This window comes from Geothrix alkalitolerans (genome assembly GCF_022808885.1).
GTDB classification, from domain to species: domain Bacteria; phylum Acidobacteriota; class Holophagae; order Holophagales; family Holophagaceae; genus Geothrix; species Geothrix alkalitolerans.
Genome location: NZ_JAKZLE010000001.1, coordinates 843,394 through 898,140 on the forward strand (window position 1 = coordinate 843,394; position 54,747 = coordinate 898,140).

Annotated in this window: 55 protein-coding genes (2 of these 55 cut by a window edge); 28 read left to right on the forward strand and 27 right to left on the reverse strand. The window is 68.8% G+C overall.

Annotated features, from left to right (window positions below):
- From MLJ35_RS03705 to MLJ35_RS03720, 4 genes are all read right to left on the reverse strand, one after another.
- Positions 1-36, reverse strand: partial view of a cation diffusion facilitator family transporter gene (locus MLJ35_RS03705; protein WP_243383065.1) — the start only. It extends 954 nt beyond the left edge of the window; 36 of the gene's 990 nt are visible here — the first part of the coding sequence; it begins with the start codon at positions 34-36; its stop codon lies beyond the left edge, outside the window.
- 42 nt (positions 37-78) lie between these two features.
- Positions 79-1,266 (reverse strand): hypothetical protein, encoded by a 1,188-nt coding sequence (locus MLJ35_RS03710; protein WP_243383066.1) that lies wholly within the window; start codon positions 1,264-1,266, stop codon positions 79-81.
- Positions 1,263-2,111, reverse strand: coding sequence for a bifunctional hydroxymethylpyrimidine kinase/phosphomethylpyrimidine kinase (locus tag MLJ35_RS03715; protein WP_243383067.1), 849 nt, complete (start codon positions 2,109-2,111; stop codon positions 1,263-1,265). Before MLJ35_RS03715 ends, MLJ35_RS03710 begins: the two co-directional genes overlap by 4 nt.
- Before the next feature lie 239 nt (positions 2,112-2,350).
- Positions 2,351-2,647: an HU family DNA-binding protein gene (locus tag MLJ35_RS03720; protein WP_243285920.1), complete on the reverse strand. Its 297-nt coding sequence runs from the start codon at positions 2,645-2,647 to the stop codon at positions 2,351-2,353.
- A gap of 361 nt (positions 2,648-3,008) precedes the next feature.
- Between MLJ35_RS03720 and truA the strand changes: the two genes are divergently transcribed.
- On the forward strand, positions 3,009-3,800 hold the full coding sequence (truA, locus tag MLJ35_RS03725; protein ID WP_243383068.1) for a tRNA pseudouridine(38-40) synthase TruA: 792 nt from the start codon (positions 3,009-3,011) through the stop codon (positions 3,798-3,800).
- 66 nt (positions 3,801-3,866) lie between these two features.
- Here truA and MLJ35_RS03730 read toward each other — a convergent pair whose 3' ends face one another.
- The 7 genes from MLJ35_RS03730 to MLJ35_RS03760 form a co-directional block, all read right to left on the reverse strand.
- Complete coding sequence (locus tag MLJ35_RS03730) at positions 3,867-4,574, reverse strand: hypothetical protein (RefSeq protein WP_243383070.1); 708 nt, start codon at positions 4,572-4,574, stop codon at positions 3,867-3,869.
- 22 nt (positions 4,575-4,596) lie between these two features.
- The gene (locus tag MLJ35_RS03735; protein ID WP_243383072.1) at positions 4,597-5,724 is read right to left on the reverse strand and encodes a DUF4388 domain-containing protein; all 1,128 of its coding nucleotides are present in this window, start codon (positions 5,722-5,724) and stop codon (positions 4,597-4,599) included.
- 109 nt (positions 5,725-5,833) lie between these two features.
- A complete protein-coding gene (locus MLJ35_RS03740; protein ID WP_243383073.1) occupies positions 5,834-6,823 on the reverse strand; it encodes a gluconeogenesis factor YvcK family protein in 990 nt (329 codons plus the stop codon).
- Between the two features lie 18 nt (positions 6,824-6,841).
- Complete coding sequence (locus MLJ35_RS03745; protein ID WP_243383075.1) at positions 6,842-7,372, reverse strand: tetratricopeptide repeat protein; 531 nt, start codon at positions 7,370-7,372, stop codon at positions 6,842-6,844.
- 85 nt (positions 7,373-7,457) lie between these two features.
- Complete coding sequence (locus MLJ35_RS03750; RefSeq protein WP_243383076.1) at positions 7,458-8,648, reverse strand: ABC transporter permease; 1,191 nt, start codon at positions 8,646-8,648, stop codon at positions 7,458-7,460.
- On the reverse strand, positions 8,648-9,415 hold the full coding sequence (locus tag MLJ35_RS03755; RefSeq protein WP_243383077.1) for an ABC transporter ATP-binding protein: 768 nt from the start codon (positions 9,413-9,415) through the stop codon (positions 8,648-8,650). The genes MLJ35_RS03750 and MLJ35_RS03755 overlap by 1 nt, the downstream gene beginning before the upstream one ends.
- A gap of 105 nt (positions 9,416-9,520) precedes the next feature.
- Positions 9,521-10,402 carry an undecaprenyl-diphosphate phosphatase gene (locus tag MLJ35_RS03760; RefSeq protein WP_243383078.1) on the reverse strand — a complete coding sequence of 294 codons (882 nt, stop codon included), beginning with the start codon at positions 10,400-10,402 and terminating at the stop codon, positions 9,521-9,523.
- 49 nt (positions 10,403-10,451) lie between these two features.
- Between MLJ35_RS03760 and MLJ35_RS03765 the strand changes: the two genes are divergently transcribed.
- From MLJ35_RS03765 to MLJ35_RS03780, 4 genes are all read left to right on the forward strand, one after another.
- Positions 10,452-11,480 carry a GntG family PLP-dependent aldolase gene (locus tag MLJ35_RS03765; RefSeq protein WP_243383080.1) on the forward strand — a complete coding sequence of 343 codons (1,029 nt, stop codon included), beginning with the start codon at positions 10,452-10,454 and terminating at the stop codon, positions 11,478-11,480.
- Between the two features lie 2 nt (positions 11,481-11,482).
- A complete protein-coding gene (locus tag MLJ35_RS03770) occupies positions 11,483-12,349 on the forward strand; it encodes a periplasmic substrate-binding domain-containing protein (protein ID WP_243383082.1) in 867 nt (288 codons plus the stop codon).
- 158 nt (positions 12,350-12,507) lie between these two features.
- On the forward strand, positions 12,508-12,969 hold the full coding sequence (locus tag MLJ35_RS03775; RefSeq protein WP_243383083.1) for a hypothetical protein: 462 nt from the start codon (positions 12,508-12,510) through the stop codon (positions 12,967-12,969).
- A 238-nt stretch (positions 12,970-13,207) separates the two neighbouring features.
- The gene (locus MLJ35_RS03780) at positions 13,208-14,614 is read left to right on the forward strand and encodes a hypothetical protein (RefSeq protein WP_243383084.1); all 1,407 of its coding nucleotides are present in this window, start codon (positions 13,208-13,210) and stop codon (positions 14,612-14,614) included.
- 21 nt (positions 14,615-14,635) lie between these two features.
- On the opposite strand, the gene MLJ35_RS03785 is transcribed toward MLJ35_RS03780, so the two are convergent.
- The 4 genes from MLJ35_RS03785 to MLJ35_RS03800 form a co-directional block, all read right to left on the reverse strand.
- A complete protein-coding gene (locus MLJ35_RS03785; protein WP_243383085.1) occupies positions 14,636-15,511 on the reverse strand; it encodes a YicC family protein in 876 nt (291 codons plus the stop codon).
- 196 nt (positions 15,512-15,707) lie between these two features.
- Positions 15,708-16,310 carry a 3-isopropylmalate dehydratase small subunit gene (gene leuD / locus MLJ35_RS03790; RefSeq protein WP_243383087.1) on the reverse strand — a complete coding sequence of 201 codons (603 nt, stop codon included), beginning with the start codon at positions 16,308-16,310 and terminating at the stop codon, positions 15,708-15,710.
- Positions 16,307-17,719, reverse strand: a complete 1,413-nt coding sequence (gene leuC, locus MLJ35_RS03795) for a 3-isopropylmalate dehydratase large subunit (protein WP_243383088.1) — start codon at positions 17,717-17,719, stop codon at positions 16,307-16,309. The genes leuD and leuC overlap by 4 nt, the downstream gene beginning before the upstream one ends.
- Positions 17,716-18,636 carry a LysR family transcriptional regulator gene (locus tag MLJ35_RS03800; RefSeq protein ID WP_243383089.1) on the reverse strand — a complete coding sequence of 307 codons (921 nt, stop codon included), beginning with the start codon at positions 18,634-18,636 and terminating at the stop codon, positions 17,716-17,718. Before MLJ35_RS03800 ends, leuC begins: the two co-directional genes overlap by 4 nt.
- Positions 18,637-18,768: 132 nt before the next feature.
- Between MLJ35_RS03800 and MLJ35_RS03805 the strand changes: the two genes are divergently transcribed.
- The 9 genes from MLJ35_RS03805 to MLJ35_RS15825 all read left to right on the forward strand — a co-directional run bounded on the left by MLJ35_RS03805 (position 18,769) and on the right by MLJ35_RS15825 (position 29,110).
- Entirely contained in the window at positions 18,769-20,331 is a 1,563-nt protein-coding gene (locus MLJ35_RS03805; RefSeq protein WP_243383090.1) for a 2-isopropylmalate synthase, read from the forward strand.
- Positions 20,331-20,462 (forward strand): hypothetical protein, encoded by a 132-nt coding sequence (locus tag MLJ35_RS15815; RefSeq protein ID WP_275976300.1) that lies wholly within the window; start codon positions 20,331-20,333, stop codon positions 20,460-20,462. Before MLJ35_RS03805 ends, MLJ35_RS15815 begins: the two co-directional genes overlap by 1 nt.
- Before the next feature lie 2 nt (positions 20,463-20,464).
- Positions 20,465-21,601, forward strand: coding sequence for a 3-isopropylmalate dehydrogenase (gene leuB, locus MLJ35_RS03810; protein WP_243383092.1), 1,137 nt, complete (start codon positions 20,465-20,467; stop codon positions 21,599-21,601).
- 306 nt (positions 21,602-21,907) lie between these two features.
- Positions 21,908-22,033, forward strand: coding sequence for a hypothetical protein (locus tag MLJ35_RS15820; RefSeq protein WP_275976301.1), 126 nt, complete (start codon positions 21,908-21,910; stop codon positions 22,031-22,033).
- A 106-nt stretch (positions 22,034-22,139) separates the two neighbouring features.
- On the forward strand, positions 22,140-23,828 hold the full coding sequence (ilvD, locus tag MLJ35_RS03815; protein WP_243383093.1) for a dihydroxy-acid dehydratase: 1,689 nt from the start codon (positions 22,140-22,142) through the stop codon (positions 23,826-23,828).
- Positions 23,829-23,838: 10 nt separating this feature from the next.
- On the forward strand, positions 23,839-25,581 hold the full coding sequence (gene ilvB, locus MLJ35_RS03820) for a biosynthetic-type acetolactate synthase large subunit (RefSeq protein WP_243383094.1): 1,743 nt from the start codon (positions 23,839-23,841) through the stop codon (positions 25,579-25,581).
- Between the two features lie 10 nt (positions 25,582-25,591).
- Positions 25,592-26,134 (forward strand): acetolactate synthase small subunit, encoded by a 543-nt coding sequence (gene ilvN / locus MLJ35_RS03825; RefSeq protein WP_243320771.1) that lies wholly within the window; start codon positions 25,592-25,594, stop codon positions 26,132-26,134.
- A gap of 42 nt (positions 26,135-26,176) precedes the next feature.
- The gene (gene ilvC, locus MLJ35_RS03830; protein WP_243320772.1) at positions 26,177-27,199 is read left to right on the forward strand and encodes a ketol-acid reductoisomerase; all 1,023 of its coding nucleotides are present in this window, start codon (positions 26,177-26,179) and stop codon (positions 27,197-27,199) included.
- 183 nt (positions 27,200-27,382) lie between these two features.
- Entirely contained in the window at positions 27,383-29,110 is a 1,728-nt protein-coding gene (locus MLJ35_RS15825) for an NAD(P)H-dependent flavin oxidoreductase (RefSeq protein ID WP_275976302.1), read from the forward strand.
- On the opposite strand, the gene MLJ35_RS03845 is transcribed toward MLJ35_RS15825, so the two are convergent.
- Entirely contained in the window at positions 29,107-29,931 is an 825-nt protein-coding gene (locus MLJ35_RS03845) for a class I SAM-dependent methyltransferase (protein ID WP_243383095.1), read from the reverse strand. The two genes, MLJ35_RS15825 and MLJ35_RS03845, sit on opposite strands and share 4 nt — an antisense overlap.
- A gap of 195 nt (positions 29,932-30,126) precedes the next feature.
- Here MLJ35_RS03845 and MLJ35_RS03850 point away from each other — a divergent pair, with 195 nt between their 5' ends.
- Positions 30,127-30,840, forward strand: coding sequence for a hypothetical protein (locus tag MLJ35_RS03850; protein ID WP_243383096.1), 714 nt, complete (start codon positions 30,127-30,129; stop codon positions 30,838-30,840).
- Between the two features lie 43 nt (positions 30,841-30,883).
- Here the strand turns inward: MLJ35_RS03850 and MLJ35_RS03855 are convergent, their stop codons facing one another.
- The 4 genes from MLJ35_RS03855 to MLJ35_RS03870 are packed head-to-tail and all read right to left on the reverse strand — an operon-like array spanning position 30,884 to position 34,235.
- Positions 30,884-31,873, reverse strand: coding sequence for a hypothetical protein (locus MLJ35_RS03855; RefSeq protein ID WP_243383097.1), 990 nt, complete (start codon positions 31,871-31,873; stop codon positions 30,884-30,886).
- Positions 31,874-31,905: 32 nt separating this feature from the next.
- The gene (locus MLJ35_RS03860) at positions 31,906-33,366 is read right to left on the reverse strand and encodes a DNA repair protein RadA (RefSeq protein ID WP_243383099.1); all 1,461 of its coding nucleotides are present in this window, start codon (positions 33,364-33,366) and stop codon (positions 31,906-31,908) included.
- Positions 33,366-33,764, reverse strand: coding sequence for a cobalamin B12-binding domain-containing protein (locus MLJ35_RS03865; protein WP_243316299.1), 399 nt, complete (start codon positions 33,762-33,764; stop codon positions 33,366-33,368). Before MLJ35_RS03865 ends, MLJ35_RS03860 begins: the two co-directional genes overlap by 1 nt.
- 15 nt (positions 33,765-33,779) lie before the next feature.
- A complete protein-coding gene (locus MLJ35_RS03870) occupies positions 33,780-34,235 on the reverse strand; it encodes a tRNA (cytidine(34)-2'-O)-methyltransferase (protein ID WP_243383100.1) in 456 nt (151 codons plus the stop codon).
- An 11-nt stretch (positions 34,236-34,246) separates the two neighbouring features.
- On the opposite strand from MLJ35_RS03870, the gene MLJ35_RS03875 reads away from it, so the two are divergent.
- The 9 genes from MLJ35_RS03875 to mraY all read left to right on the forward strand — a co-directional run bounded on the left by MLJ35_RS03875 (position 34,247) and on the right by mraY (position 43,835).
- Entirely contained in the window at positions 34,247-34,606 is a 360-nt protein-coding gene (locus MLJ35_RS03875) for a histidine triad nucleotide-binding protein (protein WP_243383102.1), read from the forward strand.
- Positions 34,607-34,806: 200 nt separating this feature from the next.
- Positions 34,807-35,298 (forward strand): division/cell wall cluster transcriptional repressor MraZ, encoded by a 492-nt coding sequence (locus tag MLJ35_RS03880; protein ID WP_243320812.1) that lies wholly within the window; start codon positions 34,807-34,809, stop codon positions 35,296-35,298.
- Positions 35,299-35,300: 2 nt separating this feature from the next.
- Positions 35,301-36,257 carry a 16S rRNA (cytosine(1402)-N(4))-methyltransferase RsmH gene (gene rsmH, locus MLJ35_RS03885; RefSeq protein ID WP_243383103.1) on the forward strand — a complete coding sequence of 319 codons (957 nt, stop codon included), beginning with the start codon at positions 35,301-35,303 and terminating at the stop codon, positions 36,255-36,257.
- A gap of 12 nt (positions 36,258-36,269) precedes the next feature.
- Positions 36,270-36,638 carry a hypothetical protein gene (locus MLJ35_RS03890; protein ID WP_243293897.1) on the forward strand — a complete coding sequence of 123 codons (369 nt, stop codon included), beginning with the start codon at positions 36,270-36,272 and terminating at the stop codon, positions 36,636-36,638.
- A gap of 56 nt (positions 36,639-36,694) precedes the next feature.
- Positions 36,695-38,836, forward strand: coding sequence for a penicillin-binding transpeptidase domain-containing protein (locus MLJ35_RS03895; RefSeq protein ID WP_243383105.1), 2,142 nt, complete (start codon positions 36,695-36,697; stop codon positions 38,834-38,836).
- Positions 38,833-40,290 carry a UDP-N-acetylmuramoyl-L-alanyl-D-glutamate--2,6-diaminopimelate ligase gene (locus MLJ35_RS03900; protein WP_243383106.1) on the forward strand — a complete coding sequence of 486 codons (1,458 nt, stop codon included), beginning with the start codon at positions 38,833-38,835 and terminating at the stop codon, positions 40,288-40,290. The genes MLJ35_RS03895 and MLJ35_RS03900 overlap by 4 nt, the downstream gene beginning before the upstream one ends.
- On the forward strand, positions 40,287-41,297 hold the full coding sequence (locus MLJ35_RS03905; protein WP_243383107.1) for an L-threonylcarbamoyladenylate synthase: 1,011 nt from the start codon (positions 40,287-40,289) through the stop codon (positions 41,295-41,297). The genes MLJ35_RS03900 and MLJ35_RS03905 overlap by 4 nt, the downstream gene beginning before the upstream one ends.
- Positions 41,294-42,655 (forward strand): UDP-N-acetylmuramoyl-tripeptide--D-alanyl-D-alanine ligase, encoded by a 1,362-nt coding sequence (locus tag MLJ35_RS03910; RefSeq protein WP_243383108.1) that lies wholly within the window; start codon positions 41,294-41,296, stop codon positions 42,653-42,655. The genes MLJ35_RS03905 and MLJ35_RS03910 overlap by 4 nt, the downstream gene beginning before the upstream one ends.
- A 91-nt stretch (positions 42,656-42,746) precedes the next feature.
- Complete coding sequence (gene mraY, locus MLJ35_RS03915; RefSeq protein ID WP_243320823.1) at positions 42,747-43,835, forward strand: phospho-N-acetylmuramoyl-pentapeptide-transferase; 1,089 nt, start codon at positions 42,747-42,749, stop codon at positions 43,833-43,835.
- Here mraY and MLJ35_RS03920 read toward each other — a convergent pair.
- Positions 43,813-44,568, reverse strand: coding sequence for an EAL domain-containing protein (locus MLJ35_RS03920; RefSeq protein ID WP_243383109.1), 756 nt, complete (start codon positions 44,566-44,568; stop codon positions 43,813-43,815). The genes mraY and MLJ35_RS03920 overlap by 23 nt on opposite strands.
- A gap of 111 nt (positions 44,569-44,679) precedes the next feature.
- Between MLJ35_RS03920 and murD the strand changes: the two genes are divergently transcribed.
- The 3 genes from murD to MLJ35_RS03935 all read left to right on the forward strand — a co-directional run bounded on the left by murD (position 44,680) and on the right by MLJ35_RS03935 (position 48,007).
- Positions 44,680-46,005 (forward strand): UDP-N-acetylmuramoyl-L-alanine--D-glutamate ligase, encoded by a 1,326-nt coding sequence (murD, locus tag MLJ35_RS03925; RefSeq protein WP_243383110.1) that lies wholly within the window; start codon positions 44,680-44,682, stop codon positions 46,003-46,005.
- Between the two features lie 8 nt (positions 46,006-46,013).
- Positions 46,014-47,432 (forward strand): FAD-binding oxidoreductase, encoded by a 1,419-nt coding sequence (locus MLJ35_RS03930; RefSeq protein ID WP_243383111.1) that lies wholly within the window; start codon positions 46,014-46,016, stop codon positions 47,430-47,432.
- A 68-nt stretch (positions 47,433-47,500) separates the two neighbouring features.
- Positions 47,501-48,007, forward strand: coding sequence for a hypothetical protein (locus MLJ35_RS03935; RefSeq protein WP_243383112.1), 507 nt, complete (start codon positions 47,501-47,503; stop codon positions 48,005-48,007).
- Between the two features lie 72 nt (positions 48,008-48,079).
- Here the strand turns inward: MLJ35_RS03935 and MLJ35_RS03940 are convergent, their stop codons facing one another.
- Genes MLJ35_RS03940 through MLJ35_RS03960 form a run of 5 tightly spaced genes read right to left on the reverse strand, consistent with a single transcriptional unit; the run spans position 48,080 to position 53,581 of the window.
- Positions 48,080-49,852, reverse strand: coding sequence for a cytochrome c biogenesis protein (locus MLJ35_RS03940; protein WP_243383113.1), 1,773 nt, complete (start codon positions 49,850-49,852; stop codon positions 48,080-48,082).
- A 1-nt stretch (position 49,853) separates the two neighbouring features.
- Entirely contained in the window at positions 49,854-51,014 is a 1,161-nt protein-coding gene (locus tag MLJ35_RS03945; protein WP_243383114.1) for a cytochrome c biogenesis ResB family protein, read from the reverse strand.
- Positions 51,007-51,687, reverse strand: a complete 681-nt coding sequence (locus tag MLJ35_RS03950; protein ID WP_243383115.1) for a hypothetical protein — start codon at positions 51,685-51,687, stop codon at positions 51,007-51,009. The genes MLJ35_RS03945 and MLJ35_RS03950 overlap by 8 nt, the downstream gene beginning before the upstream one ends.
- 50 nt (positions 51,688-51,737) lie before the next feature.
- Positions 51,738-51,983 carry a 4a-hydroxytetrahydrobiopterin dehydratase gene (locus tag MLJ35_RS03955; RefSeq protein WP_243320839.1) on the reverse strand — a complete coding sequence of 82 codons (246 nt, stop codon included), beginning with the start codon at positions 51,981-51,983 and terminating at the stop codon, positions 51,738-51,740.
- Positions 51,980-53,581, reverse strand: a complete 1,602-nt coding sequence (locus MLJ35_RS03960) for an aromatic amino acid hydroxylase (RefSeq protein ID WP_243383116.1) — start codon at positions 53,579-53,581, stop codon at positions 51,980-51,982. The genes MLJ35_RS03955 and MLJ35_RS03960 overlap by 4 nt, the downstream gene beginning before the upstream one ends.
- Before the next feature lie 132 nt (positions 53,582-53,713).
- Here MLJ35_RS03960 and MLJ35_RS03965 point away from each other — a divergent pair, with 132 nt between their 5' ends.
- Positions 53,714-54,496, forward strand: a complete 783-nt coding sequence (locus MLJ35_RS03965) for a TrmH family RNA methyltransferase (protein ID WP_243383117.1) — start codon at positions 53,714-53,716, stop codon at positions 54,494-54,496.
- Here MLJ35_RS03965 and MLJ35_RS03970 read toward each other — a convergent pair.
- Positions 54,493-54,747: the final stretch of a thioredoxin family protein gene (locus MLJ35_RS03970; RefSeq protein WP_243320845.1), read on the reverse strand. 315 nt of this gene lie beyond the right edge of the window; 255 of the gene's 570 nt are visible here — the last part of the coding sequence; its start codon lies off the right edge, out of view — the gene reads right to left on this strand; the stop codon is at positions 54,493-54,495. The genes MLJ35_RS03965 and MLJ35_RS03970 overlap by 4 nt on opposite strands.

The following is a 54,747-nucleotide window of genomic DNA, read 5'->3' on the forward strand; positions in this document are numbered from 1 at the left end:
GACTCGTGAACGCTGTTCGAGGTGTTCGGCGGACATGGCGGCTCCGGGTTCCACGGTACCAGCGGGGCGGACCCTGGATTATTCGAATTCCTCGAAGAGCCCCCGCTGAACCCCGTTTCCGGGATCGGCCGGGAAGGGGAAGGCCGCGGGCGGGGACCAGGGGCGGTCTGGATCGAAGGGCGATGGCGGCGGGAGATCCGGCGGCAGCCAGCGGAGGGCGGGGGCGGGCTGGATCTGGGCCAGCATCGCCTGCGCCCCGGCTTCGGGAGGCACCGCGGGCACGCGCAGCAGGATCGTCGGCGGGTGGTCCAGGGTCTCGGTCCAGCCGGCGGGCTGGAGGGCGCGGGCCTCGATGGGCGCGGGATCCCGGGGGTCCGCGGCGAGGCCGGGGGTGAAGGCCCCGGGCGCAGGAGGAAGGGGCAGGCTCGCCCGCCAGGGCAGGCCCTCGCGCAGAGCCTGGCGCCCAAGCAGGGCCGCCACGATGGGATCGCCGCAGGCACCCAGGTGGATGGGTGTCCTCAGACGCTCCTGGAGCAGGGCCTTGAGGGCGCGCAGCAGGCCGAAGGCCGCGGGCCAGGCGCCGCCAGCGCGCTGGAACTCGATGCCGCCCGCCAGGGCCAGGCGCCAGCCGGCCGTGCGGCGAAGGAAAGGCAGGTCCACCCAGGCATTCGCGGACATGCGCTGGGCCAAGCCCCGTTCCGCCGAGCCCTGGGCTTCGGACATGGCCGCGGCAAGCGCCTCGCCCGAGGCCAGCGTGGAAAGCGCGCCGAGGGGCAGGATCACCTCGCCCCAGAGCCAGCCCGGCGGCACTTCATCGCCGGGGGCTGGGGTGCCCAGGTCCGGCAGGCGCCAGGCGGTCCCGGTCCGTGGCACCCAGCCGATGACCCCCTGGCGCCAGACTTCGCCCAAGGGGCCTTCTGGCGCTTCCGGAGCATGCAGCCAGGCGCGGAAGGCGCCGCCCGGGAGCTGGGCCGCGGCCTCCGGACCCAGGTGCAGGGCGAGGCCGGGGATGGCCGAGATGGCCTCCCACCAGCCCTGGCGCGACTCGGAGGGCAGGGCTTCCATCCAGGCGGGGGGATGGTCCCACACCAGGCCGAAGCCTCCCGGAAGCAGGGACACCAGGTTCATGAGCCGGGCCAGGGCCCTTCCAGGCGCCGCATGGACCGAGGCCAGGCCCTCCTCGAGGAAGCGCGACCCGGCCCAGCCGGCCCAGGGCCCGTCCGTCGCCGTGCGCAGGATGAAGCCCCGACCTTCGTGCTCCGTCACCGGGCCTCCCCGGCAGCTGATCCAAGGGGGACGGGCATGGGCGCGAACATGGGCCGTCCCAACCCGCCCGGAGTGAAGGCCTGATCCCAGCGCTCCCGCAGACGGTGGGCGGCCTCCCGGGCCGCGGCCCGGTCATCCCGCCCTCGCAGACGCAGACCCAGCCAGGAAGCCGACAGGAGACACCCCGTGCCTCGGCGCTGGCCCGGCAGCCGGGGCGCGGCATCCAGGGCCTCGGTCCCGTCCCGGGTGATCCACAGATCCTGCACCACCTCGCCGGCGGCGTGCCCGCCCTTGAGCCACACGGCGGTAGCCCCGGCTTCGAGCCAGGGGGTCGCGAGGGCCGTGGGGTCCGCCGTGCGGATGGCCTCGGGTGGCAGGCCGGCGAAGGCGGCGGCCTCGCCCCGGTTGGGGCTCACCACCCATCCGCCCATGGGCAGCAGATCCGCGGCCAGGCGGCGGAGGTCCCCGCCATCGTGCAGGCCCACCCCGGCGCTGGGGGCGAGGATGGGATCCCAGATCCGGACGGGCGGGGCGAGGTGGCGCAGGGTGGCACAGAGGCGGCGGAAGGTGTCCGCCTCCAGGGCGCAGAGGCCGACCTTCACGCCCCAGCGGCCCGCCAGGTGGGGGGCGAGGGCCTCCAGGCGCTGGACCGGGTCCATGGCGGGCGCGTCGATCCGTGAGCAGCCCAGGCCATTCTGGAGGGTCTCCGCCAGGCTCACCGCCATGGGTTGGCAGCCCAGCTCCGCCAGGGCCAGGGCATCCCGCAACAGGCCTGCCCCGCCGGACGGATCCATCCCGCCCAGGCACAGGGCGACGGGCGGGGCGCTGGGGTGGGTGGCATCCATGGCGAAATTCCAGGATGACACAGGATGATCGCCAGACACGCTTCGATGGATTCGGCCCCATCACAAAGAGAAGAGGGGTTTACCGCCTGCCATCCACAGGAAACCGAGAAGGCAGGCCTGTTGTGGCTTCAGGGGCATGTCCGACCATTAATAAATAAAAAAAGGCCTTTGGTACAAAACAGGACCCGCCGAAGCGGGTCCTGAGATCCTGGTGTCCGGCAGGGCCGGTCAGCCTGATCCTACTTGCGCTTCTTGCCGCCCTTGCCGTTGACTTCATCAGCCAGCTTCTTGCCGGGCTTGAACTTGGCGACCTTCTTGGCAGCGATCTTGATGGGCTTGTTGTCGCGGGGGTTGCGGCCGGTGCGGGCGCCGCGGTTGGCGACGGAGAAGGTGCCGAAGCCCACGAGGGTGACCTTGTCGCCACTGCGCAGGGCGGAAGCGATGCCACCGAGCACCTGGTCGAGGGCGGCAGCGGCCTGGGCCTTGGTGATACCGGCCTTATCGGCGACGGCGCTGACCAGTTCAGCCTTGTTCATGGAAACCTCCGAATTTGGGGATCTGTGTCCCCGGGTTGAGGAAAACGGAATCGGCTCCGTGTGGAGACGACCGTACCTATTGGGTTTTCGAATATCACTGGCCCGGAAAGGCCGATGAATACTGTATTTCCTAAACTGCCAAGAAGCTACGCCGCAGACGCAGCGTGGTCAAGGTTTTTCTTTCAAAAAAATTCGCAGATCGGCCGCCCTTGGGATTCTTGGGTGTCATGGAACACATGAATGGCCGGAAACGCTAGAGCCTAAGTGCCATGGATGTCGCAGATCACCGTAGAACGGGCCATTGGGCTGAAGCCCCTCCGCGGAAGGGGCGCCAGAGGCGGTTCGCGGCCTATGATGTCCTATGGCACATCCCTACTTCCTCACCGTGGCCTACGCGGGCGGGGGTTTCCACGGCTGGCAGATCCAGACGAGCCTGCGGAGCGGGCAGGGCGACCTGTGGAAGGCGCTGCGCGCCTTCGATCCGGAAGCACCCATGCCCCAGGGCACAGGGCGCACGGACGCGGGCGTGCATGCCCGCGCTCAGGGGGTGCTGATCCACACCGCGCGGGCCTGGGACCCCTACCGGCTCCTGGCCGCGCTGAACGCGCATCTGCCGAAGGACATCCGGGTGATGGGAGCGCAACCAGCCCCAGAGGGTTTCTTCCCCCGGCAGCACGCCGTGGCCAAGCGCTACGTCTACCGGCTGGGCCTTGGGCCGTCAGAGGATCCGCTGATGGCGCCGTTCCGCTGGCACGTCCACCAGGCGGCGCCGATCGACATCGCGGCCATGGCGGAGGCTGCGCGCCACGTGCTGGGGACCCATGACTTTTCCAGCTTCCGCTGTGCAGAATGCGTGGCGAGGACGCCCGTGCGCACCATCCACGCCCTTCGCCTGGAACCGATGGAAGGCGGCCTGGACCTCATCTTCGAAGGCGGCAGCTTCCTCATGCACCAGGTCCGCATCATGACCGGCACGCTGGTGGAAGTGGGGAAGGGGAAGCGGAACCCGGCTTCCCTCGGCGCTTTGATCGCCGCGAGGGACCGCGCCCAGGCCGGCCTCACCGCCCCGCCCGAGGGCCTCTGCCTGGAGAAGGTGTGGTACGAGGCCCGATGGGCCATTGGCGAGCCCAGCCCCTGGGGTGAGCGGGAGTAGGCCGTCCTCAGGCCTCAGTGAAGCCTCGCCCTCCCTGTCTTTTGCTGAGGACCGGAGACCGAGCGCTCAATCCAAATAGAACCCCACGCCCTGCCAGACTTTGAAGCGCGTCTTGCCGTCCAGCGAGGCGGCCGGGTCGAAGACGAGCTTTTTCGCCGCTTCCACGCAGGCCTCGTCCGCTTCCTTCTCGTCGGGACCGTCCCCGGGAAGGCCCTGGATCAGCCGTGAGGCGACAACTTCGCCCTTCTCGTTGACCAGGACGTTCACCACGACGACCCCCTTGGGCCGGGCCTTGAAGAAGCCCGAGGACTTCAGGCGCGGAACCACCCGGTTCAGGTTGATGGGGCGGGCGGGCTGGACATCCTGGCTCAACACCACCAGATCGCCCTCCACCGGAACAGCGCTCGCCTTGGCGCGAAGCTGCTCATTCTCCGCCTGGAGCTTCGCCGCCTCGGCCTTGGCATCCTCGGCCTCCTGGCGGGCGGCCTTCACGTCCTTCAGGATGGCGTCGCCGCCCCGCTCGTTCTCCTTGAGCGAGGCGCGGACCTGGTCCAGCTCCTTCCGGGCGGCCTCCGCCTCGGTCTTGGACAGGTCCCGGGCCTTCTGGGCCGCGGCGAGTTCCTGCTGGATGTCCTCGGTGGCCGCGAGCCGCTGTTTGAGGCTGTCCCGCTCTTCCGTGAGCCGCTTCACCTGGGCCTGGAGCTGGGCGGCCGTGGGCTTCTTCGCCGCGGCGAGGGGCAGGGTGAACAGCAGCAGGGCGATGGCAATCCGCATGGCACCTCCGGATCCGGGGGGATCAGCGCAGGGCGGCACCCGCCTGATCGTTCCCCTTGTTGGGTTTCGATGTCCTGAGAATCCCACGCTTGATGAGGCGGGAGAAGATGGCAAGGCATTCATCCTGCTCGAAAGGGGCGATGGACAGGATGTCGCGGATCGACCACAGGCCGTTCACACGGGTGGCCAGGAAGGCCTCGTTGGATCCGAGATCGGTGGTCACCAGCTGATCCAGGCTCACCGCCAATTCGGGCACCAGCTCCTGATCCAGCTTCTTGTCCTCCAGGAGGTTCTGGACCACGGCCATCATCCGACCCGCGTCCAGGTGCCTGGGCTGATCCTGGAGGATGCGCCGAAGCTCCTCCTGGGCCTCCTGGAGCTTCTGCGTCTCCATGAAGGCGCGGGCCCGTTGGAGGTGGAGGCTCGGGTTCTCGCCCAGCCCGCCGCCTGGATCCACGATGCGGACCAGGCCCTTCTCGTGGAGGTCGAAGAGCAGCTTGTTGATCTTGTACTCGGGCATGCGGATGGTGAGCATGAGCTGGTCCACGCGGACCTGCCCATCCATGCGCGCCAGGATGTCCGCGTCCTCGGGGGCGAGGGGCAGGCGTTCGGCGATGGCCTCGGGGATGGGCGCGAGCACGGCGTCGCCGCCCCGGATGATCCGTCGGATGCGTTTCCATTCATCCATCCGGCGCGCGCCCTCCAGCACGATGCCGGTGACGTCGAGGCTGAGCAGCATGGACTTCTGATGGGAATCGACGCCATCGTGGTAATCGAAGCTGCCCACGCTCCAGAGGAACGTGTCGTAGATGCTCTCCTCGACCTTCACCTGGACGATGCGCCGGATCTCCGCCTCGGTGATCAGGTGGCGATCGACGAGGATGCGTCCGAGCAGCTGCTGCTCGTCCTCCTGGGTGGCCAGGGCCTCGCGCAGCTGGTCCTCGGTGATGCGGTTGAAGGCGAGCAGATACTGACCCAGGTACTCCCTGGGATCGGAGGACCAGACGCTGGTGATGCGGCCCTCATGGAGCGCCACGCGCTTGGTGTGCAAGGGACCGCGGAGCTCCAGCACGCCGGATTTCTTGCCGACGGCCAGCCACTGGAAGAGATCTTCCAGGCCCATCGTCGCCAGATCACCGCTCAGGGCCAAGACCTTGCCTCCCGTTCCGTCAAGGGTACCTCGATCCTTGGCCAGAACCCAGGACGATCAGGAATATCCAAGCTTCGCGCGGCCTGATCCGCGGCCGATCTGGCTTTCGTCAGAGCCGGTCCAGGGTGGCGCGGATGGCCTGGTTCAGCAGGTCGGGGTGGTGCCGCGCCATGGGGGCCTCCGGGTCCAGCAGCGGGAACCGGTGCACGGGAATGCCCAGGACCTCGCTGGCGGGCGCGGAGATGGGCTCGCCGCCCTCCTCCCGGTACCGGGCGAGCATGTCGGGTCGGAGCGGCGCCGAATTGGCGATCACCGCCGAAATGCCGACGCGCCCGAAGGCGGCGATGGCGGCCACATGGTTCTCCAGGTCCATCCCGGAGGATTCCCCGGGCTCGGTCATGAGGTTGGCCACGTAGATCACCGGGGCCCGGGAGATGGCTACCGCTTCCTGCAGCTCGGAGAGCAGGAGGTTGGAGATGGTGGAGGTGTACAGGCTGCCTGGGCTGAGGATCACCAGGTCCGCCCGCAGGAGGGCCAGCACGGCCTCGGGCAGGGGCTCGGCGTCCGCGGGCTCCATCCAGAGGCGGGCGAGGGGAGGGCGGCAGGAGCCCACGGCGGTCTCGCCCTGATAGAGGCGCCCGTCCATGTCCTCGGCGCAGAGGGTGATGGGAACCACGGTCGAGGGGAAGAGGCGCCCCACCGTCACCAGCACCCCCGAGAGCTGGCGGATGGCGCGGACCCAATCTCCCGTCAGATCCGCCAGGGCCCAGAGCATCAGGTTCCCCAGCGAGTGGCCCGACAGGCTGCCGTCTCCCTTGAACCGGTAGTTCAGGAGGTCCGAGAGCGCCGAATCCTCCAGCGTCAGCGCCGAGAGGCAGTTGCGGAGGTCCCCGGGCGGGATGCCGCCCAGCTCGTCGCGGAGCCGGCCGGAGGATCCACCGTTATCGGATACGGTGACGATGCCCGTGAGCTTCCAGGGGTCGCGGCTCCGCCCCGCCTCGCGCTTCAGGGCCCGCAGCAGCGCGGCGAGGCCGGTGCCCCCGCCCAGGGCCACCACTTTCAGCGGCTGGTCGGCATGGAGACCCAGGGGGCCCGGCACGAGGATGGCCCTGCTGGCCTAGTGGCCTTCAGTGAAGGCGAAGAGCGGCGACTTCCGGACGGAGTTGAAGTCCGGCTCCATGTGCCACTGGAAGAGCAGGTCGCCGTCGAGCTCCACGGCCTTCTTCATGCTTTCCGCGGAAGCCTCGGCGTTCTCGGCCTGGGCGAAGGCCACGGCGCGCAGGTAGTGCAGGGTGCCCTGCGCGGGGTGCGTCTTGATGGCCTTCTCCAGCAGCTTGAGGGCGCCATCCGTATCACGCCGGTTGAGGCAGGCCTGGATCTCGGTGATGGCGTCGGCCGCGGCGGCCTTGGGGGGGTGCAGCTTCGATTCGGCCAGGGCGCGATAGACCTCGGCCCGGCGCTTGACCGCCCAGTCGCCGGCGGTCCGGGCTTCTTCCATCAGCGTGTCCAGGGCTTTCACGGCCTCGGCGTGCTTGCCGCCGTCCACCAGCTTCACGGCCTTCGCGAACGCCTCCGCGAACGGAGATGGCTGGCCGGCCGGGGCGTGGGTGGACTTGGGAGCTTGTTCTGACTTGGCTTTCGTAGCCATACGGGATCCTCTGGAAGCCTTGGAGAAACTATAGGATGACAGCTTTCCCCGGGCAAATCCCATGGCGGCGCCCCCGAATCGGCCGTCAAGCCTTGAACAAGGCCTTTTCGCGGTTGAGGAGCCGGGTGGAGACGAAGGTCATGAGCCCCGCCAGGCCTACCGTCATGGCGAAAGCCACGAGGTATTCGAGCTGGTCGAACTGCTGGCTGAAGAGCTTGCGGAGGGACAGGCAGACGTTCACCACGGGCACATAGGTCAGGAAAGGCATCTTGTCCACGCCCGGGGCCATGGTGAACACGCCCAGGAACACGACCAGGAAGATGCCCGGCGTGATGGCGCTGCCCGCCTCGATGGTGTTCCGGGCCTGGATGCCCATGAGCAGGATGAAGTTTGAGAAGAAGAGGCCCAGCGGCACCATGATCATGAAGGTGAGGCCCAGGGTCATGGGGTTGGCCACGGCCGCCAGGGCCTGCATGGAACTCGTGGCCCCGCCGGTCATGAAGGGGATGGAGAGGCCCATGCTCAGCAGGTTCAGCAGGGCCGCGATCACGCCCATGCTGAAGATGTAGAGCAGCTTGCCGAGGATGATCTGGTTCCTCGGCAGGCGGGTGGCCATGAGGCTCAGGAGGGTGTGGCGCTCCTTCTCCCCAGCCGTGGCGTAGATCCCGTGCTGCATCGATCCGGTGTACATCATGATCATCAGCAGGTAGGGGAGGATCCGCCCCATGACCTTGCCCATCTCGAGGGCCGGGTCCGCGGCGTTCTTCACGTCCAGCTTCAGGGGCTCTGCCAGCTGGGGGGACGCGCCAAGGCCCTCGAGCCGGGTCTGGATCCAGCTCTTCTCCTGGTTTCGCAGGGCTTCCTTGACCCGCTTCAAGGCCAACTCTGAGGTGTGCTCGCTTTCATCGACGGTGGCGGTCAGGGAAAAGGTCTCGTGCTTTTGAAGCGCCTCCATCGCCCCGGGATCGGCCTCCAGGGCCAGGTCCAGCTTCTGGTCCCGGACAGCCTGCCTGAGGTCGCCCTCGGGTTTTGGCACCAGCTCGAAGCGTTTCGGATCGGACCGCAGCGTCCCGGTGAGGGCGCCGGATGCATCCGCCAGATAGATGCGGCTGGCCTTGCCGCGGTTCTGGGCCTCATCCCGTTTCGCCATCTTGGCCATCATGCCGAAGATGGCCGGGTAGAGGAGGAAGGGCAGCACGAAGGCGAAGAAGAGGGTCTTGCGGTCCTTGGAGAGCTCCAGGAACTCCTTCTTGGCGATGAGCAGGGCGCCGCGCATCAGTGGCCTCCTTCGACTTCGGATTCCGCCGCCAGCTGGAAGAAGACTTCATCGAGGGTCTTCGCGCGCCGGGAGAGCAGCAGGTCCCTGGGCGGCGCGTCGCCATGCAGCTTGCCGTCGAAGATGATGCCCACACGATCGCAGATGTCCTCCACCATGGGCATGACGTGCGTGGACACGATCACCGTGCGGCCCTCTTCGCGCATGATGCCGAGCAGGTCCAGGACAGTCTTGGCGGTGAGGACGTCCAGGCCCGTGGTGGGCTCGTCGAAGATCACCACCTTGGGGTCGTGCAGCAGGGCTCGGGCGATGCTCACCTTCTGCTTCTGCCCCGAGGAGAACCCCTCCATCTTCACGTCCGCGAAATCCGCCAGCTGGAGCTTCTCCAGCAGGTGCATGCCCCGGCGCTCGGCGATCCGCGGGTCCACGTCCTGGAATTCGCCGAAGATCCGCAGCAGCTCCCTGGGGGTGAAGCGGGCGTAGACCCCCATGTCCGTGCTGAGGTAGCCCAGGCAGCCGCGCACCGCCTCCGCCGCCTGCCGGGTCTCATGCCCGCAGACGTGGATGGAACCCGCATCCGGGTCCATGAGCCCGGCGATCATGCGCAGGGTGGTGGACTTGCCGGCGCCGTTGGGGCCCAGCAGGCCGTAGATCTCGCCCGGCCTCACTTCCAGCGAGATCCCGCGCACCGCGTCGATCCGCTTGGCGACATGGGTTTTCCTGTCCTTCACGGTGAAGGATTTATGGACCTCGTGGAGCTGGATCACCGGACCTCCGGAAGGACAGGCACCAGTGTATGGGGAAGTGCGATTTCCTGGCCGATGGACCGGCGAATAGCCCAGCCTGGCCGGCGAACGGGAGCGGCCGGGCCTTCAGTGGTGGCCGAGGGCACCCGTGGCGCTGAGCGCCAGCATCACCAGGCCCATCCCGAGGCAGTAGACGGCGAAGCCGTTGAGCTTCGGCTTCCGCGTGAAGCGGTCCAGGAGGCCGATGGCCAAGTACCCGGAGATGGCCGCCGCCAGGACGCCGATTCCGCAGAGCAGGGCGGGGGAGGCCGATCCTGCGGGGAAGGCCAGGTCCGCGGGCAGGGGCTGGTGTTTCAGGATGGGCTTCACCAGGCCCCGGAGCTCTACGGCCGCGGCGGCTGCGATCGTGGGCACGCCCAGTAGAAAGCTGAACCGCGTGGATTCAGGGAGGCGCAGGCCCTGGAACACGCCCATGGAGATGGTGGACCCGGAGCGGGAAAGCCCGAAACCGCCGCCGATGCCCTGGATGGCGCCCACGGCGAGGGCGTCCGAGGCGCGGAGGTCGCTGATCCCGCGCCCTGCCTGGTCCTCATGGCGCAGGTTGATCCGCTCGCGGCTCAGGCGGTTGGCCAGGTAGAGGAGGCCGGCGGTGCAGACCAGCCCGAGCCCGTAGACCCAAAGGTGCTCCTTCGCCGCCTCCTTGACCGCCTTGGTGGCGAGGCCGAAGACTCCTGTGGGGATCATGGCGATGAAGAGCCACAACGCCAGCTTCCGGCCTTCGGAATCCCGGCCCACGCAGCCCATGGCCACCTGAAGCAGTTCCCGGCGGAAGTAGATGATCAGGGCGATCAGCGTGCCCCCGTGCAGCAGGACGTCGAAGGCCAGCGGCATGGGCCGCCCGCCGAACATCAAGTGCTCCGCCAGCGTCAGGTGCGCCGTGGAGGATACCGGCAGGAATTCCGTCAGGCCCTGGATCAATCCCAGGAGGATGGCGTGCAGCAGGTTCATTCATGCTCCTACGATTCATTGAGTGTGCCATGCATGGTTGAATCTTCTTATGCGATCCATCGACCTCCGCTCCGACACTGTGACCCAGCCCTCGAAGGAGATGCGTGCCGCCATGGCGGCCGCGGAAGTGGGAGACGACGTGCTGGAGCGCGATCCCACCATGGTCCGTCTGGAGGGCTGGGTGGCGGAGCTGCTCGGGATGGAGGCCGCCCTGTGGGTGCCGTCGGGCTGCATGGGCAACCTCATCGCCCTGATGCTGCACCTCAAGCGGGGCGACCGCTTCCTGGCGCCGGCCCAGGCCCACGTGCTGGGGTCTGAGCTGGGCACGGCCGCATGGCTGGCGGGCGGCATGCCCGAGGCCCTGGCCTGGGAAGGCGGCCCCGGCCGGCCCACGCCGGCCCAGGTGACGAAGGCCGCGGGAACGCCCGGCCCCTATTACACCCTGCACACCTCCTTGCTCTGCCTGGAGAACACCCACAACTTCGCCGGCGGCGCCGTGACGCCCCGGGACGAGCACCGCGCCCTGGTGGCCGCCGCGAAGGCCGCAAAGCTGGCGGTTCACCTCGACGGCGCGCGGATCTGGCACGCCGCCGCGGCGCTGGGCCTTCCACCTTCCGCCCTCACCGAAGGCGCAGATACGGTGCAGGTCTGCCTCAGCAAGGGCCTGGGCGCGCCCGTGGGTTCCCTGGTCTGCGGGTCGAAGCCCGCCGTGGCCGAGGCCCGGCGGCTCCGCAAGATGCTGGGTGGCGGCGTGCGCCAGGGCGGCGTGGTGGCGGCCGCGGGCCTGGTGGCCCTGGACTACCTCCCCCGCATCGTCGAGGACCACGCCAAGACCCGGAGGTTGGCGGAAGGAATGCGGGCTTTCGGCATCGCGGCCCCCGCGCCCGAGACGAACATCCTGCTGGTGCCCGTGCCCGACGCTGCCGCGGCCCTGGCGGCCCTGGAAGCCGTCGGCGTCCGCGCCCTGCCGGTGGGATCGGCCATCCGGTTCATCCCCCACCGGGACGTGGAGATGGGGGACATCGAGGAGGCCCTGCGCCGCATCGAGCCCCTGGCCCACCTCCTGCGGACCGCCTGACCATGAAGCTCCGCCTGGTCCTCCTGGCCCTCGCACTGGCCGCCCTGGCGGCGGGCGGTTACTGGCTGTACCAGGATGCGCTGGTGCCGGTGCCGCTGGCACCGGGTGATGCTCTGTTCGTGCCCGGCCAGCCCGAGTTCGGCGAGGACGAGGCGGTGGTGGAGGCCCTGCTGCCCGCAGGCGCCGGCGTGGAGGCCTTCCTGGCCGCCCAGTCCGATCTCGCCTTGCTGGTGAGGGCGCCGGAAGGCGGCTGGACGGGACAGTTGCTGTCGACGCTTGAGGGGTCGCGGCACGGCCGCCGGTGGCGCCTCGTGGCGCGGCCCGGATGGCGGATGCAGGACGGGACCATGCTCGACGCGCCCCGGATGGCGAAGGCCCTCGAGCCCGAACTGGGAAACCTGGGGGGAACCTCCCGCCTGATCGATGGCGCGACGCTGGACCTGCGCTTCAGGACCCCCCAGAAGGGCCTGCCGGACCTGCTCGCCCGCTGGCGGGTCCCCGGCAGCGGCCCCTTCGTGCGGCAGGGGATGACGCTGACCCGTTTCGAGCGCTTCACGCCCGGGCGCCCCGGGCTGGCCGGCGTACGGATCAGCACCGATCCGGCCCTGCTGGAGAGCCGCGCCTGGGCCGAAGGCCTGGCCGCCCGCCGCTGGGCCTGGGCCGTGTTTCCCGGGCAGGTCGCCCCGGAGGACATGGCCAAGGCCCGCCTCGCGCCCTACGACGAGTTCCGCATGAAGGACGGCACCGTGTGGTTCCTCTCGCGTCGCATGCGCCGCTTGCGGCCGGATGCCTCGGACTGGACGAGCACACGTCTCTTCGGCGCCTGGCGGAGCAGCACCGAGCTGCCTTACGACCCGCTGGGGTTCTGACCTATTCCAGATTCGCGGATTACTTGCGGATCTGGAATAGGACGCCCTGGATCGTGGAACGACAGCAGATGAAGCCCAAAGGCACCCTAATGATGGCAATCTGATGATCGACGCTTGGGATCGTCCTAAGGACTATTAAAGATTGCTTGAGGTGAGCCGTGAGTTTGTCAAAAGAGGTGAAGAAGGGGCTACGGATAAGTGGTGGTCTACTGATCCTGCTCGTGCTGGTGGCTATAGGTGGCCTTCTGGCCATATTTCCTGGTCTGCGCGTTGGGTTACAAGCAAGGCTCGGAGATACAGAGTCGATGTTGAAAATGGGTGCGGTCACGCAGGAACTCCATTGGGATGAAGATGCCTGCGAGGCGGGAAATCCTCGGGGGTGCTGGTTGGTTTGGAACGTCAATCAGGATAAAAATCACAAGAAAGCGTTAGAGGCGTTGAAGCATGGTGCTGAATTGGAATTGAAGCAGAGGAGGGAGTATGCGTGCCTGTTGGAACTGACGCGGGTTCATGAATATGGGTTGCTGGGGCAGCCTAGGAACCCCCAAGAAGCCGAAAAGATTCGAAAACAGTATCTTGAGATTCACAGGGAGCTTCGTGCCAAAGGGATGATTTTGTAAGGGAATTCTTGCTTGGACGGTGGTCACCCAGTTACGACCCCATCCACTTTGGCCCTATTTGCTTCCTAAAGCCTAATTTTATATAATTCCATCATCGACCATTTGTATCTCGCCGCTGCCACTGGAAGCCACTCCCTCTTTCTGTCCGAATTTGATCGGCAAGGACCTTCTCATTTAGGCTGAGCAATCGCCAAGTCAACAGATGTCTGGCACCCACATCCTGGGCGGAGAAATGAGAATGAAGCGATTTCTTTATTTGGCTATGTTTATCTGGGGGGGAGAGGCGGGTGCGATTACCGGCGCGCCACCAATGAGCGAAGCTTTGGTGATCCCTCCAGCCAGAGTCGACTCCGAAGGTGGATCCCTGTGGTTTAACGTCAATGCCACATTGACTAAAGAAAAATTTATTAAAACGAGTGATCAAACAAGTGCACTTACGATCCGATCTTTGGATGATCTAGACATTGAACTCTATTTCTACGGTGGCCACTTTCTCCACAAAGGTCGTATTAAAGAAGAAATGGCGGCGGTCAACCGCAATTTCGGGAGGCACCAGTTCGAGTTGGAGCTCAAGGGTCTGGAAGCTTCAATCCAACAGATACGGCGGGACTACGCCCATCTGAAGAAGGCCGACATCGATCAGAAGCCGGCGGTCCGCGCGGCGGAAGCCCGGCGAGAGGAGTTGATCCAGGAAGGTCCTCAACCTAATGCATTTAACCTTTGGTACTACGGTGCCACGGGTGCCGTGAGTCCAGACGGGACCTACTTCTACTGCTACCAGACAGACCGGACGGAACCCCGCGAACTCTGGCAGTCCTACTGGGTCTTCGATGTGAAGACGGAGACCCGGCGCCCTTCCACCTTCAATTTCCGGGGCAAGATCGACCAGCCCTGGCGCATTTCGCCGGATGGAAGATACGGCCTGGTCCGCACTGGGGATCTGGATCTCGTCCTCTGCGACCCCCTGACGGGGGAGATCAAGAAGAACTTCAAGTATCCCTGGCATATCGAAAATGTCTATTTTTCGCAGGACTCCAAGTATCTCGTCCTCATCGGGGGCGAAGCCTGGATATACGAGATCGAATCGGGGAGGCGGATGGGAAACCTCTTCATCAACCGGGAGGGGGCTCATCGGAAGGGGCTCTTCAAGAGAGAGACCTGGCCGGGCCAATACGCGGAATTCAGCCCTTCGGGAAGGTACCTCTTCCAGCGGGCCTACACCACCGCTGGCGGCATCGGCAAAGATCTGTGGACTGCCGCCCTGCATTCCACCCATGTCATCTGGGACTGGAGGCGGGACCGGCTGGTGGAGAGCCTGCCGAAGGAGGCATTGATGCGGTTCGAGGGGTGGGGACCCACGGACGATCTGGTCCTCATCGCCGAGCCTGATCATGTGGCGGTGACTCATCTGCCCACGGGGAAGGTGGTGGCCAAGCTCATGCAGCCGCCAGGATTCAAGACCCGCCTCCAGCCCCTGACGGTGGACCACCGCACCCACGCGCGCAGCCTGTGCCGCCCCTCGGATGGGCTGGTGCTTAGCGATGCCCTGGCTGCTGACGGCTACTATCGGCTCATCCGATGGGACCTGGGGCCGTACATGGATGAGATACGGAAGCGAGTCGCAGCCCTTCCAGGGAAGCCTTGAACCTTCCTCGCCGGCTTTGACTCACTCCAAATTCGCCGCCTGCTCGCGGATCTGATCCAGGACGCCCTTGGCCTCCATGACGGCGCGGGTCATGGCGATGCGTCTGCACTTGCTGCCGGTGGTGTTGAGTTCGCGGAGGACCTCCTGGCACCAGACGTCGATGGCCTTGCCTTCCAGGCGGCCCTGGGCGAGGCGCTCGGCGAAGTCGTCGAGGTGGGCGGCGAGGCGGGTCAGCTCTTCGCGCACGTCCTGGCGCTCGGCGAGCACGCCGGCTTCGGCCAGCAGGCGCTCGGCGGGGAGCTGGCCGGTGAGGCGCGCGTCCTCCAGAAGCTGTTCGATGCGCTGGCGGTAGAGGCTGGGGAGTTCGGCGGCCTGCTGTTCGGCCTCGGCCTTGAGGCGCTCGTGCAAGGACCGCAGCCGGGCCAGCCCATCCTCGAAGAACGGCCGCAGGCGCTCGGCCTCGCGGGTCCGGCCCGCGTTCCAGAGCTCCAGCAGGGCGGCCATGGCCTCGCGCACGGGGGCCTCCAGCCGCTCCGCCAGATCCGGGTCCGGGGCCTGGAAGGCGCCGGGCACCCGGAAGAAGGCTTCCGCCGTCATGGGCGGCAGGTTCAGCCATTCGGCGTCCTCCTGCCAGCCCTTGGCGAGGGCGCGCAGCAGGGCGCGGTTCAGGCGGGGCTCAAGGGAGGGGTCGTCCTGCACCTCCACCGCGAGGTCGAGCTTCCCGCGCGACCCCGCCTCGCGCACCTGGGCGCGAAGGCCCGCCTCCAGGGCGAAGAGGGCGGGGGGCAGGCGCAGGCTGAGATCCAGCGCCTTGTGGTTGACACTGCGCAGCGTCAGGCGGAGCTGCCCGGCGGCCAGGGGCCGGACGACCTCGGCGAAGGCGGTCATGGATTTCATGGGCGGAACCTCGGATGCAGGTTGGCTTTCCAGGGTAGCGCCGGCGAGGAGGCTTCATTCAGCTGAAAACGCGGAACACGAAGCGCGCGAAGAAAAGCTCGAAGGATGAAAGGATGCTCTTCTTCGGACCGGCCTTCCATTCGCGGTCTTCGTGCATTCGTTCGCGCTCTTCGCGTTCCAGTCTTTCCGATGGATCTTAGTGCCCGCCCACGGCCAGCCAGGGCGCCTCGGCGCGGCGGCGGGTCTCGTAGGCCTCGATGTCGGCCAGGTTCGCCTCGCTGCGCTTGATCTCGTCCAGGCCCTCCAGCAGGGTCGTCTTGCGCGCCGGCTCGATCTCGAAGCGGAAGGACCTCCCGCCGCCGGAGACGGTCTGGGCCGGGAGGTCCACGGTGAGGGGGCCCTCCGCCTCCGCGAGCTGGGCGATCTGCTCCACGGGCAGGACCACGGGGAGGATGCCGTTGGCGAAGCAGTTGTTGAAGAAGATATCGGCGAAGCTGGGGGCGACGACGCAGCGGATGCCGAAATCGAGCAATGCCCAGGGCGCGTGCTCGCGGCTGGATCCGCAGCCGAAGTTCGGGCCCGAGAGCAGGATGGTGGCCTGCCGATAGGGCTCACGGTTCAGCAGGAAATCCGGAAGTTCCTTGCCTTCGGGGCTGTAGCGGATCTCGTGGAAGAGGTGGCGGCCCAGGCCCGAGCGCACCAGGGTGGTGAGGAACTGCTTGGGGATGATGAGGTCCGTGTCCACGTTGGCGCGGAGGAAGGGCGCGGCGATGCCCGTGAGGGTGGTGAAGGCCTTCATCGCTGCACCTCCATGCGGCGGACATCCGTGAAGTGGCCCGCCACGGCGGCGGCGGCGGCCATGCCCGGGCTCACCAGGTGGGTGCGGCTGCCGCGGCCCTGGCGGCCCTCGAAGTTGCGGTTGCTGGTGCTGGCGCAGCGCACGCCGGCCGCCAGCCGGTCCTCGTTCATGCCGAGGCACATGCTGCAGCCGGGCTGGCGCCACTCGAAGCCCGCCTCGAGGAAGACGCGGTCCAGGCCCTCGGCCTCGGCCTGCTTCTTCACCAGGCCGGAGCCGGGCACCACCAGAGCCCGCACGCCCGAAGCCACCTTCCGGCCCCGCGCGACGAGGGCGGCTTCCCGGAGGTCCTCGATGCGGCCGTTGGTGCAGGAGCCGATGAACACGGCCTGGATGGGAATGGCCTCCATGGGCGTGCCCGGCTCCAGGCCCATGTAGTCCAGGGCGCGCAGGATGGCCTCCCGTTCCTCCGCGTTGCGGGCCTGGGCGGGATCCGGCACGCGGCCCGTGATGTCGGTGACCCACTGGGGGCTCGTGCCCCAGGTGACCTGGGGGGCCATGCCGCGGAGGTCCACCACCACCTCCTGGTCGAAGGCGGCGCCGGGATCGGAGGCGAGCGTGCGCCAGTGGGCCACGGCAGCGTCCCACAGCTCGCCCTTCGGAGCGAGAGGCCGGCCCGCCACGTAGGCGAAGGTGGTTTCGTCCGGGGCCACCAGGCCCGCGCGCGCGCCGCCCTCGATGCTCATGTTGCAGAGGGTCATGCGGCCTTCCATGGTGAGCGCGCGGACGGCGAAGCCCGTGTACTCCATCACGCAGCCGGTTCCGCCGGCGGTGCCGATCTGGCCGATGAGGCGCAGGGCCATGTCCTTGGCGCCCGTCCACTCGGGCAGGTCCCCCTCGAAGCGCACCCGCAGGTTCTTCGAGCGGCGCTGGGGCAGGGTCTGGGTGGCCATGACATGCTCGACCTCGCTGGTGCCGATGCCAAAGGCCAGGGCCCCGAAGGCGCCGTGGGTGCTGGTGTGGCTGTCCCCGCAGACCACGGTGGTGCCGGGCAGCGTGAAGCCCTGCTCGGGCCCCACCACGTGGACGATGCCCTGGCGGTCGTCCAGGAGGGGGATGTAGGGCACGCCGTGGGCCTTCACGTTGGCTTCCAGGGCTTCCACCTGGAGGCGGCAGGTCTCGTCGGCGATGCCCTTCTCGCGGTCGACGGTGGGCACGTTGTGGTCCGCCACCGACAGGATGTTCGCGGGGCGACGCAGGGCGCGCCCGGCCAGGACGAGGCCTTCGAAGGCCTGGGGGCTGGTGACCTCGTGGACCAGGTGGCGGTCGATGTAGATCAGGCTGGTGCCGTCGGCGCGGGTGGCCACCAGGTGCTCGTCCCAGATCTTGTCGTAGAGGGTGCGCGGGCTCATGGGCTCTTCCTTGCTGGAGCGGGGTCGGGGTGGTCGAAGTCGATGGCGCGGATCAGGTCGAGGAAGGCCCGCGTGGCGGGGGACAGGGCCGCCTCGCGGCGGGTGACGATGCGAATGAGCTTCTCCACCTGGAGCTCGCGGACGGGGATCTCCATCACCCGGCCCTCGCGGACGGCGGCGGTGGTGGTCATGCGGGGCAGGATGGCCAGTCCGGCTCCCAGGCTCACGAACTCCAGGATGGTGGCGATGGAGGCCAGCTCCATGGTGAGGCGCAGGGGGGTGTTGCAGCGGGCGAACAGCTCGATGATGGCGGTCCGGGTGGGCGTGGGCGCGTTGTGGGCCACGAAGCGCTCCTCCCCCAGGTCCGAGATGCTGACGTTCTTCCGCTTCGCGAGTCGGTGCCCGGGCGGGACCACGAGCACCATGCGGTCCCGGTGGATGACCTCGCTCACCAGCTCGGGATGGAGGGCGTCGTAGGAGACAAAGCCCACGTCCAGCCGGCGCTCCAGCACCTCGGTGGGGATGCGCTCCGAGGTCTGGCGGTAGGCCTGGATCTTGATGGCGGGCCAGGCCTGCTGGTAGGCCAGGAGGATCCGGGGGAGCAGGAACTCGGACACGCTCTCGTTGGCGCCCACGTTCAGGCGGCCCTGCTGGAGGCCCTTCAGGGCCCCGAAGGTGTCGAGGATCTCCTGGCGCAGGTCGAACATGCGCTGCGCCAGGGGGAGCAGGGTGGCGCCCGCGTCCGTGAGGGTGCCGCCCTTGGTGGTGCGGTCCACCAGGGTCTCGCCCAGCTCCTCCTCGAGGCGCTTCAGGGCGAGGCTCACGGCGGGCTGGGTGCGGAAGAGACGCTCCGCCGCGCGGGAGAAGCTCTTCTCGCGCGCGACCACCAGGAACGTTTCCAGCTGTCCGAGGTCCATGGACCCTCCGTCGGGAAGTGTAGGGTTTTAAGTATTACTTATGTAATCATAAAAAAAATTAAATGTATTTATGGGCTGGATGGGAGGATCTTTTGGTGATCCCTCCGGCCCCGGCCGGTCCAGGAGTCCTTTATGGGCAGTGAGCGGATCGCCATCTTCGACACCACCCTCCGCGACGGAGAGCAGTCACCGGGCTGCAGCATGAACCTGGACGAGAAGCTGCTGATGGCCCGCCAGCTGGAGGCCCTGGGCGTGGATGTCATCGAGGCCGGCTTCCCCGTGGCTTCCGAGGATGACTTTGCCGCGGTGCAGGCCGTGGCCCGCGAGTGCCGGAAGCCCGTCGTCGTCGCCCTCTGCCGCGCCCTCCCCAAGGACATCGAGCGGGCCTGGCAGGCGGTCTCCGGCGCCGCCCGGCCACGCATCCACACCTTCCTGGCCACGTCGGACATCCACCTGGAGTACAAGCTCCAGAAGACCCGCGAAGAGGCCCTGGCCATGATCCGCGAGGGCGTGCGGACGGCCAAGGGCTTCACGCCGGACGTGGAGTTCTCGGCCGAGGACGCCACCCGCAGCGACTGGGACTTCCTGGTGGCGGTGTTCACCGCGGCCATCGAGGAGGGGGCGACCGTCCTCAACGTGCCCGACACCGTGGGCTACACCGTGCCGGACGAGTACGGCCGCCTCATCCGGTACCTGCGGGACAAGGTTCCGGGCATCGAAGGCGTCACCATCAGCGTCCACTGCCACAACGACCTGGGCCTGGCCGTGGCGAACTCCCTGGCGGCCGTGGCCGCGGGGGCCCGCCAGGTGGAGTGCACGGTGAACGGCATCGGCGAGCGGGCCGGCAACGCCGCCCTCGAGGAAGTGGTCATGGCGCTGTCCGTGCGCCGGGACGCGCTGCCTTACGAGACGGGCATCCACCGGGAGGTGATCACCCGCGCCAGCCAGACCCTCGCCAACATCACCGGCGTCCAGGTACAGCCACACAAGGCCATCGTGGGGAAGAACGCCTTCGCCCATGAGAGCGGCATCCACCAGCACGGCATGCTGAGCCACCGCTCCACCTACGAGATCATGACCCCCGAATCCGTCGGGGCGAACCGCACCAGCCTGGTGCTGGGCAAGCACTCGGGCCGCCACGCCCTGGGCAAGCGCTTCGAGGAGCTGGGCTATCCCCTGGACAAGGCGGCCCTGGAGAAGGCCTACAAGCTCTTCACCAAGCTCAGCGACCAGAAGAAGGAGATCTTCGACGAGGACCTCCTGACCATCGTCCGCGACGGGCTCGCGCACATTCCCGAGGCCTTCAAGCTCCGCGCGGTGCAGGCCACGGCGGGCACCGCCATGTTCGCCACGGCCCTGGTCACCCTGGCCGGCGAGGCGGGGGAGGCCACGGAGACCGCCATGGGCGACGGCCCGGTCAACGCGGTCTTCGCGGCGGTGGACAAGCTCACGGGCCTGAAGGGGAAGCTCGTGGATTTCCGGATGCATTCCATCACGGGCGGCGCGGACGCGGTGGGGGAGGTGTTCGTCCAGGTCGAGTTCGGCGGCGTCGTCCAAGGGGGGAAGGGCGCCAGCACGGACATTGTCGAGGCCAGCGCCCGGGCCTACCTGAACGCCTCCAACAAGGTGCTGTTCGCACGCCGCTCCGCCGAGACGCCCGCCGCCGGTCCCGTCCGCCGCCAGGGGGTGATGTGATGAAGGAAACCCTGCCGCAAGGCCTTGAATCCACCGACGCCAGGACGGACATTGCCGTCCAGGCCGCCGCGCTGCCCGCCCCGCCCCCGGAGGACGGGGCGGACCCTGACCAGTACCTCTGGGGAGTCTGAACGTGGAAGCCCGCATCACCCTTCTTCCCGGCGACGGCGTGGGCCCTGAAGTGGTCCGCGAGGCGGCCGCCTGCCTCGCCGCCGTGGCCAAGGCCTTCGGCCACCAGTTCCACCTGGAGGAGGCCCTCGTCGGCGGGGCGGCCGTGGATGCCACGGGCGATCCGCTGCCGGCGGACACCCTCGCCGCGTGCCAGGCCAGTGACGCCGTCCTGCTGGGCGCCGTGGGCGGGCCCGCCTGGGACCGCCACCCGCGCGAGCAGCGGCCCGAGTCGGGCCTGCTGCGCCTGCGACGCGCCCTGGGCCTCTACGCCAACCTGCGCCCCGTCAAGGTCCACCCGGCCCTGGAGGATGCCTCGCCGCTCCGCCCGGAGGTGGTGCACGGCACGGACCTGATGATCGTCCGCGAGCTGGGCGGCGGCCTCTATTTCGGAGAGCCCCGGTCCTTCTCGGAGGAGCGGGCCGTGAACACGCTGCCCTACACCCGAACCGAGGTCGAGCAGGTCGCCCGGGTGGCCTTCGAGCTGGCCGCCTCCAGGCGGCGGCTGCTGGTCTCCGTGGACAAGGCCAACGTGCTGGAGACCTCCCGCCTCTGGAGGCAGGTGGTGGATGAGCTGGCGCCCGCCTATCCCACGGTCAAGGTGAGCCACGCCTACGTGGACAGCTTCGCCATGGCCCTCATCACCCGGCCCCGCGACTTCGACGTGGTACTGACGGAGAACCTCTTCGGGGACATCCTCAGCGACGAGGCCGCGGTGCTCGCGGGCTCGCTGGGCCTGCTGCCCTCGGCGAGCCTGGGTGGTCCCGTAGGACTCTACGAGCCCATCCACGGCTCTGCGCCGGACATCGCCGGGAAGGACGCGGCCAACCCCATCGGCACCATCCTCTCGGCGGCCATGCTGCTCCGCCACAGTCTCCGGCTCGAGGTGGAGGCCCGCGCCCTGGAATCCGCGGTGGACCGCGTCCTCAAGGGCGGCCACGGCACCTCGGACCTGGGGGGCCTCAAGCACCACCACGGCACCCAGGCCCTGGGCGCCAAGATCCGCGACGCCATCCGCCCGCCCGGCGCCAAGGGTGCCCGGCTGGCTGACTCCGCCTACGCCTGGTGCGGCTCGCCCGAGGGCGCCCGCCACCATCTTTGAACCCTCGACCCGGAACCCGACCCATGCTCCCCGTCTCCGCCTCCGCCGACGCGACCCCCACCTTCGTGGTAGGGACCATCGGCGTGATTGGCGGGCTGCCTGGGCTGGTGCTGCGGCTCACGGGCTAGGGGCGGGACGGCAGCATCCAGATCCCGGCCCCGCACCCAGGCGGGGCCTTTCCACATCGGCCCGGCTCCTTCGACCCGACCTCTTCGATTTCGATTCACCTGAGGACCCCCATGACTCCCCGATATGGCCTGACTTCACGGTTGACTTTTCCCGCGCCATCCCCAAGACTCGTCGCCCATGAGCCTTTCCCACCTCGACCACTCGGCAGCTGCGGCGATCTCGTCCGCAGTGGCGCGCCCCGTGGCCGACCTGGTGGCCATTCCCGCCGTGCTGATGATTAGCGGCGAGGTGGGGGCCTCCTAGACGTTCTCGGAACCAACCGAAACCGGCCCCGCACCTCGAACGATGCGGGCCCTTTTCACATCTGGTCCTGCACCCCGAGGTCGGTGGCCTTCCACAGAGGAAGACCATGTCAGACACAGGACAACCGCTCAACCGCCGCAGCCGGGTCATCACCCAGGGCCCCGACCGCGCCCCGGCCCGGGCCATGCTCAAGGCCATCGGCTTCACGGACGAGGACCTGGCGAAGCCCATCATCGGCATCGCGAACACCTGGACCGAGATCGGCCCCTGCAACTACCACTTGCAGGCGCTGGCGGAGCGCGTGAAGGCCGGCGTCCGCGCCGCGGGCGGCACGCCCATGGAATTCTGCACGGTCTCCATCAGCGACGGCATCACCATGGGCACCGAGGGCATGAAGGCCTCCCTGGTGAGCCGCGAGGTCATCGCCGACTCCATCGAGCTGGTGGCCCGGGGCAACGCCTTCGACGGCCTGGTCTGCCTCTCGGGCTGCGACAAGACCAACCCCGGCGTGGCCATGGCCCTGGCCCGCCTCGACATCCCGGGCTTGATCCTCTATGGCGGCTCCACGGCCTCGGGGCACTGCGGCGGCAAGGACCTCACGGTGCAGGACGTCTTCGAGGCGGTGGGCGCCCACAGCGCCGGCAAGCTGGACGACGCGGGCCTCAAGGAGGTGGAGGATGCGGCCTGTCCCGGCGCCGGTGCCTGTGGCGGCCAGTTCACCGCCAACACCATGTCCGCCAGCCTGGAGCTCATCGGCCTGAGCCCCATGGGCCTCAACGGCATCCCCGCGGAGGATCCCCGCAAGGGCGAGGCCGCCGAGACCTGCGGGCGCCTGGTGATGGAGCTGCTGAAGCGCGACCTGCGCCCCAGCGCCATCCTCACCCGCGAGGCTTTCGAGAACGCCGTGGCGGCCGTGGCGGCCACGGGCGGCTCCACCAACGCCGTGCTGCACTACCTGGCCCTGGCCCGGGAGGCGGGCGTGCCCTTCACGCTGGAGGACTTCGACTGCGTCAGCACGCGCACCCCGCTGCTGGCGGACATGAAGCCCGGCGGGCGGTTCATGGCCCCGGACCTCCACGCCGCGGGCGGCATCCGCCTGGTGGCCAGCCGCCTGCTGGAGGGCGGCCTCATCCACGGCGCGGCCCTGACTGTGACCGGCCGCACGCTGGGCGAGGAGCTGGCCGGCGCGGCGGAAACGCCCGGGCAGGAGGTGGTGCGCCCCTTTGACCGGCCCCTGAAGTCCACCGGCGGCCTCGTGATCCTGAGGGGCAGCCTGGCGCCGGAGGGCTGCGTCATCAAGGTGGCGGGCCACGAGCGCCTGCACCACACGGGCCCGGCGCGGGTCTTCGAGCACGAGGAGGACGCCTTCGCCGCCGTGCAGGCGGGCCGCATCGATCCCGGCGACGTGGTGGTGATCCGCTACGAGGGCCCGAAGGGCGGCCCCGGCATGCGCGAGATGCTGGGCGTCACGGCGGCCCTGGTGGGCGCGGGCCTCGGCGAGTCCGTGGCACTCCTCACCGACGGCCGGTTCTCAGGGGCCACCCGGGGTCTCATGGCGGGCCATGTGGCCCCGGAAGCGGCCGTGGGCGGCCCCATCGCCCTGGTGCGCGAGGGGGACACGGTGGTCTTTGACATTCCCACCCGGCGGCTGGACCTGAAGGTGCCCGAAGACGAGCTGGCCCGGCGCCGGGCCGAGTGGAAGGCCCCGGCGCCGCGCTACCGGACGGGCGTTTTCGCCAAGTACGCCGCCACGGTCGCCAGCGCGGCCGAGGGCGCCATCACCCTGGCCCAGTGAAGGAGGGACCGTGAGCAAAGCGGGAACGCACACCGGGGCCCAGCTCATCTGGGAATGCCTGACGCGGGAGGGCGTCACCACCGTCTTCGGCTATCCGGGCGGGGCCATCCTGCCCGCCTACGACGCCATGGTGGACTTCTCCATCCGGCACGTGCTGGTGCGCCACGAACAGAGCGCCGTGCACATGGCGGACGGCTATGCCCGGGCCTCGGGCCGCGTGGGCGTGGTGGTGGCGACCTCCGGTCCCGGCGCCACCAACCTGGTGACGGGTTTGGCCACGGCCATGATGGACTCCACGCCCCTGGTGGCCATCACGGGGCAGGTGGGCTCCGGTGTGCTGGGGACGGATGCCTTCCAGGAGGTGGACATCACGGGCATCACGCTGCCCGTCACCAAGCACAACTACCTGGTGACCAGGGCGGAGGACATCGTGCCCGCCCTTCGGGAGGCCTTCGCCGTGGCGAAGAGCGGCCGCCCCGGCCCCGTGCTGGTGGACATCACGAAGGACGCCCAGCAGGGCCGGGCGGACCTTGACTGGGAGACCGCGGAGCCCATCCGGCACCTGCGCCACCTGCCTCCCCCGCTGGATTCCGAGGCCCTGGCCCGGGCCCTGGAGCTGATTCGCCACGCCAAGCGGCCCATCATCCTGGCGGGCCATGGCATCCAGATGTCCGGCGCCAGGGCCGAGGTGCTCACCCTGGCCGAGCGGGCCGACATCCCCTTCGCCCTGACCCTCCTGGGCCTGGGCGCCGTGCCCGCCACCCATCCCCTCAGTCTCGGCATGATGGGCATGCACGGCGAGGCCTGGGTGAACAAGGCCATCCAGGAGGCGGACCTGCTGCTGGCCTTTGGCATGCGCTTCGACGATCGCGTGACCGGCAAGCTCAAGGAGTACGCCCCCCATGCGAAGAAGATCCACATCGACATCGACGCCAGCGAGCTGGGGAAGAACGTGACCGTGGACGTGGCCATCGCCGGGGACCTGCTCACGGTCCTGCGGGCCCTGCTGCCGGACATCCCCGTGGCGGACCGCTCCAAGTGGCTGAAGCAGATCCGCGGCTGGCGCGGCGATTCCGCCGTGCGCGACATCAAGAACCTGCCCGATGACGGCCACCTCTACGCGGCCCACGTGATGCACGACCTCTGGCGCCTCACGGGCGGGAACGCCGTGGTGGTGACGGACGTGGGCCAGCACCAGATGTGGGAGGCGCAGTACTACCACCACGACGCGGAGCGCAGCCTCATCACCAGCGGGGGCGCCGGGACCATGGGCTTCGCCCTCCCGGCCGCCATCGGCGCCAAGCTGGCCCGGCCCGAGGCCGAGGTCTGGGTGGTGGCCGGGGACGGCGGCTTCCAGATGACCTTCGCCGAGCTGATGACCGCCGTGCAGGAGGGCGTGAAGGTGAACATCGCCATCATCAACAACGGCTTCCTCGGCATGGTCCGCCAGTGGCAGGCCCTGTTCTACGAGGGCCGCTACGCCGCGACGCCCATCCTGTCGCCGGACTTCGTGAAGCTGGCCGGGGCCTTCGGCATCCATGGCCAGCGCGTGGACACGCGGGTGGACCTCGCCGGTGCCGTGGCCGAGGCCCGGGCCGTCGAGGGCACGGCTCTCATCGAGTTCCGGGTGGAGCAGGAGGACAGCGTCTATCCCATGGTCCCCGCCGGCGCTGCCCTGCACGAGATGATCCGCCGTCCCAGTTCCCAGGTCGGCGCCAGTGCCATCGCCGAAACCGGGTCCGACCCCGTCTGAAAGGAATCCCATGCCCCATGTGCTCGTGGTCTACACCGATGATGAACCGGGCGTGCTGACGCGGGTGGCCTCGCTGTTCCGCCGCCGCGGGTTTAACATCCACTCGCTCACCGTGGGCCCCACGGAGCGACCCCGCCAGTCCCGCATGACCGTCGTCGTGGACGCCGAAGAAGCCACCGTGCGATTGGCGGTGGAGCACCTCAAGAAGCAGGTGAGCGTCCTCGAGGTCCAGCAGCTGGGGGACCGGCCCAAGGTGGTTCGGGACCTGGCCCTCATCCGGGTGGCGGCAGGTTTGGAAGTGCGATCTGAGGTCCTCCAGCTCGCCCAGGTCTTCCGGGCCAACGTGGTGGACATTGCCGGCGACAGCCTCGCCATCGAATGCACCGGCGGCCCCGACAAGATCGACGCCCTGGTGGACGCCCTGCGGCCCTTCGGGATCCTCGAGCTGGGCCGAACCGGGGCCGTCGCCATGGCCCGCGGCCCGCGGGCCTCGCCGGAAGTCCCCCGTCGCGCCCCCACCCCCGCGCCCAGCAACCAGGCCATGTCCGTCTGACCCTTCCTTCCACCCACCGCCCATCCACCCAAGGAGCCTCCCATGGCCAAGATCCACTACGACGCCGACCTCGGCCTCATCCGCGCCCGCAAGGTCGCCATCCTGGGCTACGGCTCCCAAGGCCACGCCCACGCGCTCAACCTCAAGGACAGCGGGGTCCACGTCCGCGTGGGCCTCCCCGCCGGTTCCGCCTCCCGCGCCAAGGCAGAAGCCCAGGGCCTCACCGTCACCACCCCCGCCGAGGCCGCGGCCTGGGCGGACGTGGTCATGGTGCTCACGCCGGATACGGGCCAGGCGGCGCTCTACCAGGAATCCATCGCGCCCCACCTCACCCCGGGCAAGACGCTGATGTTCGCCCACGGCTTCAACATCCGCTACGGCTGCATCGAGGTGCCCGCGGGCGTGGACGTGAGCCTGGCGGCCCCGAAGAGCCCGGGCCACCGCGTCCGCGAGGTCTTCGTGGAAGGGGGCGGCACGCCGGGCCTCGTGGCCGTCCACCAGGACGCCAGCGGGCAGGCCCTGGCGGTGGCGCTCTCCTACGCCGCGGCCATCGGCCTGACCCGGGCGGGCGTGCTGGAGACCACCTTCACCGAGGAGACCGAGACGGACCTCTTCGGCGAGAAGGCGGTGCTCTGCGGCGGCACCAGCGCCCTGGTGAAGGCCGGCTTCGAGACCCTGGTGGAAGCGGGCTACCAGCCCGAGATCGCCTACTTCGAGTGCCTGCACGAGCTGAAGCTCATCGTGGACCTGATGCAGCGGGGCGGCCTCAGCTACATGCGCTACAGCATCAGCGACACCGCCGAATACGGCGACTACACCGGGGGCCCCCGCATCGTGACCGCCCAGACCAAGGCGGAGATGAAGGAGATCCTGAAGGAGATCCAGGATGGCCGCTACGCTGAGGCCTGGCTGGAGGAGAACCGCACCGGAAGGAAGTGGTTCGAGGCCCAGCGGGCCGCCGACTACGACCATCCGCTGGAGCAGGTAGGTCGCGAGCTGCGCCGCATGATGCCCTTCCTGGATCCCGTCGAGGTTCCGGCCCCGGCCCCGGCCGCCAAGGGCTGACAAAACAGCTTTTAAAGCTGTGCCATTCCCTACTGCGAGATCCGGCGGCTTCTGCCGCCGGATCTCGCAGCCATTCCAGGCAGCCGATTTTGACCCCAGGTAGAAGGTTGAACCCCGTCACAGGGGGAAAGGCCTCAGAATGACATTGGGAGAAAAGCCATTTCCGCTCCCACGGAGCCAAGCATGTCCGAGTCGTTCTTCAACACCGCGTCCCTGCCGACTCTCCAGGGCTGGCAGGCGCCCGGGTCCCTGGATTTCCAGGCCGCCTTCCTCCGTGCGGGGGGCTGGGCCCTGCCGCGCACCGAAGCCTTTCCGGATGCCGCCAAGCTGCGGGAACGCCTGCAGGAACTGAAGGCCTCCATGCGCGAGGGCGCCCGGATCGGGTTGGACCTGCGCGGCCTCCGGGACAGCGCGGATTCGGTCATGGCCGCCGCCCGCGAGGCCGGGGTGGCCTTCCTGCTGCACACGGCGGAGCTGCCGCCCTCCCTCACCATGCTGCGCCACGCCAACCTGCCTCGCATCGTGGCGGTCCAGAACGCCGAGGAGGCGGCCCAGGCCAAGGCTGGCGGCGCCTCGGGCCTCCTGGCCCGGGCGGGCCTGGTGGCAGCCCTTCGGCACCTGGGCCTCCCCGTGGTGGCCACCGCCGACACCGAGGCCGAAGCCCGGCAGGCCATGGCCGACGGCGCCGTGGGCCTCCAGCCCCGCACGCCCTCCCTCCTGGATGCCTCGCCCCTGGCGGCCTTCCGGACCCGGCTCATGGCGGGCCTCGATTCCATGGCCCAGTCCCTGGTGCGCAAGGGCGCCTGCACGCTGCCCCGCCTGCGCATCCGCAACCTCGACCTGGCCTACCCCATCCAGCAGGGCGGCATGGGTGTGGGCATCTCCTGGGAGGGCCTCGCCGGGGCCGTGGCCCGCGAGGGCTGTGTGGGCTTGGTCTCCGCCATCGGCACGGGCTACCACGGTTCCGCCAGCCCCAAGATGCGCCTGGGGCGGCCCGACGGCACCGATTCGCTGAATCCCCCCAAGGCCCTGGAGTGGATCGTCCGGGCCGCGCGCGAGCGCGCCGAGGGGCGGGGTGCCGTGGGCGTGAACATCCTCTGCGCCATCGAGGGCTACGAGGCCGCCGTGAAGGCCTCCCTGGCCGGCGGCGCTCAGATGATCGTGTCCGGCGCGGGCCTGCCCCTGGGTCTGCCTGGCATGGTGGGTGACGCGGACGTGGCCCTGGTGCCCATCGTGTCTTCGGGCCGCGCGCTTCAGGTCATCTGCAAGCAGTGGCAGCGGAAGTTCAGCCGCCTGCCGGACGCGGTGGTGCTGGAGGGCCCCGAGAGCGGTGGCCATCAGGGCTTCAGCCACGAGGGCTGCGCCGATCCGGCCCACACGCTGGAGAACATCCTGCCCGAGGTCATCGAGGAGCGGGACAAGTGGGGCGACTTCCCGATCCTGGTGGCCGGCGGCGTCTGGGACCACGCGGACATCCAGAAGTTCCTGGCCCTGGGCGCCTCCGGCGTTCAGATGGGCACCCGCTTCATCGGCACCTTCGAGTGCGACGCCTCGCCCATCTTCAAGGAGGTCATCCTGCGGGCGAAAGCCGAGGACATCGGCCTCATGAAGTCCCCCGTGGGCCTGCCTGCGCGGGGGGTGCGCACCAGCCTCCAGCGCCGCATCGAAGAGGGCACCGCCCCTCAGGTCCGCTGCGTGAGCAACTGCCTGTCGCCCTGCGGCCACGGCAAGGGCGCCGCGGCCGTGGGCTACTGCATCGCCGACCGCCTGGCGGACGCCATGAAGGGCGATCAGGAGAATGGCCTCTTCTTCACCGGCAGCAACGGCGCCAAGCTCCGCGAGCTGATCAGCGTCCGCGACCTCATCGAGGAGCTGACCCAGGATCCGGGGCTGCAGCGGGTCTACGCCTAGGAGCGTTTTTCCGCCACGATCTCCAGCACCATGGGCGTGATCATCAGGGTCTTCGGATCGGCTTCGGCGGCGCGGAGGGCCTCGCGCACGGAGCGGACCCAGGCCTCATCCACCCGGCCCAGCTCCAGGAGGCGCAGGAGGTTGGTCTCCACGAAGGCGGAGGGCCACTTCCAGATGAAGTCCGTGGGCGGGATCACGAAGATCTTCGGCTCGAGGCGCGTCACGGTAAGGCCGGCGGCCTCGAGCAGGGTGGGGAGGGAGAGCGCGATGTCCGGCTCGCCGCCGGAGGCCCGCCAGCTGGCCATGACTTCCGAGACGAAGGACTCCAGGGGCGGGCAGGGGGGCGCCAGGCGCCAGGTGCGATAGTCCAGGTATTCGTGGAAGATGGCCACGCCGCCGGGCTTCAGGGCCCGGGCCACGGTGGCCACCAGCTTCGCGGGATCGGACACGAAGGAAGCCACCCAGCGGCACCAGGTCGCGTCCATGTCCGCCACTTCCAGGGGGCCCGCCATGAGGTCCTGCTCGTGGAAGCGGACGTTCGCGAGGCCGCGCGCCAGGCAGGCCCCGCGGGCATGCTGGAGGAAGTTTCCCGAGCGCTCGGCCGCATGGACCTCGCCTGTCGGCCCCACGATCTCCGCCAGGTCCAACGTGGCGTAGCCGGGACCGGCGCCCACATCGAGCACGCGGGAGCCGGTGGTGATCCCCGCCCGCCGCCAGCACTCGAGCACCTGGGGACGCCAGACCCGGTGCTGCAGACCCAGCCGCTCGATCTCCTCCCGGTGCGTCCCGAGGACATAGTCGCGCTCGCCGGATCCGGCCATCCCTGCCTCCATGCCTGTCATGACGCCAGTCTAGCGGAGGGAGTGGGACCGCCTCAGGGGGAGGGCCTGCATGATTCATTTCATGAAACTAAATAATGTCGTTAATTTGCAATTGATTTTGTGTCTCATGAGCTTAGCTTGGATGGACCACTCCCGAAGTGCCTCACCCATGGGATCCCATCCCGGAGAATGGACATGGCCCGTGATTCGCGCCCCATCGCACTCGCACCTCCACACCGCCTCTACACCTTCGCGGCCTGGGCGGTGGCGGCCATCGTGGTCCTCGGCTTCGCGAAGACGTACTACCTCAAGGCGGTCTTCGGCACGCCCACGCTGTCTCCCATGCTGCATCTCCACGGGCTGGTCATGAGCCTCTGGTTCGGCCTGTTCGTGGTGCAGACGCGGCTGGTGGCGGTCCGCCGGCTGGACCTGCACCGGCAGCTTGGGATGCTCGGCGCCTTCCTCGCCATGGCGGTGCTGGTCATCGGCACGATGACAGCCATCAACGCCGCGCGTCTGGGGCGTTCTCCGGGGCCGCCGCCGCTGATCTTCCTGGTGGTGCCCCTCGGGGACATGGTGGTGTTCGGAACGCTGGTGGGCACCGGCCTCTGGTTGCGGGCCCGGGGGGACTACCACAAGCGGCTCATGCTGCTCTCCTGCGTGGGCATCCTCGCGGCGGCCATCGCGAGGATCCCCCTCGACGCCATTGCCAAGGCCGGACCTCTGGCCTATTTCGGCCTGACGGACCTGGCGGTGATCGGTTGCACGATCTACGACCGCCGCCGCACGGGCCGCCTGCATCCCGCCTTCCTGTGGGGCGGGCTCTTCGTCATCCTGTCGCACTGGCTGCGCCTGGCCCTGGCCGGAACCGGGCTCTGGATGAGCTTCGCCACCTGGGTGACGAGGTAGCTCAGCTCGCGGTCGTCAGTTCGCAGCGGCCGGCCCGCAGCAGCTAGCCCGCATTGGGATGCCGCTCCAGCAGCTGGCGGAGGGGCGCGTTGCGCTTCACGGCGTCCTGGCGCCGGAGGTGGGCAATGAGCTGGGGCGGGGTGGCGCTCCAGCGGCCCAGGTTCTGGATGAGCAGGGTGGAGACGTAGGTGCGGCGGCAGAGCAGGGCGGTGGCGTGGCCGTCCAGGGTGAGGCCCACCAGGCTCGCCAGACAGCGGCCCTCGGTGGTGAGGATGAGCTCGGCCTTCTCCTCGCCCGTGCGCTGGGTGAAGCTGGCGCGAAGCAGATCCCGGGCCATGGCGCGCACCTGTTCCGGCGCGTCGCGGGAGGTGGCCACCAGATACTGCTCCGCCAGACGCCGGGCGGACCAGAGCCGGCGGTAGAGGCCGGCCGGAAGCAGCGGATTCTGGAGGAGGGCCCGGCGCACGCCGGTGTCGTTTGTGAAACCCGCCCGTCCGCCCAGGGCTTCCAGGCCCGCCGCGGTGCGATGGTGGGCCGCGATGAGGCGAGCGTGGACAGGGCCCACTTGGGGATTCTCCAGCACCGAACGGATCACCTCGGCAGTGGGGTCGAAGCACCAGGCGCTCAGCTCGGGTTCCACGGCGGCCCGGGCCAGGGCCACACGCTCGTCCACCGGCTTCGGGTGCAGCTGGTGCTCGAAGAGCTGGCGGTGGGTCGCCGTCCGGGCGGCCGAGGCAGGAGATTCCACTTCCTCCGCCTCCTCGTCTGGGGCGGATTCCAGCACCGGAACCACCGGAACCGGGGGAGGGGCCACGGGCCGCGGCGCGGGTGCTGGCGCCTCTGGCAGCACCGCTCCCAGGGCGACGAGCTCCCCGAGCATGCCCGTCAGCTGATCCTGCTCCAGCCCCGTGAGGGCGGCCAGGGTCGGGATGTCCAGCGTCCCATCCAGGCGCGACAGCAGATAGCCCTGCTTGGAATCGAGGGGCAGCGAGCGGGCATCCACTTCCGCCCGCGGGACGGGTCTCCAGGTCATCGGAAGAGCATAGGCTGGAAGGGGGGCACAGCCTACTCTTCCACCACGCCCTTCAGCCAGGCTTTGCCCCGGAGGCGCTCGACGCTGGTCTCGGGGAACAGGTCGAGCGGACTCTTCCCCTCCAGGCCCAGGCGGGGCACGGCCGCGCAGGCGAAGCCCAGGCGCGCGCCCTCCTGGAGGCGCAGGGGGAGTTGGGCCACGGGGCGGACCTCTCCGGTGAGCCCGACTTCGCCCATGAACAGGCCCTTTTCGGCCAGCAGGCGGCCCGTCGCGCTGCTGCACAGGGCGGCGATGACGGCTAGGTCGGCCGCCGGATCCTCGATCTCCAGCCCGCCGGCCACGTTCACGTACACGTCCCGGTCGTGGAGCTGCACGCCGCCCCGGCGCTCGGCCACGGCGCAGAGCATGGACAGCCGCTGTCCATCGATGCCCAGGGCCGTGCGGCGGGGGATGCCCAGGCCCGCGGCGGCCACCAGGGCCTGGATCTCCACCACCATGGGACGCGTGCCGCTGAGCACCACCGTGGCGGCGCAACCTGGGCGGGGCTGGGCGTCCAGGAAGAAGGGATTCCCTTCGGCGGGCACCAGGCCCTTTTCGGTCATGGCGAAGACGCCCAGCTCGAAGGCGGCGCCGAAGCGGTTCTTCAGGGCGCGCAACAGACGGTGGTGGTGGTGGCGGTCACCTTCGAAGGCCAGCACCGTGTCCACCAGGTGCTCCAGGACTTTCGGGCCGGCCAGGCCGCCATCCTTGGTGACATGGCCCACCAGCACCAGGGGCGTGCCCGTGGTCTTGGCCCAGCGGGTGAGCATGGCGGCGCAGCCGCGCACCTGGCTCACGCTTCCGGCGCTCGATTCGAAGTCGGGATCGAAGAGGGTCTGGATGCTGTCCACCAGCAGGAGGCCCGGCTTCATGCGCTCGGCCTCTTCGATGATGCGGCGCACGTCCGTTTCCGCCAGGAGGTGGATGCCGGGGTTCTCGGCTCCCAGCCGCTGGGCCCGCAGCTTGATCTGGCGCTCGCTCTCCTCGCCGCTGGCGTAGAGGACGGTACTAGACGAGGGGGACCGCCCGTTCGCTTCGCTCTCTCTGCGTCCCCCTCGCGCTCCCCGCGTGTCCTCAGGGCCGAGCCCGGATTCCACGCCTGATCCTCCTGCCTGCGCAGCCCACTGGAGCAGCAGGGTGGATTTGCCGATGCCCGGCTCACCGCCGAGGAGGACCACCATGCCCGGCACCACGCCGCCGCCCAGCACCCGGTCCAGCTCAACGAGGCCCGTGGGGCTGCGCTGGGTATCCGTGACCTCCACGTCCGGGAGCGCCACGGGCCCCGTGTAGTGACTCTGCGAGTAGGCCGATCCGGCGCGCTGGAGGTCGCGCTTCAGGCTGCCGCGCACCTCCTGAACCGTGTCCCAGGCCCCGCAGGCCGTGCACTTGCCCAGGGCCTTGGGATGGCGGGCGCCGCAAGCCGTGCACTCGAAGAGCGGGCTGGTCTTGGCCATCAGTCGCGGACTTCCTTCCGGATGAAGGCCACCACGTCGTCGGTGTTCGTGCCGGGCTGGAAGATCTCGCGGATGCCGAGGGCCTTGAGGCCGGGGATGTCCTCGTCGGGGATGATGCCGCCGGCGAAGACCAGCACGTCGTCCGCGCCCTGCTCCTTCAGCAGCCGCATGACCTCGGGGAAGATCTGGTTGTGGGCGCCGCTGAGGATGCTCAGGCCCAGCACGCGCGCATCTTCCTGCACCACGGCGGCCGCGATCTGCTGGGGCGTCTGCCGCAGGCCGGTGTAGATCACCTCCATGCCGGCGTCCCGCAGGGCGCGGGCCACGACCTTGGCGCCGCGGTCGTGCCCGTCCAGGCCGGGCTTGGCGATGACGACGCGGATGGGGGCCTGGCTCATGGGGACTCCGTCGGGTTACCAGTTTTCAGTCTGCCTCAGCGCCTCGTAAAGGCCAATGGCCGCGGCCTGGGCCAGGTTCAGGCTGCGGTGGTGGTCTCCGATCATGGGGATGCGCACCAGCCGGTCCTTGTGGGCGTCCAGGATGGCGTCGGGCAGCCCCACGGTCTCCTTCCCGAAGACCAGCCCATCCCCAAAGGCCCAGGGGATCTGGGTGTGGCGCTTGGCGCCCTTGGTGCTGAAGAACCACAGTCGCTGAGCGGGGTTGCGGGCCAGGAAGTCCTCCCAGCTCTCGTAGTGGGTGGGCTCCAGCTTCTCCCAGTAGTCCAGTCCCGCCCGACGCAGGTAGTAGTCGCTGGTGTCGAAGCCCAGGGGATGGATCAGGTGGAGCTTCGCCCCGTTGTTCACGCAGAGGCGCCCGATGCTTCCGGTGTTCTGCGGAATCTCGGGCTGGTGCAAGATGATGTGGAACATGGGGGGTCCTGATGAGCAGCGCTAGGAACGAATGTCTGTTCTGCAAGATCGCGCGGAAGGAGATTCCCGCGACCCTAGTGTATGAAGATGACAGCTTGCTCGCCTTCAAAGACATCTCGCCCCAGGCGCCGGTGCACCTTCTGATCATCGCGAAGGCGCACTGCGAGGGCCCGGCGGACATGACACCGGAGATCGCCGAGGCCGTGGGGCGCATCCCCCAGGTGGCCGCGCGCCTGGCCCAGGAATTCGGGGTCGCCGCCAGCGGTTGGCGCCTCCTCACCAACTCGGGGCCCGATTCGGGGCAGACCGTGTTCCATCTCCACTTCCACCTCCTCGGCGGCAAGCCCCTGGGCGGGAAGCTCTGCCTTTGAACTGAACCCGGTTACCTTCTATTCATATTTAGCGAAAAAGACACGCCTTTGCGTGTCTTTTTCGCTTTTATTTCCGCTTGTGGCATCTCGGCGCCTTTCTAGACTTTGAAGTGGTTCTCAGTGGAGAAAAGTGGTCTGAAGTGGATCAAAGTGGTCTCTTCCTTCCCCCTGGTATCTCCTGAGGCCGCAGTTGAAAGGCGATGCCGGTGCTGCGACTCCGCGGTAATTCACCGGCCACGGTGGACGAGAAGGGACGACTGAAGCTCCCCTCATCCTTCAAGGCCGAGCTCGAATCCTTCGCCCAGGGCGAGGGGGCCGAAGCTCTGCGTGAAGGTCCCGGCGCCCTGCGGCACTACCTGACCTCCCTGGACGGTCGCTCCGCCCGCCTCTACCCCCTGCCGGTCTGGGAGGCCATCGAGGCCCGGCTGGCAGCCCTGCCGTCCACCAGTCCCGCCAAGCGCAAGTTCCTGGAGACCACGGCCTACTTCGGCAGCGAGGTGGAGCCGGACGCCCAGGGCCGCTTCGTCATTCCGCCCATCCTGCGGGAGGCCGCCCAGCTCACCGGCGAGGTGGCCGTGCTGGGACAGATGGACCACCTGGCCCTGTGGAACAAGGCCGGCTTCGAGCGCCGCCTGGCGGCCGAACCCCTGGGTGCCGAGGACCTGGCCCAGCTCGCGGACCTGGGGATCTGATGATGACGATCCCCGTTCATGTCCCCGTGCTGCTCCAGGAGGTGCTGGACAACCTGGTGCTGCCGCCGGCGGCCCGGATCCTGGACCTCACCCTGGGCCTGGGCGGTCACGCGGAAGCCCTGCTGGCCCGCTGCGACAAGGAAGCCCGCTACCTGGGCGTGGACCGCGACCCCGAAGCCCGCTACCAGGCTCGGCGCCGCCTGGGCGACGATGCCCGCCTCGAGATCCTGGCCTGCGCCTACGAGGACCTCTGGGACGATGCCCGTTTCCTGGCCTGGAAGGCGGAATCCGCCCCCGGCGGCTTCGACGCCATCCTCGCGGACCTGGGCGTCTCCACCCTGCAGCTCCGGAGCCCGGAGCGCGGCTTCAGCTTCCGGGACGAAGGCCCCCTCGACATGCGCATGGACACCACCTCCGGTCCCACTGCCGTGGAGTGGATCGCGGAACAGACCGACGAAAGCCTGGCCGACGCGATCTACCAGTACGGCGAAGAGCGCGCCAGCCGGCCCATCGCCCGCGCCATCCTCCGGGCGCACCGCGAAGGCCGGCTGGCCACCACCAAGGACCTGGCCGAAGCCGTCTACACGGTCATTCCCCGCGAGCCGGCCAAGCGCAAAGGCCATAGCGACCCCGCCACCCGCACCTTCCAGGCCATCCGCATCGCCGTGAACGGGGAGCTGGACCGGCTGGCCGCCGCCCTGGAAGCCGCCGCCGGACACCTGCGCCCCGGTGGGCGCCTGGCCGTCATCAGCTTCCACAGCCTGGAGGACCGCATCGTCAAGCAGACGCTGCGACGCCTCGCGGGCATCTACGACGGCCCCGGCCGCACGGCCCCGGCCGTCCTCCCCAAGACACTCAAGCTCATCCATCCCGGTGGTCTCGCGCCCAGCGAGGCCGAGGCCGCCGCGAATCCCCCCTCCCGCTCCGCCCGCCTCCGCGTGGCCGAGCGCCTCCCCTGATCGAGGTCAACCATGGCTGCCGGAATCCTGCCCAGCCCCACCGCTCCCGTCCGGACGGTCGAGAGCGAAGGCATCCTGCGCATGCTGCTCCTGGTGCTGGCGCTGGCCATGCCCCTGGGCGTCCTGGCGTACCTGAAGATCCAGAGCACCCGACTGGGCTACGCCATGGGCGACCTGAAGGAGCGGATCCGCAAGGAGGAGGAGCTCCAGCGCAAGCTCCTGCTGGAGCGCAGCCGCTACCAGCGGGATGAGGCAGTCCAGAGCTATGCCGAGAAGGCCGGGCTCCAGCCCCGCAAGCAGAGCCACCTGGTCCGCCGCGGCTTCACCCCGGAAGATCAGCGCCTGGCCAAGCTCCGCCCGGTGTCGTCCGATGGATTGTAGTCTGTAGGCAGGGGGCCGCCGCCCTCGCCACCGTTCCATCCCGCCCCGGCCTTCCCGTGTCCATCCGCTTCGCCACCGAGCCCCGCGTGTCCCGCCGCCTCCTGGGCCGGCAGGATCCCCAGGATCTGCTGAACCAGCGCCTGCCCTGGATCATGGGCGGCATGGCCTTCTGGGCCCTGCTCATCCTGCTGCGCCTGCTCTGGCTGCAGGGCATCGAGCACCGGAAATACCAGGCCAGGGCCGATCAGCAGCACACCACCATCGTGCCGATCCCCCCCATCCGGGGCGAGCTGCGGGACCGGCGAGGGGAGCCGCTCGCCATTTCCATCAAGGTGGAGAGCCTTTTCGTCGATCCCCGCGTGTTCTACCCGGACTACAAGCCGGGAAGGGGGGAGGAGCGGCAGTGGGGCGATCCCGACCGCAAAGCGGCCGCCGCTGTGGCGGCGAAGCTGGCTCCCATCCTGGAGCAGACGCGGGCCCAGGTTCTGGAGAAGCTCCTGCGGAAGAAGACCTTCGTCTACCTGGAGCGGCACCTGCCTCCGGTCAAGACGGCCGCCGTGCGGGCCCTGAACCTGGACGGCATCGAGTTCCAGCCCGAGAGCCAGCGCTTCTACCCGCGGGGCAGCCTGGCGGCGCAGATCATCGGCTTCACCAACATCGACGGCCTGGGCCAGCTGGGCATCGAACAGACCTACGACAAGCAGCTGGCGGGCGTGAAGGGCGAGCTCATCGCCCCCAAGGACGCACACGGCAAGCTGCTCATCCTCCAGGAGAACTACAGCAGGATCCCCGTGAACGGGGCCTCGCTCCAGCTCAGCCTGGACGCCTCCATCCAGCACATCGTGGAAGACACGCTCGAAGAGGGGGTGCGCCTCTCGCGACCGCGCACGGCCTACGCGGTGGTGGTGGATCCCCGCACCGGGGAGATTCTCGCCATGGCCGGCACACCCACCTTCGACCCGAACCACATCCTGCCCAAGAAGTTCCGCAATCGCCCCGAATCCGAGCTTTCCTCCGCGGAGCGTGAGGAACTCAACCGTGAACTGGAACGCCAGAAGGCGGCCCGCAAGGTGCACCCGGTGGAGGATGTGTACGAGCCCGGCTCCACCATGAAGATCTTCACAGCCGCCATGGCCCTCGAGGAGCGCAAGATCCACCTGGGCGAGCGCATCGACTGCATGTCGGGCCGCTGGCAGTACAGCGCGAAAGTGCCGCCGATCACGGACACCCACCGCCACGGCCTCCTCACCTTCGAGGAAGTGCTCTGGCAGAGCTCCAACATCGGCGCCGCGAAGATCGGCATCCGCCTCGACCCGGCGGTGCACTACCAGTACCTGCGGAAGTTCGGCTTCGGCGACGCGACGGGGCTCAACTTCCCCGGCGAGAGCTCCGGCCGCCTCATCGCGCCGGACCGCTGGAGCGTGCCCACCCAGTACACCATGTCGTACGGCTACGGCCTCAGCACCACGCCCCTGCAGATCCTCATGGCCGGCTGCGCCCTGGCCAACGGCGGCAAGCTCATGCAGCCGATCCTCGTGCAGCGAATCTACAACGACAAGGGACTGCTGCTGAAGGAGTTCAAGCCTACCGTGCGCGGCCAGGTCATCAGCGAGGAGACGGCGAACCTCATGAAGGAGACCCTGAAGGGCGTCATCACCCAGGGGACCGGAAAGAAGGCCAAGCTCGACAACGGCGTCGAGGCCTTCGGCAAGACGGGCACGAGCCGCAAGCTCATCGACGGCCAGTACGACCCCAAGCGCCACTTCGCGTCCTTCATGGGGTTCTTCCCGGCCGACAAGCCCCAGTTCGGGGTTCTGGTGATGCTGGACGACCCCGCCGGGGATACCACCGGCGGCGACGTGGCGGCGCCCCTCTTCAAGCGCATCGGCGACGGCATCCTGCGGTTCCGGCAGACCTCTCCGGATCCCGACCGGGAGGCGGACTTGAAGCTGTCCCTGCGGGACTGGCCGGTGAGTGAAACGGATGAGGCCGCCCTGCACGTGGAACGGGGCCGCGTCCCCGATCTCCAGGGCCTTAGCCTCAAGGCCGCCATCCATCGTGTCGTGCTGGTAGGCGGGAATCCGAAGGTGGACGCGGCGCCCGGCACCACCGCCACACACGTGGTGGGGCAGAGCCCTGCGCCGGGAACCCCGCTGGAGCCGGGCACGGCGGTGAAGATCAAGGCGGGGATGCCATGAAGCTGGACGTGCTCATCGATGGCCTGGCCGTGCGCCGCTCCGGGCCGGAAGTCGAGGTGGCGGATCTCACCAGCGACAGCCGCGAAGTCCGCCCTGGCTGGGGCTTCCTGGCCCTCCAGGGCGAGAAGGCCGATGGCGCCGCCTTCGTGCCGCAGGCCCTGGCGCAGGGCGCGAGCGCGATCTTTTCTGCTTCCGGCGTGCCTACGCCGGAAGGCGTCGCGGACTGCACCTTCACCGGCGCTCCCCGCCTCCAGATGGCCGACCTGGCCCGCCGTCTCCACGGCGCGCCGGATGAGCGCCTGGCGCTGATCGGCGTCACGGGCACCAACGGCAAGACCACCACCACCACGCTCACCCGGCAGCTTCTGCGGGGAGCCGGCCTCGGCTGTGGCCTGGTGGGCACGGTGCTGAACGCGGCCGGGGACATGGAGGAGGAGGCGGTCCGCACCACGCCGGAAAGCCCGGCCTTCTACCGCTGGCTGCGCCGCAGTGTGGAGGCCGGCGACGCGGCCTCCGCGGTGGAGGTGAGCAGCCATGCCCTCTGTCTCGGACGTGTCCACGGCGCGCGGTTCAAGGTCGGCGTCTTCACGAACCTCACCCAGGACCACCTGGACTACCACGGCACCATGGAGGCCTACTTCGAGGCCAAGCGCCGGCTGGTGGCTCAGTGCGACCGCTTCCTCGTGAATGCCGACGATCCCTGGGGCCGTGTGCTGTTGGAACGGGATGGCCACGCCAGCTATGCCGTGGATCGCGCCGCCCGCTACCAGGCCCGGGATCTGGATCTGGGGCCCACGGGAACCCGGTTCACCCTGGCCGCCGAGCGGCGGAGCTGGGAGGTCAGGAGCCCGCTCCTGGGCCGGTTCAACGTGTACAACCTGCTGGCGGCCCTGGCGGCCTGCGCCGAGGCGGGCTTCGACCTGGACCGGCTGGTGCCCGCCGTTCCCATGGTCCAGGGCGCGCCCGGACGACTGGAGCGCGTGGACTGCGGCCAGCCCTTCGGCGTGATGGTGGACTACGCCCACACGCCGGACGCCCTGGAGAAGCTGCTGGCGGAGGGCCGCCGCCTGCTGCCGCCGGGCGGTCGCCTGCACGTGCTCTTCGGCTGCGGGGGAGATCGCGACCGCGCCAAGCGGCCGCTCATGGCCGCGGCCGTGGCCGCCGGGGCGGACGTGCTCTGGCACACCAGCGACAACCCGCGCGGCGAGGATCCCGAACGCATCCTGGACGACGCGGCTCCGGGCATCCCGGAGGCCCTGCGCACCGATGGCGCCCGATACCACCGCAACGCAGACCGGCAGGAATCCGTGCGGCAGGCCCTGGCCGACTGCCGCCCCGGAGACCTGCTACTGCTGGCGGGAAAGGGCCACGAGCCCTACCAGGAAATCCGGGGCGTGAAACACCCCTACAGCGACCGCCTGGCCGTCGAAGCTGCGCTGCGAGGGAACCGATGACGCGGATCCTTCCCGTCGCGGGTCCCGCGGATGCGGCCATTGAGGAAGCTGCGGCTCTGCTGCGTGCGGGGGGCCTGGTGGCCTTCCCCACGGAGACCGTGTACGGCCTGGGGGCCGACGGCCTGAATCCGGCGGCGGTGGCCCGGATCTATGCCGCCAAGGGGCGCCCGGCCACGAATCCCGTGATCCTCCACGTGGCGGACGCGGCCTCCGCCCAGACGCTTGTCTCCCACTGGTCCCCTGAGGCACAGAGGCTGGCGGAGCGGTTCTGGCCCGGACCGCTGACCCTCGTCCTGCCCGCTTCAGGCACCGTGCCTTCCATCGTCCGTGCCGGCGGCCCCTCGGTGGCCCTGCGCTGCCCGGCCCATCCGGTGGCTCTGGCCTTGATCCGCGCCACCGGGCGCCCCCTGGCTGCGCCCAGCGCGAACCGAAGCCAGCACCTGTCGCCCACGCTGGCCCAGCACGTGGCCTCCAGCCTGGGCGAGGCGGTGGATCTCATCCTCGACGGGGGGCCGACGGAGGCGGGCCTGGAATCGACGATCCTGGACCTGTCCAGGGGCCGCCCCTGCGTGCTCCGCCCCGGGCCCATCCCACCGGCCGACCTCGAGGTTCTGGTCGGCCCCGTGGACCTCTGGGAAGGGGCGGTCCGGGCGGGCGACCGCCAGGCGGCTCCCGGCATGGCCGAGCGACACTACGCTCCCCGGGCCCGGCTGCAGCTGGTGGCGCCAGGCTCCGGCTTGCCTGAAACCCCGGGCGGCACCTTGTTCGGGACATCGGGTTCCGTGGCGTACGTGGCCCTCGGAACCCTTCCCCCGCTTCCACCGGGGGTCCGGGGCATCCTCCTGCCCCTGGACGCGGACCTGGTCGGGGCGAGGCTCTATGCCCTCCTCCACGAACTGGACGACGCAGGCTGCGAGCGTATCTTCATGGAGCGCCCGCCAGAAGATGAGGCCTGGCTGGCGGTTCGCGACCGTCTGCGGCGGGCCTCGGCGAAGGAGCAGCCATGAGCCCATCTACGAGCCTCTGGTCGCTGTTCCAGGCCGCCTCCCAGGTGGGCGGCGAGATCCTGGGCGACGGCGCCGTGGTGCCGTCCTCGCTTTCCTTGGATACCCGGACTCTCGAGCCTGGCGCCTGTTTCGTGGCCCTGCGGGTCGAGCGGGATGGGCATGAGTTCGTCCCCCAGGCGGTGGAGAAAGGAGCCGCCTGCCTGCTGGTGGACCATCCGGTGGACAGCGGGTGTCCACAGCTCGTGGTGCCGGATACCCTGGCTGCGCTCCAGCGCTGGGGCCAGGCCCGACTGGCCGCTGTGCGCCCCAAAGCGGTGTTCGGCGTCACCGGAAGCGTCGGCAAGACCAGCACCAAAGAACTGCTGGCGGCGGCCGTGGGCGGGTGGAGGACCCCTGGGAACCGCAACAACACCCTGGGTATGCCCGAGGCCCTGGCCACCCTGCCTGAAGGGCTCGGTGCGGCGGTGCTGGAAATGGGCATGAGCACGCCCGGGGAAATCCGGCGCCTCACCGAGATCGCCCCCCTGGATTTCGGTCTCATCACCCTGGTGGGCACCGCCCACGCCGAGAATTTCGCCCAGGGACAGCAAGGCATCGCCGAGGCCAAGGGTGAGCTGGTGGCTGGCCTGGCGCGAGGCGGGGTATGGGCTCACCTCGCCTCGGACCCCTGGTGCCGCTGGATCGCGGAGCAGCCCTGGGCCCGGCATGCCGAGGCCCTGCCGGTGGGCGAGGGGCATCCTTTCGGCTGGGAGAACGTCGAGTCCCTGGGGGCGGCAGGAGAGGCGTTCCTCCTGCGCACACCCAAGGGCACGTTCCCGGTTCGGATCCAGCTCCCCGGAGAGCACCAGGTGCGCAACGCCGCCCTGGCCGCGTCCCTGGCTGTCCATGCGGGCCACGATCCAGAGCGCGTGGCGGCCGGCCTGGGAACGGTCGTGCCTGAACCAGGCCGGGGCAGGCTCCACCGGATGCCCGGTGGCGGGTGTCTGCTGGACGAGAGCTACAACGCCAGCTCCGACTCCATCCTGGCCTGCGCCCACGCTCTGCTGGACCTGCCAGGCGGAGAGGCGGTGGCGGTCCTCGGTTCCATGAGGGAACTGGGGGCGCATTCGGCGCGGATCCACCGCGAGACCGGTGCCGCCCTCAAGGCCCTGGGACTGTCCCGACTCTGGGCCTACGGGGACTTCGCGGAGGACTACGCGGAGGGCTTCGGCCTCCGCGCCGTGTCGTTCCCTGATTTCGAATCGTTGCGCGAGGCCGCCGCAGGTCTATCCGCCATCCCGCCGGGAGCCCGTATCCTGGTGAAAGGCAGCCGGTTCTGGCGCACGGAACGCGCTGTCGAGTGGCTCCTCGCCCACTGATCCAGTCCCCAGTCCCCAGTCCCCAGTCTTCAGTCCTCAGTCCTCATTCTTCAGTCCTCGGCCCACAAATCTTCAGAATTCCGGACCCCCCATGCTTCCTTGGCTCCTCTACCCCTTTCGCGACGTGATTCCCGGTTTCTCCGTCTTCCGGTACGTGACCTTCCGGACGGCCATGGCCGCGGCCACGGCGATGATCCTCAGCCTGGTGCTGGGGCCCTGGGTGATCCGGACGTTGACGGCCCTCAAGATGGGCCAGCACATCCGCGGCGAGGGTCCCGAGCACCACCAGAAGAAGGCGGGAACCCCCACCATGGGCGGCATCCTCATCCTGCTGGTGATCACCGTGTCCACGCTGCTCTGGTGCGACCTCAAGAGCGGCGCCATCTGGGTGGCGCTCATGGCGCTGCTGGGCTTCGGCACCGTGGGGGCCTTCGACGATGCCCAAAAGCTGCTCAAGAAGCAGAACCTCGGCCTCACCAGCTGGCAGAAGATGCTCCTCCTCACGGGGATCTCGCTGCTGGTGGCCTGGCTCATCCTGCACTTCGGCCTGCGCGGCGCCGCCACCAGCCAGCTTTCCATGCCGTTCTTCAAGAACTTCCGGCCCAACGTGGGCGTGTTCCTCATCCCATGGATCTGGCTGGTGATGGTGGGCACGAGCAACGCCGTGAACCTCACGGACGGCCTCGATGGCCTGGCCATCGGCGGCACGCTCATCGTGTCGCTCACCTACGCGATCCTGGCCTATGTGGTGGGCCACGCGAAGATCGCGGCCTACCTGGTGGTGCCCCACGTCCCCGGCGGCGCCGAGCTGTCGGTCTTCATGGGCGCCATGGCCGGGGCCTGCCTGGGCTTCCTGTGGTTCAACGCCCACCCGGCCGAGGTCTTCATGGGCGACACAGGATCCCTGGGCCTGGGCGGGGCGCTGGGCACCGTGGCTGTGGTCATCAAGCAAGAAGTGCTGCTGGTCATCGCCGGCGGCCTCTTCGTGCTGGAAGCCGTGAGCGTCATCCTCCAGGTGGGCAGCTTCAAGCTACGCGGCGGCAAGCGCATCTTCCGCATGGCGCCCTTCCACCACCACCTCGAGCTGGGGGGACTCCAGGAAACGAAAGTGGTGATCCGCCTCTGGATCACCGCCATCGTGTGCTCGATCCTGGCCCTCAGCTCTCTGAAGCTGCGATAGGCTTCGGCCGCGTGGGCCACGGCTGGCCCAGGATGAAGCCCTGGCCCCACGGCACGTCCGCGTCCATGACGGCCTCGAGCTCCTCCATCGTTTCGATGCCTTCGGCGATGAATCCGATGCACATGTGCCGGGCGAAGTGGGAGAGGGCGTTGAGGAGGGCGGCCTGGTAGGGCCTGCGGTGGACCTGCTCCACGAGGCTCCGGTCGGCCTTGATGTAGTCTGGCGCCAGTCGCGCCATCTGCGTGAGGCTCGCCACGCCCGCGCCGAGATCATCCACGGCCACGCGCAGTCCGACGTCGCGCAGCCGCTTGGCGTAGGTCTGGAGCGCCTCGAGGTCGTGCATGCCCTGGGATTCGGTGAACTCCATCACCACGCATTCCACGGGGAAGGACAGGGCTTCCAGCCAGCGTGGCAGGCGCGCCCAGAATCCCGGGGCTTCCAGGCTCACGGGCTCGAGGTTCACGAAGTGGAGGTGGTTGCCGGTTCCGCGCTGGGCCAGGGCTGCGAAGGTGGCGTCGAGAAAGCGCAGGTCCAGCGTCAGCCGGTCTTCCGGTGGGAGGGTGGGGTTCTGCAGGATCGGCCCGACGGGATGGGCGATGCCTGCCTTGTCCAGGTGACGGGCCAGATACTCCTGGGCCACCATGCGATTGTCTTGCAGCCGGTACATGGGCTGGACGTGAGGCACGATCGTGCCCTCTCCGCTCAACAGACTTTCCAGGATGCCCTTGGGCATGGCCACTCCGCACTCGTGCAAGGGTCCTTCGTCCAGTGTAGCGCTGTCGCGCGCCAGGTGCTCGCATGCAGGAAGGTCCGTCGCGGGTTACGCTGGAATCGGGGGGGCGACATGCGCACCGTGGTCATGGGAGCGGGACGTTCGGGCTTGGCGGCGGCCCGTTTCCTCGCATCGCAGGGGCGGCCCGTGGTGCTGACGGACAGCCGGCCCGGGCCCGATCCCGCCTTGGAGCTTGAGCTGGCCCGAGCGGGCATTCCCGGGGTGTGGGGCAGCCATCCTGAATCGCTCCTGGATCATTGCGGCGAACTTGTCATCAGCCCCGGGATTCCTCCCAGCACGGCCTTTGTCGCAGCTGCCATTTCCCGAGGAATCCCTGTCATCGGCGAGGTGGAGCTGGCCCACCGCGCGCTCCGGGACCGGCGCGACGGGAGCCGTGTGCTGGCCGTGACGGGTACCAATGGCAAGAGCACCACCACGGATCTGGTGGCCCACCTGCTCAAGGCGGCCGGCCTGCCTGCGGTGGCCTGCGGCAACCTGGGCACTCCCGTCATGGAGGCCGTGACCGCGGACACCCAAGGAGCGGTCTACGTGGTGGAGCTGAGCAGTTATCAGCTCGAGACCGTGGCGGCCTTCCATGCCGAGGGCGCAGCATTCCTGAATCTGACGCCGGACCATCTCGCTCGCCACGGCACGCTGGAGGCCTACCGTCGCGCCAAGTTGCGGATCTTCGAACGGCAGACCGCCGGCGATCTCCGGGTTGTCCCCGTGGCTCATCCCGAGTGGTGGCAGGATGCGCCGGGTGATGGGCGGACCGCTTGCTTCGGCTGGACCGAGTGCGAGGCCTGGTGCGATGCCGGAGGCCACCTGCGCCTGCAAGGCGAGCTGGTCCTTCACCGCGATGATCTGCGCATTCCCGGCGACCACAACGTGGAGAACGCCCTGGCGGCGGCCCTCCTGGCCCACCACGGCGGCGCGGATGTCGAGGCCATCCGCCGAGGGCTGCGGACCTATCCGGGGCTGGCCCATCGCATCGCCTTCTGCGGAGAAAAGGCCGGCGTGCGCGCCTACAACGATTCCAAGGGCACGAATGTGGATGCCACGGTCACGGCCATCCGGGCCCTGCCGGGCCCGCTGGTGCTGCTGCTGGGAGGCACGGACAAGGGCGCCAGCTACGGGCCTCTGCGCGAGGCTCTGGATGGCAAGCTGCGGCGCCTGGTGTTCCTGGGTGAGGCGATTCCACAGCTCACCCGCGACCTGGGCGACCTGCCCCATGAGGTCGTGCCGGCCTTCGACGAGGCCGTGCGGACAGCCTTCACCCTCGCCCATCCCGGCGACCAGGTGCTCCTCAGCCCAGCCTGCGCCAGCTTCGACCAGTTCGACAACTTCGAGAAGCGCGGGGAGCGCTTCGAGAGCCTGGTGAAGGCCTGGCTCCAGTAGAATCGGTTATGCACGATGCCGCCCGAGCCGCCGCCGATCTCCGCGCCATGCTGGGCGCCGATGCCGTCCTGACGGAGGCCAGCGATCTGGCCCGCTATGAGGACGGCTGGCGCTACGGGAAGGGCAGAGCCCTGCTGGCCGTGCGCCCCGGGACCACGGAGCAGGTGTCCGAAGTCCTGGCCTACTGCCACGAGCGGGGCATCCGGGTGATGCCCCAGGGCGCCAACACGGGCCTGGTGGGCGCCTCCAACCCAGACGCCAGCGGCGAGATGCTCGTGCTCAGCCTGGAGCGCCTGAACAAGCGCCTGGAGATCGACCCCATCAACCGCACCGCGGTGGTGGACGGTGGGGTACTGCTCAGCGCGCTGAACGCGGCGCTGGCGGAGCACGGCCTCATGTTCCCCATCGACCTGGGGGCGGATCCCAGCATCGGCGGCATGATCGCCACCAACACTGGCGGGACCCGGCTCCTGAAGTACGGCGACGTGCGCCACAACCTCCAGGGCCTGGAGGCGGTGCTGGCGGACGGCACGGTGGTGGAGGTCATGAACCACCTCCGGAAGAACAATACGGGCCTGGATTTCAAGCAGCTCTTCGTGGGCACCAGCGGCGTGTACGGCGTGATCACCGGGGCGGTGCTCCAGGTGGTGCCTGTGCCCCGGCAGCACGCCACGGCCCTGGTGGGCTGCGCCTCCGGCCAGGCCGTGCTGTCCCTCCTGCAGGCGCTGGAGGGGGATATGGCCGACGTGTTCACGGCCTACGAGGTCGTCAGCGCCAACGCCCTGGGCCCCGTGTTCAAGTATCACGAGGACATCCGGAACCCCTACGGTGCCGCCAGACCCCCTGCGTACACCGCCCTGGTGGAGCTGTCCTCCACGCTTCCGGAAGCGGCGCTGGACCTGGCCGAGGTGCTGGAGGAACGCCTGGGTGCCTTCCTGGAAGACGAGCGCGGCGAGGGCATCACGGATGTCTTCATGGGGAAGCCCGAGGACTTCTGGGCCATCCGCCACCACATCAGCGAGAGCCTGCGGAACGAGGGTAAGGTGCTGGCCTTCGACATCAGCGTTCCCCGCAGCCGGATGGCAGCCTTCACGGATGCCGCGGCGGCCTTGCTGGCCCAGGATTTCCCCTTCGTCCGCTGCTGCGACTTCGGCCATTGGGGCGACGGCGGGACCCACCTCAACCTCGTGTGGAACGAGGCCGAGTCACCCAGGCCGACGCCGATGGTCGTCGAGGAACTGCAGTCTCGGATCTACGAGTTGGCGGTTCGCGGCTTCGATGGTTCCTACAGCGCCGAGCACGGGGTCGGCCCCCACAACCAGCGCTTCTACGACACCTACACCCCGGAGCCCGTGAAGGCCGCGAACCAGGCCCTCAAGCGGCACCTGGACCCCAAGGGCCTCCTGGGCACCACCAGGCTGGGCTGAACCGGGTCTGTCCAGCGATGGCCGCCGGCCGCGTCCGAGGGTAGATTCGAAGGATTCCCGGAGGCTCCATGCGCTCATCCATTCTCGCCCTGTCCCTGGCGGCGCCCCTGCTGGCGCAGGCGCCCGCGCCCAAGGCGGACCTCTTCGAGCCCGTGCGGTTCCTTGTCGGGGATTGGGTGGGGGAATCGGACGGGAAGCCCGGCTCCCCCAGCGGCGCGGCCTCCTTCCGGTTCGAGCTTGAGGGGAGGACCCTGGTGCGGCGCAGCCACGCCGACTACCCCGCGGCCAATGGCCGCCCGGCCGCTCATCACGAGGACCAGATGACGATCTTCGTGGAGGGTGGCCAGCTCAAGGCCTTCTACGTCGACAACGAGGGCCACGTCATCCGTTACGTGGCCACCGCCATTCCCCAGGGCGCGGCCTTCACCAGCGAACCGGCCCCGGGCCCGCGCTTCCGCCTGACCTACCTCCGCGGGGCCGCCGACGCCGTCACCGTCCGCTTCGAGATCGCCCCGCCCAACGCCCCCGACGCCTTCAAGACCTACGTGGAAGGCGTCACCCGCAGGGTGAAGTGACCTTCAAGCGCTTTTCCTACCTGCAAAACGGGCTCCCGATCGGGAGCCCGTTTTGCAGGTAGGAAAATGACATCAAGCCTTGTGGTGGGGCTTCTGCTCCCAGAAACGCGGCGGCGCGTAGCAGATGGCCATGAAGATCAGCTGGCTCAGGCCGAAGCCCATGAGGGCGTAGAAGGCCTGGTCCATGAAGCCGTAGGAGTGCAGACCGACGCCAAGCATGTTCACGCCGAACCAGGAGCAGGCGGTGATGATGTTGCCGAAGATCGCCATCACCATGGTGCCGCGCTCGCGGACATAGCCGGCCCAGCGGGCGTGGAGGATGATGGCGTTCCAGAGCACGATCAGCAGGGCGCCGTTCTCCTTGGGATCCCAGCCCCAGAAGCGGCCCCAGGACTGGTCGGCCCAGATGCCGCCCAGCACGGTGCCGACGAAGCTGAAGAAGAGGGCGAAGCAGATGATGCCGTAAGCCATGTCCACCAGCGCCTTGTCCGTCTCCACATCCACCATGCGGACGATGTGCTTCCGAATGGCGTAGGCGATGGCGATGGCACCTGCCAGGAATGTGCCGGAGTAGCCGATGGTGATGGTCACCACGTGGGTGGCCAGCCAGAAGTTGGAGTCCAGCACGGCCCGCATCATCTCCATGGTGTCGCCCTCGGTGCCCAGGTTCTGGGCGACGATCAGAGAGGCGAACCCGGCCACGGCGGCCACCGCGGTGCCGAAGCCCTTGCGGTACATCCGCTCCACGATGAGGCCCAGGATCACGGCACCCCAGCCCACGAAGATGGCCGAGGAGTAGAGGTTCGTCACCGGCGGGCGGCCCTGGAGGATGATGCGCGCGGCCAGGCCCAGGGTGTGGACGATGGCGCCCGCGAAGAGCAGCGAGTAGGCGGTGGGGCGCAGCAGCTCCGGCTTCCAGATCCAGGAGATGCACAGGACGATGAACGCCACGAAGTAGATCGACAGGCCCACGAAGAAGGGCTGGGCGCGGTTGAAGACGACCTCGTTGCTCGCGTGGCTGAGGGCCCCGGGCTTGAGGGTGGAGACCACCCCGTCCATGTCGGCCAGGGCCTGGTTGAAGCTGGCGGCATCGTTGGCGACATAGGCCGCGTTGAGCCGCGCGAGGGGGGCCAGGGCAGGGTGGACCCCTTGGCCAGCGGCCATGGCGCGGAGGCCCTCGCCCACATTCTTCCAGGCATCGGGATTGCCGCCGGGGAGGGGCGGCAGGATGCGGAACTGGGACAGCTGCATCAGGTCCTGGTGGCGGGCGGAAGCCTCGGCATCGCTGATGGACTGCAGTTCCCAGCCGAGGCCCGGCGAGCCGGCCAGCTGGAGGGTGTTCCGCAGCTTGTAGTAGAGGTAGACGCGATCGAACAGGTTGACGATGGCGCTCTGGAAGCGGGTCCGCTTCTGGGGCGCGATGGGCTGCGCCGTCTGGGCCTGCCTCTGGATCTCCTCCAGATGGGAGGACAGGTCGACGAAGCTGAAGTAGTTCCGATTCTTCGTCTGCTTGGCGCCGATGAGGCCGATGACGTCGGGATCATCGATGACGAAGATGGGCTGCTGGTCCGCCACCTGGGGGCGGAACAGCACGTCGAGGATCCACTCGTCGGGCCCGATCGTGCGGCCGTCGTAGCGGAAGCCCTGGCGGCTGTGGATGACCAGCAGGGAATTGCGGGCCACGGAATCCAGCGGCTTGACGCGCCCGCCTTCGAGGATGGGGATGTTGCCGAAGCCGGCGACGTCGAAGCCGCGGACCTTCCCGCCGGGGAGGGCGAAGATCAGGGCGACCAGGAGGGCGAGGGCCCCGGCGGCCCAGGCGAGGTATTTCTGCACGAAGGTCATGTCAGCCCTCCTTCTTGTCCTGGCGCCGCTTCAGCGAGCGCCGCAGGACGATGGCGAAGTGCACGAGCAGGCCCAGGGAGACCAGCACGCAGGACACATAGGGGAGAAGCCAGCCGGGATTTTCGACCACGGAAAGGACGGACAGGGTGTCGTTCTTGCCAAAGCTCGCCTGGTAGAAGGTTTTGCCCTCGTACCGCAGCGGCTGGTTCATGTAGATCAGCACCTCGCGGGATTCGTTCCGGGAGGGGTTCACCACCTGGACCAGGCTCGAGAAGTTCTTGGGGATGTCGGTGCCCGGATAGACGTCGTGCCGGAACTGTTTCAGCGTGAAGGCATAGGGCAGGTACTGGCGGCGGAGGCGCATGGTGAGCAGGTAGGTGTGCCCCTCGTGGGTGAAGGACTGGGGCGCGCCGAGGGCCATGGAAGCCAGCCAGACGCCGTAGCTGCGGCCGCCGGCCACGGGCTCCACGAACACCGACCCTGTGTTGAGTTCGTTGTCGTTGGTGACCGTGGGTCGCTCCACGACGGAGATGCCGGGGCCGATGCCCGCGGTCGCCAGGGATGGCGGCGCGCCCGGAGGCAGGTTGGACAGCTCCGAATTGGGGTAGTAGCGCTTCACGTTCAGGGTGAGGGGCGTATCGGGGATGGCGATGGACCCGCCCTTGGCCAGCAGGGTGTCGGGCACCGAGTAGACCTCGTCCCAGGTGGGATCGGTGATGTCGATGACGGCCAGCTCCATGTTCTTGTAGCTCTGGACGTAGTTGACGGTCTGGCCCACCTCGATGGACATGTTGGTGTCCACCTGCATCATGCCGGCCACGAACTCACCCGCGAACAGGATCACCAGGCCAGCGTGGACCAGCCACATGCCGGCCTTGGTCCAGCTGCGCTGGATGTCGAGCGTCTTGGCGATGAGGTTGAGGGTGAGTAGGAGGCCCACCAGGCCGCCCCCTGGGAACACAGGCAGGGGGAAGGGCAGGAAGCTGACCTGCCGCTTCACGAAGAAACTGCGCATGTAGGCGTTCACGGCGCCCTGGGTGCCCATCTCCACCTGGGCGAGGGTGCAGAGCACCACGAGCGCCATCAGGCAGGCGAGCAGGACGATGGTGAGTTGGAAGGACTTGAAGAACTTCCAGATGCGGGAGGCGAGTGTCTTAATCAAGGCGGAGGCTCTCCAGGATGCGCATGAAATCAGGCTTGGCCTTGGCCACGGGACCGGCGTCCCCCGTCAGCTTCAGGAACCAGGTGTTGCCGTCGGGGGTGGAGATCAGGCCGGCCACCATGCGGCTCTTGGTCTGGCCCTCGCTGGTGAAGTCGTAGACGTTGAGCGCGCCAGCCTTGGTATTCACCACCTTCCGAGCGGCAGCCAGGGCCGCCTCGTCGATGGGTCCCAGGCCGATCTGCCCGCGCCAGCGGTTCACGTTGGCCAGCTCGCCGCCGGCGGCCCCAGGCAGCACCACCACCGTGGCTTCGTTCTTGCCCGCCACCGGTGACTTGAAGGTGGCAAAGCGCATTCCCTCGCCGGGAACCTCGCTCCAGCCCTGGGGGAGGGACCACTTGAGGGAACCCTGGCCCGACGGCCTTGGAGGCGCGGGCATTCCCCCATCGGCGGGCGGCATTCCCATGGGTCCGGAAGGGGCTTCCTGGCCCGTGCCGTCCAGCCGCGCGGCGGCCGACTCCTTGGGCACCCGGTAGTGACTCACCTGGTCGCGGTTGCACCCGAGGGCGGCTAGGGTCAGGAGCCCGGCGCCGGCCAGCAGAGAAGCCTTCGAGATGAAGGACGAGGGTCGGTGGGGAGGCGTCAATGTTTTCAACAAAGGGTTCCTCTGGGACATGTCAGAATACCGGACCTTCCAGTGTGAAGACAGGCAAGGATGGGGCGGGCTTACAGGTCGAGCCGCAGGACGGCTTCATCGATGAGTCGGGCCAATTGGTGGTCCTTTTCCGTGATGCCTCCTGCGTCATGGGTGGTCAGGGTGATCCGCACGCGGCCCCAACCAAAGAGGATATCTGGGTGATGATTCATTGCCTCGGCAGGTTCCACGACGCTGGTCACAATCCGGAAAGCGGTCATGAAATCCGGCGTCCGGAATTCCCTCACCAGGCATCCGTCCCGTTCGATCCAACTCACGACCGCGCCTCCTGGGCCAGGGTGGCCTCCAGTTCCGTCAATTCCGCCTGCAGAAGCCACTCATCCGGGTAGGCCCGAGCCCGGTCCGACAGGGCCTGGAATCGCCGCCCGTCTCCGGCTTCGCGCAGGGCCCGGGTCTCCCGATAGAGGTCGGCCAGGCCAGGGGGAAGAGAGGACGCCTTGCGGGCCCGGGCCTGGGCTTCGGCCTCGCCCTCCGCGAAGGTCCCCTGGGCGCCGTACCAGCGGTCCCAGGCGCCTGGATCCGCGGGGCCCCCGGCGACGGAGGGCAGGCTGGAGCTGAGGAAGAGCAGGGCCCAGCTGGGCAGATCCAGGGGGCGGCCGTCCTGGTGGCCCCGCAGGTTGATGACCTCGTGCTCGCCCACCCGGAAGCCCGTGAGGAAGAGACCCGAGGGCAGGTCCAGGCTGAAGGGTCCGCGGGGGGGCAGGGTGCCCTTTCCGAAGGCCACCAGGGCCGTGCCCGGCCAGGGAGAGCCTTCCGCCACGCCGCCCCGGGACAGCATCACGGGGCCCTCCACCCGGGCCAGGGCCGTGGCCAGGCCCGGCGCCAGCTCGCCCCGGGCGGGGATCCGCGCCACCACTTTGCCCGTGAGCTCCAGGCCACCCTCCAGCCCCAGGTGGTTCACCGTGCGCGCCCGCAGGGCCTCCTCGAGGCCATGGTCGCCGCCCCGCCGCCAGCCGAGGGTGGCCTCGAAGGCCTCCAGCACCTCGAAGAGGTGGTCGAAGTCCCGGGCCACGAAGAGCTGGGGCTGCATGCGGGTGATGTCGTACTCGGTGTCCGCGCAGGCGAGGCTGAGGGGCACCTTCGCCACGGCGGACGTGAGGCAGTGGGCCGCCTCGCCCAGGCTGCTGAGGAGTCCCGCCCCGTAGAGCTTGGGATCCGCCAGGTCGCCCACCAGGCCGTACTCGGCGGTCCACCAGTAGAGGCGGCTGGCCTTGGTGCTCTCGCTCACGTAGCGGCGGCTGGCGGAGGCGGCCCGCAGCCGCTCCTCGGCCAGGTGGACTTCGGCCTCGGTGGCCTCGGGGTCCTCCTTGACCACGCTGAGGTTGCGGATGGCCTCGTAGACAGCCTGGTCCTCCACAGAGGCGATGGCCCGGAAGCCCGCCTCGCCGCAGCGCTTCAAGTAGTCCGCGTAGCGGCGGTCCGCCAGGATGGGCGCGTGGCCCGCGCTCTCGTGCACGATGTCCGGGGCGGGTGTGTACTCGATGTGCTCGTGGCTGCGGATGTCCGCGGCGATGGCCAGCACGCCCAGGGACTGCAGCTCCGTGAACACCGCCGGCGGGATGAAGCCCCGCACGCCCACGGCGGACCAGCCCAGGCCCTCGAGTTTGAGGTTCATCTCGTCCAGGCTGGGGATGCGCTCCAGCCCGATGCCCGTGGCCGCCAGGCCCGACAGGTAGCTGGCGTGGGCCGTGTCCTTCAGGCGCCCCGCCAGCCGATGCAGGATATGGCGCCAGACCGCATGGTCCCGGGGTGTGTAGGCGTCATAGTCCTGGGCCGCCACATAGCGCCGCAGGTGGGCCGGGAGCCGGTCGATGGCGCGCTGGGTGGGGCTGGGAGACGTGGAGGTGGAGGCCATCATTGAATTCTAATCCGAATTCAATGGTCCGGGGCCCGGTCATCCCTGAATGCGGGCCCTGAATGCAGGCTCTCAATGTGGGCACCTACAAAGGTCCAGAGGATCCGGAGGACGGCGGGCTACCCTGATCTCATGCCCTTCGACCCCTGGGAACCCTATCGCGACTTGCGCTTTGCCAGCACCCGTGAGCACCCGGTGCATGGCTCCTGCTTCATTGCGGAGGGCCGGATCCTCGTGGAGGATCTGCTGTCGGCGGGCCGGGCGGGATGCCTGCAGGTCGTGTCCGTGGCCGCGACCACCACCGCCGCCGAAGCGGCGCGGGCCCTGCTCCCGGAAGGGACGGAACTGCTGGTGGCTGAGCCGGAGGCCTTGTCGGAGCTGGCGGGTTTCTCCTTCCACCGCGGCCTCATGGCCCTGGCGAAGGTGCCGCCGCCTCCCCCCATGTCGAAGCTGCTCTCGGCCCGGCGCCTGCTGGTGCTGCCGAGGCTCTACGATGGCGAGAACCTGGGCCTGCTGTTGCGCAGCGCGACCGCCCTGGGACTGGACGGCGTGCTGGCGGGTCCGGGGCCCGGCCTCTGGAGCCGCCGCACGGTGCGGGTTTCCATGGGCGCCGTGTGGCGCATTCCAGTTTGGCGGGTGGAGGATCCCTGGAGCCTTCTGGCGGACTGGAGGCTCGCGGAAGGGGGCTCGGAGGTCGTCGCGGCGGCGCTTACGCCCACGGCAGAAGACGCTCGCCGCTGGCAGCCCGGCAAGCGTTGTGCCCTGGTGATGGGTCCCGAGGACACGGGCCTGGACCCGGACCAGCTGGCCCGCTGCGACCGCGCCGTGGCCATCCGCATGGCCTCGGGCATGGACAGTCTCAACGTGGCCGCGGCCGGAGCCATCCTGATGTTCCGGATGGTGGAGGGAAGCTAGGGCTCACGGCTGTTGACGATGTCCACCAGACGCATGAGCTCAGCAATGACCTCGCGGCAGGCCGTGTCCTGGTCATAGAGAGCTGATACCTTCTTCCGCGCGGCGGCCACGTCGCCGCAGGCCTTGCCCCTGGCGATGAGGTCCTTGCAGCGCTCGGGCATGGGGCCCCAGTTCCCGCACTCCACGAAGCGGTCGCTTAGGAAGATGAACTTGGGGATGGCCTCCCCCCCGTTGGTGAGGAAGCGGGAAAA

Bases quoted from the DNA above. Each gene is read 5' to 3' on its own strand.
- mraY (WP_243320823.1), top strand. From the start codon at position 42,747: ATGCTTCCTTGGCTCCTCTACCCCTTTCGCGACGTGATTCCCGGTTTC.
- MLJ35_RS03785 (WP_243383085.1), bottom strand. From the start codon at position 15,511: ATGAAATCCATGACCGCCTTCGCCGAGGTCGTCCGGCCCCTGGCCGCC.
- MLJ35_RS03920 (WP_243383109.1), bottom strand. From the start codon at position 44,568: ATGCCCAAGGGCATCCTGGAAAGTCTGTTGAGCGGAGAGGGCACGATC.
- leuD (WP_243383087.1), bottom strand. From the start codon at position 16,310: ATGAAGGCCTTCACCACCCTCACGGGCATCGCCGCGCCCTTCCTCCGC.
- MLJ35_RS03875 (WP_243383102.1), top strand. From the start codon at position 34,247: ATGAGCAGCGCTAGGAACGAATGTCTGTTCTGCAAGATCGCGCGGAAG.
- MLJ35_RS03750 (WP_243383076.1), bottom strand. From the start codon at position 8,648: ATGCGCGGCGCCCTGCTCATCGCCAAGAAGGAGTTCCTGGAGCTCTCC.
- leuC (WP_243383088.1), bottom strand. From the start codon at position 17,719: ATGAGCCCGCGCACCCTCTACGACAAGATCTGGGACGAGCACCTGGTG.
- MLJ35_RS03935 (WP_243383112.1), top strand. From the start codon at position 47,501: ATGCGCTCATCCATTCTCGCCCTGTCCCTGGCGGCGCCCCTGCTGGCG.
- MLJ35_RS03800 (WP_243383089.1), bottom strand. From the start codon at position 18,636: ATGGACCTCGGACAGCTGGAAACGTTCCTGGTGGTCGCGCGCGAGAAG.
- MLJ35_RS03950 (WP_243383115.1), bottom strand. From the start codon at position 51,687: ATGTCCCAGAGGAACCCTTTGTTGAAAACATTGACGCCTCCCCACCGA.
- MLJ35_RS03905 (WP_243383107.1), top strand. From the start codon at position 40,287: ATGACGCGGATCCTTCCCGTCGCGGGTCCCGCGGATGCGGCCATTGAG.
- MLJ35_RS03760 (WP_243383078.1), bottom strand. From the start codon at position 10,402: ATGAACCTGCTGCACGCCATCCTCCTGGGATTGATCCAGGGCCTGACG.
- MLJ35_RS03715 (WP_243383067.1), bottom strand. From the start codon at position 2,111: ATGGATGCCACCCACCCCAGCGCCCCGCCCGTCGCCCTGTGCCTGGGC.
- MLJ35_RS15825 (WP_275976302.1), top strand. From the start codon at position 27,383: ATGTCCGAGTCGTTCTTCAACACCGCGTCCCTGCCGACTCTCCAGGGC.
- MLJ35_RS03850 (WP_243383096.1), top strand. From the start codon at position 30,127: ATGGCCCGTGATTCGCGCCCCATCGCACTCGCACCTCCACACCGCCTC.
- MLJ35_RS03770 (WP_243383082.1), top strand. From the start codon at position 11,483: ATGAAGCTCCGCCTGGTCCTCCTGGCCCTCGCACTGGCCGCCCTGGCG.
- MLJ35_RS03960 (WP_243383116.1), bottom strand. From the start codon at position 53,581: ATGGCCTCCACCTCCACGTCTCCCAGCCCCACCCAGCGCGCCATCGAC.
- ilvN (WP_243320771.1), top strand. From the start codon at position 25,592: ATGCCCCATGTGCTCGTGGTCTACACCGATGATGAACCGGGCGTGCTG.
- MLJ35_RS03855 (WP_243383097.1), bottom strand. From the start codon at position 31,873: ATGACCTGGAGACCCGTCCCGCGGGCGGAAGTGGATGCCCGCTCGCTG.
- MLJ35_RS03900 (WP_243383106.1), top strand. From the start codon at position 38,833: ATGAAGCTGGACGTGCTCATCGATGGCCTGGCCGTGCGCCGCTCCGGG.
- murD (WP_243383110.1), top strand. From the start codon at position 44,680: ATGCGCACCGTGGTCATGGGAGCGGGACGTTCGGGCTTGGCGGCGGCC.
- MLJ35_RS03910 (WP_243383108.1), top strand. From the start codon at position 41,294: ATGAGCCCATCTACGAGCCTCTGGTCGCTGTTCCAGGCCGCCTCCCAG.
- rsmH (WP_243383103.1), top strand. From the start codon at position 35,301: ATGACGATCCCCGTTCATGTCCCCGTGCTGCTCCAGGAGGTGCTGGAC.
- MLJ35_RS03870 (WP_243383100.1), bottom strand. From the start codon at position 34,235: ATGTTCCACATCATCTTGCACCAGCCCGAGATTCCGCAGAACACCGGA.
- MLJ35_RS03940 (WP_243383113.1), bottom strand. From the start codon at position 49,852: ATGACCTTCGTGCAGAAATACCTCGCCTGGGCCGCCGGGGCCCTCGCC.
- MLJ35_RS03930 (WP_243383111.1), top strand. From the start codon at position 46,014: ATGCACGATGCCGCCCGAGCCGCCGCCGATCTCCGCGCCATGCTGGGC.
- MLJ35_RS03780 (WP_243383084.1), top strand. From the start codon at position 13,208: ATGAAGCGATTTCTTTATTTGGCTATGTTTATCTGGGGGGGAGAGGCG.
- MLJ35_RS03880 (WP_243320812.1), top strand. From the start codon at position 34,807: ATGCCGGTGCTGCGACTCCGCGGTAATTCACCGGCCACGGTGGACGAG.
- MLJ35_RS03845 (WP_243383095.1), bottom strand. From the start codon at position 29,931: ATGGCCGGATCCGGCGAGCGCGACTATGTCCTCGGGACGCACCGGGAG.
- MLJ35_RS03860 (WP_243383099.1), bottom strand. From the start codon at position 33,366: ATGGCCAAGACCAGCCCGCTCTTCGAGTGCACGGCTTGCGGCGCCCGC.
- ilvD (WP_243383093.1), top strand. From the start codon at position 22,140: ATGTCAGACACAGGACAACCGCTCAACCGCCGCAGCCGGGTCATCACC.
- MLJ35_RS03720 (WP_243285920.1), bottom strand. From the start codon at position 2,647: ATGAACAAGGCTGAACTGGTCAGCGCCGTCGCCGATAAGGCCGGTATC.
- ilvC (WP_243320772.1), top strand. From the start codon at position 26,177: ATGGCCAAGATCCACTACGACGCCGACCTCGGCCTCATCCGCGCCCGC.
- MLJ35_RS03865 (WP_243316299.1), bottom strand. From the start codon at position 33,764: ATGAGCCAGGCCCCCATCCGCGTCGTCATCGCCAAGCCCGGCCTGGAC.
- MLJ35_RS03890 (WP_243293897.1), top strand. From the start codon at position 36,270: ATGGCTGCCGGAATCCTGCCCAGCCCCACCGCTCCCGTCCGGACGGTC.
- MLJ35_RS03730 (WP_243383070.1), bottom strand. From the start codon at position 4,574: ATGCGGATTGCCATCGCCCTGCTGCTGTTCACCCTGCCCCTCGCCGCG.
- MLJ35_RS15815 (WP_275976300.1), top strand. From the start codon at position 20,331: ATGAAGGAAACCCTGCCGCAAGGCCTTGAATCCACCGACGCCAGGACG.
- MLJ35_RS03765 (WP_243383080.1), top strand. From the start codon at position 10,452: ATGCGATCCATCGACCTCCGCTCCGACACTGTGACCCAGCCCTCGAAG.
- MLJ35_RS03805 (WP_243383090.1), top strand. From the start codon at position 18,769: ATGGGCAGTGAGCGGATCGCCATCTTCGACACCACCCTCCGCGACGGA.
- MLJ35_RS03745 (WP_243383075.1), bottom strand. From the start codon at position 7,372: ATGGCTACGAAAGCCAAGTCAGAACAAGCTCCCAAGTCCACCCACGCC.
- MLJ35_RS15820 (WP_275976301.1), top strand. From the start codon at position 21,908: ATGAGCCTTTCCCACCTCGACCACTCGGCAGCTGCGGCGATCTCGTCC.
- truA (WP_243383068.1), top strand. From the start codon at position 3,009: ATGGCACATCCCTACTTCCTCACCGTGGCCTACGCGGGCGGGGGTTTC.
- MLJ35_RS03965 (WP_243383117.1), top strand. From the start codon at position 53,714: ATGCCCTTCGACCCCTGGGAACCCTATCGCGACTTGCGCTTTGCCAGC.